This window comes from Dysgonomonas mossii DSM 22836, assembly GCF_000213575.1.
Taxonomy (GTDB): domain Bacteria; phylum Bacteroidota; class Bacteroidia; order Bacteroidales; family Dysgonomonadaceae; genus Dysgonomonas; species Dysgonomonas mossii.
This window is the reverse complement of record NZ_GL892012.1, coordinates 1-57,671: the sequence shown is the minus strand read 5'-3', so window position 1 is coordinate 57,671 and position 57,671 is coordinate 1. Positions and strand designations below refer to the sequence as shown.

The following is a 57,671-nucleotide window of genomic DNA, read 5'->3' as shown; positions in this document are numbered from 1 at the left end:
AGATTTTGTATTGCTGGCAGCTACAATGGTCTGCGAGTTCCAGTTCTCATTGATTTTATATAAAGCCTGAGCTTGCATACCATAGGTCGGATTGTTGACAGCTAGACGATTACTTGTATACGATTTCTTATAGTTCTTATCAAACAAATCCATATTTGAGAAAGTAACGGGAGCAGAACGGTATAAGAAAATCATAGGAGCAGTTGTTCTCTCCAACGATTTATATTCCGTATTAATAAAGAATGTCAAGCGATCCGAAGCCTTAAACTTAAAGCTAGGAGCTATAAAAAATGATTTTGAATAACCATTATCCTGAAATGTATTTTCATAATGGTAAGCTCCATTTATCCTCATACTGGCTTTGTCGCTCAACGGAGTGTTCACATCTGCAGTTACTCTGTTTAGCCCATAACTACCTGTAATGTAACCAAACTCTCCGCCGAAAGTATCGTACGGTTTCTTGGTAACAACATTGATCAGACCTCCATAATAAATCAGGTTTCCGCCATACAGTGTTCCCGAAGGGCCTTTTACCACTTCTATATTTTCTACATTTGCCGGATCCAAAGCTCCGTTGCTGATGTTAGCCACACCATTCACAATGGTTGGTTGCAAAGAAAATCCGCGCATGGTGTAATATTCCGCACCATCGCCTGCACGTCCGGTACTTTCCCACAGACGGGTTATACCTGTCGCATTTTTCAAGGCTGTATTGAGGCTTGTAACGACTTGTTCTTTAATAACCGTCTTGTTGATTGTATTATATACCTGTGGATTTTCTAAGTCGGCAAGCGGGAGTTTAGCAACCGATGCGCTTATTTTTTCGGCAAATGGATTCTTCTTGGTTGCTATAATTTCTATCTCTTGCAGATTTTCAGTCGTTTCGTTCAAGAAAACATCCTGAACCTGTAGGTCTTTACCTGACTCTACAGCGACTTCTACTTTAGACAATTGCAGTCCCACAGATGAGAACAAGAGCGTGTAACGTCCGGCATGAACGCCTGATATCTTATAGAACCCTTGAGAATTCGACATATCGCTCCTATGTAATTCTTCTATCGTTATACTAACGTTAGAAGCTGGTTTTCCATCAGAAGTAAATACACGACCACTTATAACAGCCGATTTTTGCTGTGCAGACAATGATATGACAATGCCCATAAGTAAAAACATTATACCGAACAGGCGTAAAGAAATACGTTGTTGTTGCATTTGTAAGTAATTTAATGATAATAATTTTGTATGTTAATCAACTTAACACACCTATGTTTCAGATGTATGTAAACAGAGTTTATTTCTACTGTCAAAAGATTATAGATAATTTAGTTATCCTTTGGGATGAGTCCGGCATTTTTTGTCTCCTTAATTTGCTTACTCGTTTATATAAAAATAAACAATGCTTTTTCGGCACAAAAATATAAATCAGCACAAAAAGCTACAATCACCATAAATAATGATTTTGGATAGAAAAAACACCTACATTCAGGTATATAAAGATTAAGTATAATTACAGGGGAAAGTTTAAGATTGAAAGAGTTGACTTCTTTTATGCAAATAAGCTGAGGTGATGCATCTAAGTAATGCAAAGTAAAAAACAATAAAAAGAGCCAATAATCTAACTTCTATCGGGAGGAACAAATCACTAAATTCCGTATCTTTACCATGTTGCTATATCTTATAATAGGACAAGCTCGTCCTGTATAAAAACAATAAGATTTTATCTTTATTAGAGTAGCCACAGAGGATAAAAAGGTAACACATAAAAACAGCGATGAAACTGTCACTTTTGTCACCTTTTGCTTATAAGACACTGAAAATGAATATGAATTATTTTTGTAACCTTGTTACTTTTTTTACTATATAATTAGAATATGACTTTATACGATGTTGCTATTATTGGAGGAGGGCCCGCAGGTTATACCGCAGCCGAAAGAGCTTCTGCCAACGGATTAAAAACGGTATTGTTCGAAAGAAATGCATTGGGTGGCGTATGCCTCAATGAAGGTTGTATCCCGACAAAAACACTTCTATACTCGGCAAAAACCCTGGACAATGTAAAAAACTCTGCGAAATATGGAGTCGGCGTAGAAAGAAGCCCAACTTTCGATCTGCCTAAAATAATTGCCCGCAAACAAAAAACAGTGCGTAAGCTGGTAGCCGGTATCAAGCAGAAAATGGCTGCACATGATGTAACAGTGATCATAGGCGAAGCAACCATCGAAGGTGAAGACGGAGAGCGTAATATTCTCATATCATGCAACAGTGAAACGATTACCGCAGCGAAGGTATTATTATCTACAGGCTCTGAAACAATTATTCCTCCCATCAAGGGACTGAGTGAATCGGGATACTGGACATCGAAAGAAGCGTTAGACAATAAAGGCGTACCGGAATCTTTAGCCGTTATCGGAGGGGGAGTTATCGGTATCGAGTTTGCTTCATTCTTCAATAGTCTGGGAGTAAAAGTGACAGTGATAGAAATGTTACCCGAAATACTCGGAGCAATGGACAAAGAACTATCAGCCATGCTTCGTGCAGAATATACTAAGAAAGGCATTGACTTTCATCTAAATACCAAAGTCGTTGAAATTAAAGACGGTCAGATTATTATAGAAAAAGACGGGGAACAATCAACGATCGAAGCCTCTCAGATATTATTGAGTACAGGACGACGCCCTGTTACTGCAAACCTGAATCTGGATAAGCTAAACATCGAATTGTTCAGAAACGGCGTGAAGGTAAATGAAAATATGCAGACATCTCACCCCAATGTATATGCATGCGGAGATATTACAGGATATTCGCTGCTGGCACACACTGCCGTACGCGAAGGAGAGGTAGCCATCAATCATATACTGGGCAAGACCGACAGCATGAGTTACAAAGCAATACCGGGAGTGGTATATACCAACCCTGAGATTGCAGGAGTAGGACAAACAGAAGAAGAGCTTGCGGCTAAAAACATAAAATACACTGCTCACAAACTCCCAATGGCATATTCGGGACGCTTTGTGGCTGAAAATGAACTAGGAAATGGTGTTTGTAAACTGATCATCGACGAAGATTCAAAAATCATAGGTTGCCACATGCTAGGTAATCCCGCCTCGGAACTGGTGGTTATAGCCGGCATTGCTATCGAAAAAGGATTTACTGTAGAAGAGTTTCAGAAGATTGTATTCCCTCACCCTACAGTAGGAGAGATTATACATGAATCCCTGTTCTTATAATCTTACGGGAAGGTTCTAGCTCTGTCGGGGATCAACACCCCACATCAGCTTATTTCTCAATGTTTTGTAGAAGGTATTATCTTTCCGTTTTAATACCTGAAGGGTAAAGTCTGCCTTCTTTACAGTCAGCTTCGTTCCCGCCTGAAATACATTAGACCTTCCGTCCAATGAGATGAGGAAGCTATTGTTACGGCTTTCCACATCAAAGGTTATAATGCTGTCGTCTGTTATAACCAAAGGTCTGTCTCCCAAGCTATGAGGGGCTATCGCTGCAATAACGAAGTTGCAGGCATCGGGCGCTATTATCGGCCCACCCACACTGAGGGAGTATGCTGTAGAGCCTGTAGGTGTAGCCATCACGAGTCCGTCAGCTTCATACGAGGTCAGGTATTCGTCGTTGATATATGCATGCACGGTGATCATCGAAGCCGTATCCTGCTTCATAATAGCCACTTCGTTGAGAGCGTAGTTGAAGCCATGATATATCTTATGTTCGGTAGTCAGATGCAGTTGGCTGCGATGTTCGATACGGTAGTTACCCGAAAATACATCTTCGAAGGTAGCTTCCAGATCTTCTTCGCCTACATCTGCCAGAAAGCCTAATCGTCCGGCATTTATACCGAGTATCGGAATATTCTTTTTGCCTATTACCGATGCCGTACGCAAGAATGTTCCGTCTCCTCCGATTGTTACCACCAGGTCAACATCAAACTCATCGTTCTTTATAATACCGGCGATATCATATTGCAAGTGAAGGCAATCTCTTAAGTAGTAATAGAATTTTTCCTGAAGATAGATCCCTACGTTGTTATCGTTTAAGATTCCAAATAACTTTTCGACCTGTTCTTTCTTCTGATGTTTGCTACCGAATATGGCTATTTTCATCGCTTTTACTTTTAACGGAACCTATTTATATACAAACAAATGATTTTCTAAGCTGTTAATAAAACGGAACTGATACGCGCATTCTCATCAAATCATATTACATTTGTAGTTTGATATCGTTCCACAAAGGTGCTAAAAAAGTTTTATCTATTAACATCTATCTCTAGCAATTTGTGAAGAACGGCGGTTTTTAATGGTTTGACATGACAAAGTTAAGTGTAAATATTAATAAGATTGCAACACTACGCAATGCTCGAGGAGGTAATGTTCCGGATGTTGTACAAGTTGCTCTCGATTGCGAAAAATTTGGTGCAGAAGGTATAACAGTTCATCCTCGTCCCGACGAAAGACATATTCGATTCAAAGACGTGTATGACTTAAAGGCGAAGATCAGAACTGAATTTAATATCGAAGGTTATCCTTCACAAAAGTTTATAGACCTTGTTACAACGATACGTCCCACACAAGTAACCCTTGTTCCGGACAAGCCCGATGCAATTACATCTAATGCAGGTTGGAACACTGTTGAACATCAACAACTCCTATCCGATTTGGTTGATACATTCAGGGCTGTAGGTGTACGCACGTCTATCTTTGTTGGCACAGAGCTCGAAATAATAGAGGCAGCAGCAAAAACGGGAACAGACAGGATTGAGCTATATACGGAGCCTTATGCTTCCAATTTCTTGAAAGACAAAGAGGCTGCTATAGAACCTTTTATAGTTGCGGCCAAATTAGCGAAGAAGCTTGGACTAGGATTAAATGCAGGTCATGATCTTAGTCTCGAAAATTTGAATTATCTATATGAAAATATACCCACAATAGATGAAGTCTCTATTGGGCATGCCCTTATTAGCGACGCATTGTATTTGGGGCTTGAAAATACAATAAAGGCTTACAAGGACTGCCTGAAACCAAAAACTGAAGTAGACTAAAAAATGGAAGCTCAGAAGGATAAAATAATAGGTCTAGGTGCAACAATCGGATTTCACTTGCTAATTATCTTAGCTCTTATTTTTTATACCCTCGATTTGACACCAATGGCAAGGACTGCCGAAGATTTGGGAGGAGTTCCTGTTATGTTTGGCAACGTACCCGATGCATTTGGAGACGATGAGCCCTTTGGTAGAGGCAATGGAGACGTTGGTGCTGAAGAAGCCACTTCACCCAATGTGGTTGAAGATCCAATCCCGATGATAGAGAATACTGCAACCAAAACAAAACCGGCAGTATCGAACACAAAGGAAGCACCCGTTACTCAAAATCTGGAAGAAACAGTAGCCATAAAAGAAGCTAAGAAAAAAGCTGAAGAAAAGAAACAGCAAGAAGCAGACGAAAGGAGAAAGAAGGCTGAAGCTGACCGTGTAGCACAACAAGAAGCGGCTAAGAAAGGACAGATCAACAACCAAATGGCGGGACTATTTGGCAATGGAACAGGCAGCGGCAGCAGAGGCAATACTGAAGGAACAGGCACACAAGGTGTACCAACAGGAAATGCCAGCTATGGCAAAACGTCAGGAGTTGGCGGCTGGGGATCGTTCGATCTTGGTGGACGCAGCCTTGGCAGTGGCGGACTGATCAAACCGAACTATTCGGTAGACGATTACGGTACTGTTGTTGTGGATATATTGGTAAATGCTAAAGGTGATGTAGTGGAAGCCACAATCGGAAAAGGTACAAATACGCCAAACACAAATCTACGGAACGAAGCTCTAAGAGCCGCAAAAAGAACAAAGTTCAATACGGTGTCATCCGTCACCAATCAAAAAGGAACAATCACATATAAGTTTAATTTAAATTAAATGGATATGAAAACTATATTTTTATTTCTGACCACAGGTTTTGAAGAGATTGAAGCTCTTGGAACAGTCGATGTCCTTCGCCGTGGAGGTTTGGATGTGAAAACAGTATCGTTGACTGATAGCAAACAAGTGGTTGCCAGTCATCAAATACCTGTAATAGCCGACCTGATGTTCGACGAGGTTGACTTCTCTAAAGCAGAAATGCTTGTTTTACCAGGAGGTACAACAAAATTCAACGAACACGAAGGCTTGAAAAAAGAACTACTCGCTTTTGCCAACAAAGGCGAAAAGGTTGCTGCAATATGCGCTTCACCGATGGTATTAGGAGGCTTAGGTCTTTTGGATGGGAAGAAGGCAACAGCCTACCCCGGATTTGAACAATACCTGAAAGGAGCTACATTGCAGACAGAAAAAGCTGTTGTAATAGACGGAAATATAACTACCGGAAGAGGTCCCGGACTGACTATCGATTTTGCGCTAAGCCTTGTTGAACAATTGGCAGGGAAAGCAAAGAGAGATGAAGTCGCAGCCGGCTTGTTGGTTCAGTGAAAAATTTAATGGGAAATGATGAGGTGCGAATCTCATCATTTCTCGTATTACCATAAAATTAAGTAACACAACATTAAAATGGAATTCTTACACGAAGTTTGGAACTTCTTTCTTAACCTGTTAAGAGATACAGGCGGAACATTAGACATGCTGGTAACTGAATATGGCTTATGGGTATATGCCATTTTGTTTTTGATCATTTTCTGCGAAACAGGTTTGGTTGTGACACCATTTTTACCGGGCGACTCTTTATTATTTTTAGCGGGAGCTATCGCTGTACGCCCCGACAATCCGCTACATATCTATTACCTTGTCGGTATACTGATTGTAGCAGCTATTATAGGTGATGCAGTAAATTATTCGATAGGCCGCCTCTTTGGAGAAAAGCTCTTCAGCAATCCCAAGTCAAAGATATTTAAGCAAGAATATCTTGAAAAAACAAACAAGTTTTACGAAAAACATGGAGGCAAAACCATCATCCTTGCCCGCTTTGTACCTATTGTTCGCACCTTCGCTCCTTTTGTTGCAGGTATGGGCAAAATGAGCTATAAACATTTCTTCTCCTACAATGTTATAGGAGGTATAGCATGGGTGGTTATCTTTTGTGCTTTAGGTGCTATTATAGGAAGTAACGAATGGGTAGAGAAAAATCTCGACAAGGTAGTCATTATTATTGTTGTTGTATCTATTCTTCCGGGTGTTTACGAAGTAGCTAAGGCTAAGTGGGAATCAAAAAAGGAAGCGAAAGCTAAAGCCAAAATAGGGAATTAAGAAAGATAATTAAATTTATCTTTATATATAAATAAAACCACCTTACTGATCAACTCTTATCAGTAAGATGGTTTTTTAATTTAAATATGTCTATAATATGATTATAAAAGCAAACTTGCCCGACTCCGGGAAGAAGAAACGATTGGTAATTATCGGAGGAGGGTTTGCCGGACTCGAACTTGCAAAAAGAGCGGATAAGAATCAATATCAGGTAGTACTGATAGACAAGAACAATTACTATCAGTTTCAACCCTTATTCTATCAGGTAGCTATCGGGGGATTGGAACCGAGTTCGATATCTTATCCATATAGAAAGAACTTTCAGAAAAATAAAGACTTTCATTTCAGAATGTGTGAGGCTTTAAGCGTAAATACATCTGATAAGAAGATTGAAACAAATATCGGCATCATTACATACGACCTTTTAGTTATCGCCACAGGATGCGATACAAATTATTTCGGGAATACAGATCTAATAGAAAATACATTCTCACTAAAATCTGTATCCGAATCACTCTTGATGAGAAACAGGATACTACTAAGCTTCGAAGAATCTTTGATCACAACAGACGAAGAAAAACGAAAAGAATTACTGACTTTTGTTATCGTCGGAGGAGGCGCAACAGGTGTAGAATTAGCCGGAGCATTAGCGGACATGAGAAGAACGGTTTTGCCGAGAGACTACCCGGAGATAGACTTTACTAAAATGGAAATCCACTTGGTGAATGCAGGTTCCCGTCTACTGGCAGGTATGTCGGAACAAGCATCCGAAACAGCATTAAAAACATTGCTAGACAGAGGTGTTATCGTTTATCAGGAAAAATCGGTAAAATCGGTAGAAAGCCCTTATGTGAATATTGCTGACGGCACGCAAATACGCTCCCGTAATGTATTTTGGGTGGCAGGGGTTAAGCCAAATAGCTTAGCAGGTCTTGACGAAACGGCATACAACCGGGGACGTTTGGTTGTAAACGAATACAATCAGGTAAATGGCTATAAAGATATTTTCTCAATCGGCGATACCTCTTTACAAACATCCGAAAGTTATCCGGTCGGTCATCCTCAGGTAGCCCAAGTAGCCCTACAGATGGCAAAGCAACTAGCCAAAAATATCAATAAGGGAGAATCGGACAATTGGGATAAATTTGTATATGTAGATAAAGGCTCATTGGCTACCATTGGACGTAATGCTGCTGTTGCCGACCTAGGGAAACTCCGCTTTGGAGGCTGGGTTGCCTGGTGGTTGTGGTTGCTGGTACATATCCTTTCTATTGTGGGAATGAGAAATAAGGTTTCTGTATTCATCGACTGGGTATGGAGTTATCTGAATTATGATGTTTCGCTACGTCTACTAATTCGTCCTAAGTTCAACGACATGTATAAGGATAAGAGAACTAAACAAAGCAACGAACAAATCCAAACTTAATGCAGTAAGATATATTCCAAGAAAATGAACTATCTTTGCATCAAATTGCAGTAGGTCGGTTTGCCGCTGGCTGCCGCAAGGCAGAAAGAGGAAAGTCCGGGCAACACAGAGCATCGTATTTCTTAATGGGAAGCTGTTCGCGAGGGCAGAGTTAAGGTAACAGAGAACAACCGCCCCTATCAGGGGTAAGGGTGAAAAGGTGAGGTAAGAGCTCACCGGTCTGTATAGCAATATACAGAGCCGTACCACTTGCGAGTTGTAAGACCATGTATACCGGCGCATGTAGGGCTGCTCGTCCGATGCCGGGGGGTAGGTCGCTAGAGCCTGTTGGTGACATCAGGCGTAGATAAATGGCAAGCACTCTTCTTGAAGAGTACAGAACCCGGCTTATAGACTTACTGTATTTTTATTTTAGAGAAATCTTATAACCTCAGGTCTGAATTTATTTTATCCTAAGCAAAGGACGTTTTTTGTCGGGTTCTTGTTCACTATTGTATTGAAATAGTGTGTCAGATTTAATCATAAACTTTAGCGTGTCTCCTTTCTCAAATACATTATTATAAGATTTAGAGACTGTACAGTCAATGATATTATCTTGGATAGTAAATGTACCCAATAGCTTTTCTTTTAAGATCGACCCGTCTATTTCATAGAGAAAGTTATTCCCGTTATCGAAAGATATAGTGCCCATAGCTGCACCGAGGAAGCCTTTGTATTGTTTTACTGTGTTAAACTCAATTTTCGGTTCAGATTGCTCACTCTCACTTTTTTGTTCTTTATAACTCAGTAAGTCATTTAACAAGTTCAACATATCATTCGAATAAAAGTATATCCCATCTTCTTTTAGGATGGTAAACTTACCGATGCAAGCCTCCGATATTACTTTGCCGTTCGAAAAAAGCCTTAGCTTCATTCGTGTATCAGGGCTAGGATACTTGCCATTCTCGGCTACAGGAAGATTTTTAAGTACACTCGTTATTCTGCGTATTGCATTACTCCCTACAATTGTCTTCTTATCAATAACATTCTGAAATGTAAAATCATAATTCATACAATCTACACTGTATGGCATCTCAGTATCCATCGGCACGGAAAGAACCTCTATCTTTGTTATATCTTGGGAAAGACAGTTTAAGCAGAGTATTAGCAATAAACCTAAAAGTAGTTTCGACTTCATCGTCATTGTATTCGTTTGTTTTATCTAAGTTTGTAAAGGGAATCATTAAGGAATCCTCCTTAATACGCACGCAAATTTAACAATAATAATAAAAACAAACAATCCTGCCAAAATAAATATGACAGGATTGCTTCACTAAACTTATCTTAAATTATTTATATCTCAACCACTTAAACATTTCGGCAAAGGTTACTTTCTTGCCATACATCAGAATACCGACACGATAAACCTTTGCGGCGAGCTTGACCATTAATATGGCTGTCGCATAAAGTACAACAACGGACAAGGCTAACTCCCAAATAGATATTTCGAACGGAGCACGTACCATCATCACGACAGGAGCAGTAAATGGTATGATCGAACACCAAAACGCCATCGCGCCTTCAGGATTCTGAGATGCTGCAATACCTGTATAAAAGGCTAATAATAATATAATAGTCAATGGCATCATCAACTGCTGAGCCTCTTGCGAATCGTTAGCAGCAGACCCAAACATGGCATACAAAGAGGAGAAAAGAAGATACCCTCCCACAAAATATAATATAAGGCAGATTCCTACTTGCAGCCAGTTGACACCCAATATACTATTAACAGCTGAAGTCATCTCCGAGTTATTCTGTGCCATTGCACTTATTGCCTGTTGGGCCTCCATTGTAGCAGTGGTATCTACACTTGTTCCAAGGAATATTTGCATAGCAACAAGTGCACCGCCTCCTATAACAAGCCAGATAACCAATTGTAGCAAGCCAACCAATCCTACTCCAACTATTTTACCCATCATCAGATCTAAAGGTCTAACGGATGAAATGATCACCTCAATGATACGGTTTGTTTTCTCTTCTACAACACTTTGCACCACCATTTGCCCATACATCATGATAAAGAAAAACATACACAGAGTAAGTCCCATTCCTACAAAAGATGCCGCCTGACCAAGCGTCTCTGTCTTCTGTCCCGCTTCGTCGAGACGGATAGTGGAAACATTTATCTGATCTTTCGATTTCAATATTTGTTGCAGATCGGTAACAAGTTGTGGTTCGATATTACTTCTTTGAGTAAAATCGTCTATCTTTTTATTTCTAACAGCATCCGTAAGTATGTTGTTGATATAAACAGTCAATTCACGAGGAGGCTGCTGCTTTTCGGAATAGAAAGTTGCTGCATTCGGATTTACACTCAGGTCCTCTGATATCTCTAATATGGCTGTCCGCTTATCGCTCGGCTTACTATCGTTGTCCGATAATTTTACAAACTCATAGTTCTTAGATGACTGAAACAAACTAAAGTAAGAACCTGTATGATCGATTACATACACTTTGTTTATGTCATCATTACTACTCAACATCATCAGCAATGCCGGGATGGTAGACACTCCCAAGAATAAGAATGGTGTTAGCAACGTTGTCAAGATAAACGCTTTGGTTTTTACCCTCGAGGTAAATTCCCTATGTATAATTAGCTTTAATCCTCTCATTGTTTTGTCTCTGATACGATTTGTATAAAAATATCATTCATCGAAGGCAATACTTCTTCAAAAGTCACCACTTCATAGCGTTTGGCTATCTCTTGTATCAACTCTGAGTTGGAAGCCTCATCATTACGCTGAATGAGTAATTCCGTAATATTACTGTCCGTTGATTGCGATAATATCGAAAAGTGAGAAGATTCCAAATCAAAAGTTTCCCCTACGACCTGAAGTTTGAAAATATGCTTTCTGTATCTTGCTCGTATTTCTTTCACATTCCCATTCAATACAACCCTAGATTTATTTATCAGAGATATTTCGTCACACAATTCCTCTACCGATTCCATATTATGAGTCGATAGAATTATTGTTTTGCCTTTTGCTTTCAGATCCAACAGCTCTTTCTTCAACAATTCTGTATTCACAGGATCGAATCCGCTGAAAGGCTCATCAAGAATATACAAATCGGGTTCATGTATGACAGTAGCAATAAATTGTATCTTTTGCTGCATACCTTTCGACAGTTCCTCCACTTTCTTTCCTTGCCAAGATAGTATATCAAACTTCTTTAGCCAATATTGAGTTTTTTGTACTGCGTCTTCTTTCGAGAGGCCTCTCAATTGTGCCAGAAAAATAATATGCTCTCCAACTTTCATTTTCTTGTACAAGCCTCTTTCTTCGGGAAGATAACCGATATTGAAAACATCATCGGCTACCGACACCCTTCCATTTATAAAGACTTGTCCTTCATCGGGGGCAGTTATCCTGTTTATTATTCGGATTAGCGAAGATTTGCCTGCACCATTAGGCCCCAGCAATCCATAGATGCAACCTTTTGGCACTTGCATGCTTACGCCATCGAGAGCTCTATGACTACCATATTGTTTCACCACATCGTGGGCTTCGAGATAATACATATTCTATAGTATGGTTTATATTCTTTTTATATTAGTCGCACCAAAAACATAAAAGTCACAGAGCTCCGGAAATATTATAGTCTTATTTCTTATCGCCCACTAACACTCCTGAGATACACCAATAACTTAACGCACTACCTTCGGGGTCTCCCACGGGTATCGCTACCTTCAGTTGATGTTCGCCTGCCTTCACATCCCCAATGTGTATAAACACAGGGTAACTCACTGTACCCGGACACCAGCCCGAACGACTTAGATCGGATGAAGACAAACCATTTGCGAAATTACCCGAAGCCGGGTTCAACTCTCTATAGCTGCCGCAATCTTCGCGCCAAGGAGTGTAAGCTATCAGGCGAGAGCCATCCATAAATATCTCGTTAAGCTTCGGATTAAATTCGTCTCCTCCACCCCAGCCGCCATGGCCTGTAGATATATAACGGATATAAGCATCTTTGAGGTCTACATCTGTTTTGAAGTTCACGGTCAGAGAATCATTGCGAAACAATCCGTCAGGATAAGCCTGTCCTGCCATCTCCATAATATTTGTAGTTGTAAACAGAGGATATACTTCTTTCTCTGCACGCTTTTCGTTCGGATAATACTTAATCTTCAAAGAAATATTATGCCCGTTTTTCGCATAATTTCCAATCCATGCACCTACCCACACTTCATTTTTCAGATACTTGGCATAGTCTGTAATTTCTTGTTTAAACACTACAGAATCCGGCCAGTTGTATTCAGCTACTTCGATATGATTATATCCCTTTACCCCGAATGAAGTATAAAAACGCATCAACTCGAGAGGCGGCAAATAATCTTCTGTAGCAACCATTCCCTCATACGATTTTCCATGTTTATCGGTATATTGAGGCAATGCTTCTCTTCCTTTTAACAATCCATCCATAAATGATTGCTTCCTATCGGTAGGCACGATAAAGACGCTACCCGTACGGTCATAAGCATCACCTTCAGAATGTTGGGCCAGCTCTGCAAAAATAGAATAGCTACTATTATCGGCAGGAAGTTTTACTTTTTTCAGAACGATAGAACCATTCGCAAATTGCATTATTTCTGTATCGTTCAACTGCTCCGGCTTAGGAATATCCCTAAAGTAGATACTCTGATTATTAAACACGTCAGCCACAATAACCTGGCTTTGCTGTATACGGTAATTATAAGCAGGGGCTGTCAGCTTATCACCTTTAAGAACAGGTTTTACATTCACTATCTCTTTTAGCAAATCAATCTTTGTTGCTTTTTCTTCGTATTGCCCGTTCCTTACCACTTTGAGCACAACTCCATCCGGCAAACCAACACCGGGCTGCATAGATCCTTTGACTCCTAATTGAGTTGTATACCATATTTCTATCGTATTAGAATTAATAACAGTCTTTGCTTTTTTGCAGAGGTAGCCGGCAATAGTTTCTGTTTCGGGTAAAAATTCCAGTTTATCATTTAATGTAAATGATCGGGTAGTATAAAACTCATTTCCATTTGCCAACTTTGCAGTTTTAGTTTCTTCATTTGTTGCATAATCAAGATAGGTGTATTGTATCGGAGTACCCTCTTGCACTTCGGCATATTTACGACTTATTTGCACATCAGTTCCGCATATCTCTACGATGGTATTTGCTCCTTCGTAAGCTTTACCATTCATACTTGTCTGGTAGGTGATACGCACTGTTTTAAAATCTTTCTTAGGTTGAGCATTCATTACAAATGCGATAAGTAATAATTGGAATAAAAATAGGTTCCTTTTCATAAAATATATTTTAGATAAAAGAGTTTTTAGGTCAACGGACAAAGATAAAGATAATCACGGATTGATTGAAAAACATTCAAATATTTAACGACCATTCTTTAGACATTCCCTTAAAAAGCACAAAACAAATAAACAATTCCATTTTTCTTCGTATTTTTGCCAGCCAAAGATGTTTTGAGATAAATCATCGAAGCTTAATTACATATTAAAATATATTTCTATGAACAACGAGAAAGGACTGGACTTTAAATCCACGATTTCAACCGAAGACAAAAAACTGTTCATCGAAACCTACGGCTGTCAAATGAATGTAGCAGACAGCGAGGTTGTTGCATCCGTAATGCAAATGGATGGTTATACCATGACAGATAAGCTGGAAGAAGCCGATGCTGTTTTTGTAAACACATGCTCGATACGTGACAACGCCGAGCAAAGAGTTATTCAACGTCTCGACTATTTCAACGCCCTTAAGAGAAAGAAGAAGCCAAATATGATTATTGGTGTTTTGGGTTGTATGGCCGAACGAGTGAAAGAAGAGCTACACGACAAGCATCATGTAGATGTTGTAGTAGGCCCCGATGCCTACCTCGACCTGCCTAATCTGGTAGGAGCTGCCGAAAATGGCAACAAAGCAATCAATGTTCAACTATCCAAAACCGAAACGTATAAAGATGTGATCCCTCTGCGTATTGGAGGAAACCACATTTCGGGCTTTATATCCATTATGCGTGGATGCGATAAGGTATGTTCGTATTGTATAGTGCCTTATACAAGAGGTCGTGAACGAAGCCGTTCGCCACAGAGTATCCTTAACGAATTGGAAAATCTGCGAGACAAAGGATTTAAGGAAGCCACATTGTTGGGACAGAATGTCAACTCGTATCGCTTCACAAACGAAGACGGCAGCGTTGTAGATTTCCCTGCTCTATTGGAAATGACAGCGAAGGCCGCACCTAAAATGCGTATCCGATTTACAACCTCTTATCCCACAGACATGACAGATGAAACACTGGAGGTAATCGCAAAATACGATAACCTGTGTAAGTTTATCCATCTACCTGTGCAATCGGGAAGTAGCAAGATGCTAAACGTGATGAAGAGAAAATATGACAGAGAGTGGTATCTGAACCGTATCGAAGCGATTAAACGTATCATACCGGGATGCGGCATATCTACTGATATCATGTGCGGCTTTCATTCTGAAACGGAAGAAGATCAGCAAGAAACACTATCACTGATGCGTGAAGTATGTTTCGACTCGGCATTTATGTTCAAGTATTCGGAACGTCCGGGAACATACGCTTCAAAAAAATTAGAAGATGATATACCTGAAGATGTTAAAATAAAACGTTTACAGGAAATTATAGATTTGCAAAACGAATGCTCTCTTGAAAGCAACAAGCGAGATGTAGGCAAAGTATTTGAAGTACTTGTTGAAGGATTCTCTAAACGCTCGAGGGAACAACTTTTTGGACGAACATCCCAAAACAAAGTTGTTATTTTCGACAAAGGAAACCATCGCATAGGAGACTTTGTTACCGTAAAAGTAACAGGGAATACTTCGGCTACACTATTCGGCGAAGCGATATAACAATCGGGCTAATAGTTATTTTTACTGAAAAATATTTTTGATATTTCAAAAAATAGCTATATTAGCTGTCCTTTTAGGGAAAGCAAGAAGATTATTAGCGGTTTAGCCCGTATTATTTAGTGATCAATCCAATTTATAATAAAGTGTTGAGTTGATGAAATTTATTGATACTCTCACTCGTTATTATATTAATGTAGAATTAATTTATAAAATAAATAATTATGAATAAAACAGGTTCGAACTTATTGTTCTTGGCTATAGGTGCTGCGTTAGGTGCAGCTGTTGGCTATGTTGCTGCTTCTGACAAAAAGGAAGAATGGCTGAAAGATATAAACAGCCTGGTAGACAAAGTAAAAGGAAATGTAAGAAACGCAGCCGGCAGAGGCAAACATAAACTGGAAGAATTAAGAGACGATGTTGAATAACTCCGAAGAAGAAAAAAGCTTAGGAATCTTAATTGAAGAAATTAAATTAGATTTATTAAGCTATATCAACAGACGTATCCGTTTGTTTAAACTGGATACTTTTGAGAAGATAGGTTTATCTGCCTCCGGTTTGGGATATGGCTTAATAATAATAGCTATTGTTGCTGTTATTTTATTCTTCGGGCTTATTGGTATGGCTTTTTTTCTTGGAGAATTATTCAATAGCTTGGCTGTAGGCTTTGGAATCATGACTCTGTTTTCATTATTTGTTTTATTGCTTGTAGTTCTTTTTCGGAAAAAGATACAACAATCGATATTACAGAATACTATAAGATTTATGCGTAAAATAGATACAAATGATGAAGAGTAGATTGACACCATTAGAAGAACTGCGTCAAGAAAAAGAATTAGTAAGACTTGAATGCAAGAAAGGTGAAGAACGTCTATCCGAGCATTGGGCGTATCTATCAGACAATGCAGGTTCACTGATTTTTCAAAGTACTATAAACTCTGTACTGAGCGTATTTGGATTCGGGGGATCATCCAAAAGTAAAAAACGACAAGAAGAAACCTCAACATCAAGCGGTCTGCTTAGCGGATTAACCGCTTATTACCCCGTAATATGGGAAATTGTGCAGCCAATAATATGGCGGTTTGTAATAAAGAAACTAAAATCGATCTTCTCGGGAAAGAAAAAAAAGGAGAAGGATAAAGATAACGACTAAAATAAAACAGAAACAAGAAAGGAAATTCACCTTTCTTGTTTTTGTTTTTAGACTATTATTGGATATCAAATTATTTATTTACTTTTGATAATCAGTTAATTTAACCTTCGCACTATGGAAAGACGTAAATTCTTTAAGTCATTAGTTATCGGTGGACTAGGTGCAACAGTTTCTCCTATCCTTAAAGCTGCTCCAACCCTCACCTATACCGATGTAAAGCCTGAGACAAATATAAAGGATGCCCTATCTATTCCCAGAACCGGATCTTCTATGCCGGGTAAATATCCGGGTAAAGTAGTCAGAGTCAATCATAGCTTGGCTGTTACTGACGGTAAACCTTCGGAGGAGACCGTTTTTGAGATGCTAAAAGAATCAATTCTGAAACTTACGGGAGAAAGCGATATCAACAAGGCTTGGCTACAATTTGTCGGCAAAGACGACGTAATAGGTCTAAAGGTTAACCCTGTAGCGGGAAAACTATTGACAACATCGCATGCCATTACACAAGCGGTAGTAAAACAACTGAAAGAAGCAGGCATACCCCGAAGCAACATGGTAATATGGGACAGGCGGGAAATGCAACTGCATGAAACAGGATATACAGAAGAAAATTATCCCGGCATTACCATCACAGGTACTGAGTGTGAAGATGCTTCGGGCAGCTACTACAATAGCGAAGGGAAACTATACAGCGAAGAGCGCATTGATAAAGATCATTATTTCTATGCTGATATAGAAGGTGAGTATGACGCTTATACCATGCCTTTTATGGTGAACGGAGGAAAATATTCTTATTTCACGAAGATCTGCACCCAAAAAGTAACAAAAATCATCAATCTCCCTGTATTGAAAAACGCAGGATCATCGGTTACTCTTTGTATGAAAAACCTTGCGTTTGGCTCTATCTCAAATACCGCAAGACTCCATAAGGATTTATGGCACGAGACTTCTGCCTATGTATGTGCCTTCCCGCCGCTGCGAGACAAAGTTGTTTTGAATATTGTGGACGGGTTGATAGGTTGTTTCGAAGGAGGACCTGCAGCGAATCCTCAATTTATATGCAATTACAATACTATTCTGGTGGGAACCGATCCTGTCGCCGTTGACCGCATAGGACATGACATTGTGATAGCAAAAAGGATAGAAGAAGGTATTCAGTCCGAAGATAAACCGGCTGCTCTCAAGTTTATGATTCTGGCAGAGGAACTAAAGCTCGGAGTGGCAGACAAGAATAAAATAGACCTAACAGAAGTAAATCTAGCTTAGATGAAATACTTTTTCTTAACGTTTTTATCATTACTCCCGCTTTTTTCAGTAGGACAAACGTTGTCGGATATCACGATCGAAAAGGAACGTACTTTTGTAGGGACAGGTCTATATGGTTTTATGAATGGAGGCTCCGACTTATATCTCGAATATGGATTCGAAAAACTAACAACGAGAGATATAAAATACAAGGAGGAGAAATATACAATAGATATTTATGAAATGTCGTCTCCCGAAAATGCCTTTGGGATATATTCCTTACATACATTCAAATGTATGAGAGCCGACACCCTTCGTTTTTTCAATTGCTCATCTGCGTACCAATATCAGGCAGCAATTGGGAATAAATATGTTTCAATCGTTTTTCAGTCCGGCTCGAACAAAGCTAAAAGGAATGCCGATGAGCTTCTTTATCTGTACGTAGATACGCTCAATATGAAAAGAATATCTTTACCATTAGAAATGAGGAAAGAGATTCCTTATTCATCGTCTATAAAATACTTAAAAGGAAATCTGTCTATATCAAATGCTCAACCATCGCTTTTGAAATGGATAGAAGACATATCTTTCTCCGATATATGGCTTGCTTCGAAAAGCAATACAGTACTCATTTATCCGACTGATGATAAAAATATGGCGAAGCTAATAGAAAGAGTCCCAAAAGAAAATATACTCAAAATAGAAGATAAGTACGTTTACTTAAAATGTCCGAAGAAAGAGGATAGTAATGACACGGGGGTATTCGGTTTTTAAAATCACAAAAACCTCAAAACTTTATCTATATAGAAAGGGTTTATAATCTGGATACAGAGAAAGTGACAGATAAAAACAGCATAAAAAGTGTTACTTTTGTTACTTTTTCATCAAAACCTGTTCTATGACAACGACAGATACAAATGAGATAAGACATAAAATGAATATATATGGCAGGGAAGGAAAGCCGTTCTTCTTTGCTATCAACTTTGAACAAACAGAAGGTTTATTTATCGATAATCCTTTGTTGCAAACTGATGTTTTATTTCAATTCTGCGGAAAGGGGAATGCTCCTGAAAAAGAGACCATAAAAAAAGTATCTTCATTCAATTACATTCCTACCCCCTATTCTGACTATAAGGAAAAATTTGATATTGTACATAAAGGATTAAAAGAAGGATACTCTTATTTGACCAACCTCACAATAAAAACGCCTGTTTCTTTTGATCTTACTCTCGAAGATATTTTCTTTCAAAGTAACGCTTCCTACAAAGTGCTATATCCAAATAAGTTTGTCTGCTTCTCCCCCGAGCGTTTTGTCAAAATAGTGGGAAAGACTATTTCAACCAATCCCATGAAGGGAACTATAGATGCAAACATCCCCGATGCCGAACAGATAATACTAAGTGACTATAAAGAAACAGCTGAGCATAATACAATAGTAGACCTTCTACGCAACGATCTTAGCATTATAGCTGATAATGTAAGGGTAAACAGATTCAGATATATAGATCGTATCAGGACAAACAAAAACGATATTTTACAGGTCAGCTCAGAGATAACAGGGACGCTACGTGAAGAGAATTATCTTAATTATGGGGATATTATCTTTGGAATGCTTCCTGCAGGGTCTATTTCGGGTGCGCCCAAAGATGCTACAAGAAAAATTATACAAAATGCAGAAAAAGAATCCCGAGGATATTATACAGGAGTATGCGGATATTATGATGGGAATGAATTGGATTCGGCTGTTATAATTCGTTATATAGAAAATGACGGCAACCAATATTATTTTCGCAGTGGAGGGGGTATCACAGCCTATAGCAATTGTGAAGAGGAATATAAAGAAGTTTTAGAAAAAATTTATCTACCAATTGTATGAAGCAATCATTCTCTGAAGTAATAAAAATTTGTAATGGTAAGATCTTCAATCTTCCTGCACATATAGAAAGAATGAACTTTACGTTACAGTCTTTTTTCGGTTCTACTATTCCATTCTCATTAAAGAATGAAGATATTCCTTTAGAATTCCGCGAAGGATTGGTAAAATGCCGTATTGTGTACTCTCTTGACAGTCTGTCGATAGAATATTATCATTATAAATTTCGAGAAATAAACAGCTTAAAGGTCATCCATAATAACTCGATCGATTATTCTTTCAAGTATGCCGATAGAACAGCCTTTGAAAAATTGATGGCGCAGAAAGAAAATTGTGATGATATACTGGTTGTCAAAAATGGATTTGTAACCGATACGTCATTCACGAATGTAGTATTCGAAAGTGATAAAGGCTTATTTACTCCTTCTACATATCTGCTACCGGGCACAAAAAGACAAACACTTTTAAAAGAAAGAGTTATTAAAGAAAAGGTAATTCGGATCGAGGATATTGAAGACTATAGAAAACTGTACTTAATAAACGCAATGATGGATATTACGGATAACATCAGCATACCCATATCAAGGCTAAAGATAGATAGCCTGTAAATTACTTTAGAGTCAAATCTGCATCAATAACAGTTTGAACTCTATTTTTTGTAGAGTCGGTATTTATAGCCGTAATATTACCTTTACAGTTTGTAAAATATACATAATTCCCCATGTCATAGAAACGATAAACTTTACATCCATCATGCTCAAAGAGATATGAGACCTCGTATGTCTTATTATTCTGAGAAGGAGCTTCCACTAGCGGACGGCCTGAATAGCAAGAGTGAAAACTAAACACAAGGATCAAACCAAATAGACTTAGTAATGCTTTCATAATATTTCTATATTAAGTTAATCTTCTTTCTTTGGATACTTCTTTCCAGCAAATATATCATATTTACGGAATTCACATTGTAAAGAGCCATTTACCAGTTGGATTTTCTTAGAAGGCTTCAATCCGATTTTGTCAAAGCACTCTTTCTTATAGCTAAGTATCCATGCCGAATAGCCCATAAATACATGCTTCAACCGCTCACCTATATTTTCATATAAGCCAAATAAATCTTCGGGTTTTATTCTTTCACCATAAGGAGGATTCGTAACCAAAATAGCATTTTCGGATGGAGCCTCTGTATAGTTCTCAAAAGGCATCACTTTCAGATCAATACATTTATCTAATCCGGCACTCTTTACATTCTTCGCAGCAATAGCAATAGCCTCGGATGAGATATCCGAACCATATATTTTATGCTTAAACTCACGTTCTCCGGAGTCATCGTTATATATCGTTTCAAACAAGTCTGCATTGAAGTTTTTCCACTTCTCAAAAGCAAAATTCTGACGATAGATTCCCGGTGGTACATTCATGGCTATCATCGCAGCCTCTATCAGCAGAGTACCCGACCCACACATCGGATCTATAAAGTCAGATCCTCCTCGCCAGCCTGTTTTAAGGATCATTCCCGCAGCCAGCACCTCATTCAAAGGAGCTTCAGTCTGAGCAACTCGATATCCTCTTTTGTGCAAAGACTCTCCCGAACTATCGAACGAAAGGGTACATTTATCATGAGCTACATGAAAGTTAATTAGCAAGTCAGGATTTTCTACATTTACCGAAGGACGTTTCTCTGTCCTTTGCATAAAGTAATCGGCAATAGCATCCTTTACGCGATATGCTACAAATTTGGAGTGTGTAAAGTAGTCCGAAAAGGTTATTGCATCTATAGCGAAGGTACTATCCTCTGTAAGGTGTTCAAACCAGTTCATGGCTTTTACCTTCTTGTATATATCATCAGTAGTCTTTGCCTTAAATTCATAGACAGGACGAAGTATACGAAGAGCAGTACGGCACTGTATGTTAGCTTTATACATTAAAGCAAGGTCGCCTTCGAAAGAAACCATACGCTTGCCTATCTCGAGATTGTTTGCACCTAAGCCTATTAATTCTTCGGCCAACACATCTTCTAGTCCCGCCATTGTTTTGGCGATCATTTTAAACTCTCTTTTTATCATCCTTTATAATTTCAACTTCTTAGATTTTCCTTTCGATTCGTTATGGAAAGCATCTACAGCCGTTACAACATATTTATATTCTTTAGCTCCTCCTTCATAGGGGAGTACTATACTTTTCTGTCTTGTGATAGAAACAATATTCTGAGCATTCTCCAAATTTTCCTTTTCTCCTTTTGCAAAACGATAAACAACATAATATTGAGCCGTCTCCGGATCATATTTATCAGACTTTGCATCCCATTGCAATGTATGAGTAGTTGCAGTAAACGACTCTTTCAAGTTGCTCACCTTTTTGGGCTGCTTCTTGTACATGTGGGTATATGCAGGGATAAGAGCAGGATATTTATGATAATTAGATTGCAAACGGCTAGCTATTCCCTTATAGTTGTCCAATAGTTCATAAGCAGGCCAGAAACAATTTCCATGCACTGTGGTAAAACTGCGAGACAGAAGCATCTTCTCTGCCAACTGATTGTCTCCCGAAGGCTGAGTTGTTGCATCCATTGTTCTCTTTATATCCTGACCAATATAGAGAGGTTGTCCGAAATTATTATTCGCCCACCATTCTATCAATGTCTTATAGTCTGCTGCAGTATGTCCTATTTCCCAATATATTTGAGGCATATTATAATCTATCCAGCCATTTTTCACCCAGAGCTTAACGTCAGCATACAAATCGTCATAGTTTTGCAATCCACTGGTATTACTTCCCGAACCATCCGAAGTACTTCTCTTATTCCTATATATTCCAAAAGGGCTGATACCAAATCTCACCCATGGCTTTGTAGTCTGTATGGTATGCTTCACATCTTGTATCAACAGATTCACATTGTTGCGACGCCAGTCTGCTCGCTGATTCTGAGAGAAGCCTTGCGGTCTACCATATGTATTGAAGCTGTTATCATCAGGGAAAGATTGCCCTGCAACAGGATAAGGGTAGAAATAATCGTCCATGTGAATAGCATCCACATCATAGCGCATGACTATATCCTTAACTACATCACAAATAAATTGTCGGTTGGCAGGAATACCCGGATCAAAGTATATTTTATTATCATATTTCACAAAACGTTCAGGATATTTATGATAAATATGATTTTTGGAAAACACATCACTAGTTCCTGACGATACCCGGTAAGGATTCAACCAGGCATGTAATTCCATATTTCGCTTATGACACTCATCTACAAGAAAGGCTAACGGGTCAAAACCTCCATCGGGAGCTTTTCCTTGTATTCCCGTAAGGAAAGCACTCCAAGGTTCGAGATCCGATTTGTAAAAAGCATCGGCATAGGGACGAGCCTGAAATATAACAGCATTGATACCATCTGCTTGCATTTGATCTAATATATTTGTAAAGTATGCTTTCATCTGAGATGAATTCATTGTCTTATATCTCGATTGCCAAGCAGTACTCAACCATGCACCCCTAAACTCCCTTTTGGGATGGGATATATCGGAGAATTTCACACGTTGTTTCTGAGAACCGCAAGATGATAATAAAATTATAGTAATTGTTAGTATAGAAAAAAGAAGGGCTTTGTTCTTGTACATTGTAACATTATTTAATTATGCATCTGCAAAAATAGGAATAATAACTAGAATAAATACTTTACTTTTGTCTATATCAAACGAAATTACAGTGAAATATCTATTATTTTATGTGCTTCTTTTTATTTCATCCTGTTCTATTGCCAAGGAGCCATTAAGAATCGGAGTAATTACAGATACCCACTATCTGTCGGAACAATTGATGGAAGAAGGGCAAGCCTTAAATGATTATATAGCTTCCAGTGGTAAGAATATCAAGGATGTACCACAAGTTCTGGATCAAGTGCTAAATGAGTATCTTAACAGTGATATACAAATACTACTTATTTGCGGCGATATTACCAAAGACGGAGAAAAGTTAAGCCATCTTGACTTCCTAAAAAAGCTAAAACCCCTACAAGATAAGGGAGTCAAAATATATGTTATCCCCGGCAACCATGATGTTAATATGCCAAATGCTTCGGAGTATAAGGGAGACAAGAAATTACCTGTAGCAAACATATCTCCCGATGACTTTGCCTCGATCTACAAAGACTGTGGCTATGGAAGTGCTCTGAAAAGGGATAACAATTCATTAAGCTATGTCGCCTCCCTCGATGATCAAACATGGCTTCTCGCCATAGATGCAGCCAGATATAGAGAGTATACAACCGGCAGCATAACAGCCGGAAAGATCTCTCCCGATTCCGAAAAATGGATACTTGAGATTTTAAGAGAAGCCAAACAAAAGAATAAGCAAGTGATAGGTATGATGCACTGGGGCTTTGCAGAGCATATCATGTATCAGTCTTCATTCTTCAAAGACTACCTCGTAGAGGATTACCTAAGATTAGCAAACCTGTTTGCAGACAATGGCATAAAAGCAATCTTTACAGGGCACTTTCATTCGAATGACATCACAGCCTTTACCTCCGACAAAGGGAATGTGATATATGATATAGAAACCGGGACTTTATCAGCCTATCCATTCTCTTATCGTTTTGTGGAGCTGGATGCTAACGGCATGAAGATAAAGACTGAAAATGTAACATCAATCCCCGGCAATCCCTATCTGGCCGAAGAAGATAAACAGCGAATGCTTAAATTATCTACCACCCTTGCCAAAGGTAAGATCAACAAACTAGGATATAATCTTTCGGAAGAAACATACGATCTCTTTGCTGATATAATAGGACAAATATTTATCAAACATGCTTATGGAGACGAAAAGGTTGACAAATCCTTAAAGGAGTCTCTTGAAAAACTATCTGAAACAATGGATATCCCTATGAATACAAATGAGATAGAGTTGGATTTTCCTCCTGAAGACAATAACCTGTATATTAAGTTTTAGAAATGTTAGAACTATCATTATACCCTGACCTTATAGAAGCCGGATGTGACGAAGCCGGAAGAGGATGTCTGGCGGGAGCTGTATTTGCAGCGGCTGTTATATTACCCAAAGACTTTATCTGTGAAAAGCTAAACGACTCAAAACAACTGACCGAAAAAGAAAGGTATGCATTACGTCCTCTTATCGAAGAGCAAGCTCTGGCTTGGGCCATCGGTATTGTAAATCAGAAAGAGATAGATGAGATCAACATACTGAATGCCTCGTTTCTTGCCATGCAACGAGCTGTAGCAAGCCTAAAGACACGTCCACAACATTTATTAATTGACGGTAATCGCTTCCGCAAATACGAAGATATACCACACACGTGTGTTGTAAAAGGAGATGGCAAGCTATTGCCTATTGCTGCGGCATCGGTATTAGCTAAAACATACAGAGACGACTACATGCTCAATTTACATAGAGAGCATCCGCTATATGATTGGGATCACAACAAAGGCTACCCAACAAAAAAACATCGTGAAGCAATAGAGAAATATGGTGTCACGCCTTATCACAGGTTAACATTCAATTTAACTGACAAGCAGTTGAAGTTAGACTTCTGATTATTGAGGCTTAGATATCTTAATGCCTACTTTCTCTATACCCCTCAAGGTCTGATCTCGCATGCCGTGTTCTATCTTGATACGGTAGTTTCGCTTTTCCTTAAAGGTGATTTCTCCGAATGGAAGAGAAGATTGATACAATGTGCCAAACCCTGATCCCTGCCATTTTCCAAGTTTATCTGCTAGTAAGAATTCTTTAGAAGTATCAACGAACACAGAGTCAGCATCAATATTTGACTGAACAAAAAACCAGATATTCTGATAAGGATAACTCACGCTATTGGTAACCTCTATTGTAAGATTATAAGGCCTATTCAGTTCGAAAAGCGTAGAATCTATATCAAACACAAGCGTATCGTTTTGTGCCCATGCCTCATCCTTTAGTTCATGAAAATGATAGTATATCTCCTGCTTGTCACAGGAGATATTTATAAGGATTAGCAACATAGCACATAACGCAAAAAAAACTTTATGCATCAGGCTTCTTCTGTTCCGAATTTCCATTGCGGTTCGATCTGTTTCTGTTGTGTCTGTTTTTATTTTTATTCCGATTCGGGTTTGGATTCGAATTGGGATTCGGATTGGGGTTACCCTGAGAATTAGCTTCAGCTTGTTGTTGCGGCCTGTTATTATTTCCTGCCTGAACTTTATTTATTTGAGGCTTACTATTCGGCTGATTATTGGCCGGCTGTCCATTTCCCTGTTTCGGGTTTTCTCCCTTATTGTTTTTTACAAACTTCTTTTTCTTATTATTACGGTTATTGCCATTTCCATTATCATCAAAGCGATTGATATTTTCTTGCAATATATCATGTGATGTTGGCTTCTCTGTTTGCTCTTGAGATTCCATAGCCAGATGTAGAGGCCTGTCTCCTCTCTTATTCATCCTCATCACATCAAAAACCCTGTCTTTAGGTAAAGAAATAAGGTTTGCCGCAAAATTCTTATCTGTGGAATACGTCATTGTTCCCGAAAGTATATCTGTCTTGAAATGATAATAAGACGAATCTTTTGTTTCGAGGATTACTTCGCGCGATGGCAATTTTCGCTGAGCCTCCACGTAAGTATCTACTTCAAAATTGAGACAACATTTGAGCTTGCCACATTGCCCCGCCAATTTCTGAGGATTGAGTGGAATATCTTGCAATCGAGCGGCTGATGTAGATACCGAGATAAAGTTAGACATCGAGCTGGAACAACAAAGTTCTCGCCCACAAGGACCAATACCTCCAACTCTACCGGCTTCCTGACGTGCTCCAATCTGCTTCATCTCTATTTTCACACGAAACTCGGAAGCATATACTTTTATCAACTGACGAAAGTCGACACGCTCGTCTGCTATATAATAAAAAATAGCCTTGTTACCATCCCCTTGATATTCCACATCACTGATCTTCATAGCAAGCTTGAGCTCTTCGGCTATCTCTCTGGAACGAAGCATTGTTTTATGTTCTTTCGATTTAGCTTCTTCCCATTTCTCTATATCGTTTTGTTTCGCTATGCGGTAAATGCGCTTAGTTTCTCCACGATAGTTATTCTTTAACATTTGAAGTTTCACCAGTTTACCTGTAAGCGTCACTTCTCCGATATCGTGTCCCGGTGTGGCTTCTACCGCAACAATATCTCCTCTGAATAGTTCTATATTATTACTATTGAGATAATAGCCTTTACGTGTATTCTTGAATTGAACCTCAACCATCTGCGATTCGCCCGGTATCTCCGGAAGATCTTCAAGCCAATTGTAAACTTCCAATTTATTAGTACCGCTGCAACATCCGCCTTTTTTAGACTGACAACCGCCTCCCGATTGGCAACTACAGCCGCCTCCCGACTGACAGCCGCAACCTCCACCGGATTGGCTGCCACATGTTTTCGTTACCGCCTGCTTCTGCGATTCGCTAGTAGCGACTGTAACAAGTGCCTTTCGATTTGCCTTGGCACAAGTACACCCTATCGGAGTTTTGCAAGTGCCCTGACAGTCCATGGCAGGATTAAATGTATTTTGATTTGAATCCATTGTTATTCATTTTAATTAATTAAGACAAAGCCCCTTTTCTAGCTTTGTGGGTTTATATTTATTGTTTAATCAGCATTGTTATTTTCAAACAAAGATCGAAAAACACCATCTTGGCGTTTACATTTTGTTCTATATGTCTTTCTGCCAAAGCCAGTTCATCCATAAAACCTACAATATTACGTTCGTTGATAAACGGCGCAAAGCGTATTCCAAAATTAGCCTCATCCTGAGCCAAATAAGTAATTTCGGGCTGATGCAAGTTACTTACAAAATATTCGCGAACCATCCGCTGACTATATATCAGGAAGCTTTTTTGATTCTCCCGTCCTATTGCTGCGAGTTCATTACCGATAGTCTTTATTTCCTTTATGTTACGAGCATAAGAAGCTCTCATCATCTGCACAAACAGATTGAAAAAGAACTTATGTTCTTCGTTTAGGCTGATCGTTTCCACAGCCTTCAAGTAACTACCTTTCGATAAATGGGCAACATTAGCCGCATCATCGGGTAAAATATTATATTCAGATTCAAGCGCCTGCACAATATCACTTTCGGCTACACCATGCACATTGATACGCTGACAACGAGACTGAATAGTTGTTATAATATTATCCGGCGTATCGGATACAAGCAGAAATATGGTATTATCTGTCGGTTCTTCTATAATCTTCAACAACTTATTTGCACAAGACTCATGCATCTTTTCGGGAAGCCAGATGATCATTATCTTATATTTGGCTTCATATATACGAAGGCTCAACTTACGCAGAATCTCCTCGCTTTCCTTCGCATAAATAAGCCCTTGAGAGTTTTCGGCATCTATATGATCTAACCACTGGGTAAGGTTAAAATAATAGTTGTGTTGCTTTACAAATTCTCTCCAATCGGCTATATAATCATCACAAACCTCTTTTTTCTTCGCCGCTTTCTTTACGATAGGGAAAACAAAGTGAAGGTCGGGATGAGTTAAATGAGCATATTTGACGCAAGATGCACATTTTCCGCACGAATCGTTATCCGTCGGATTTTCACAGTTAAGATATTGGGCGTAAGCCAACGCTAAAGGGAATTTACCGACTCCCTCAGGTCCGCAAAAAAGCTGAGCATGGGGAATAAGCCCCTTCCTTGCCGATGTAACAAGCCTCTCTTTTACTTCACTCTGCCCTACAATATCTTTAAAAAACATTCTTTTTCAGTTATCAGTCACACATCAAAAGTAACAAACCTTTAGAAACATAAAAAATTAATATTCAAATATTTATTTTCAAAAGGTGACAAAAGTGACAGAATAAACGTCTATTTTGTTGTTACTTTATTGTTACCTTTTTTATAAGAACACTCTTATATAGAGATAAATTCTAGTAAATCTCTTTAGCAATACGTCTTACACTCTCCGTTGCAAGCAAAGAATAAAAGTGTATACTAGGAACTCCATATTCAATAAGCTCCTTAGACTGCTTAATACCCCACTCTATCCCAACTTCTTTTGCGTCGTCATCGGTCTTACATTTTCTTAGTTCAACGGCTAACTCCTCGGGTATGCTCGAACGGAATATTCTTGGCAATACTTCCAGCTGGCTCATCAAAACAATAGGCTTCACACCCGGTATGATAGGCTGCGTAATTCCTGCTTCTCTACACTTTTCTACAAATGAGAAATATTTCTGATTATCAAAAAACATTTGAGTGACAAAATATTCTGCACCATTGTCTGCTTTTTGCTTCATATAGAAAATATCGGATTCTGCGCTGACCGCATCTTCATGAACCTCAGGATAACATGCCATCCCGTAAGAAAAAGGAGTCGCATTTTTTTCGAATAAGCTTCCATCTGCCGCAATACCTTCATTGAAGTTATTCACCTGTAGCTGAAGGTCTGTCGCATATTCATTTCGGTTAGGATATATCTGCTCTGGCGCAAGTCGCTTTGTATCGCCTCTAAGCAATAGCAGGTTTTGCACATGCAAGAAGTTGAGATCGATAAGCGCATATTCAGTTTCCTCCTGAGAGAAGCCTTTGCATATCATGTGCGGAACAGCTGTCACATTGTATTTGTGCTGAATAGAAGCCGCAATAGCCACAGAACCGGGACGCTTGCGTATATTCACCCTTTTTACTGTACCATCGGGCATTTGCTGATCGAGGTACTCGCTATGGTGAGTTGTTATATTAATATACTGAGGATCAAACTCAATTAACTTATCTATTATATTGTATACCTTCTCTATATTGTTCCCCTTCAATGGAGGAAGAATTTCGAAAGAGAAAGCAGTTTTATCACTTTTATTGATTAATTCTGTAATAGTCATATTTTTTACTTGAAAAAGATTCTGATTATATCATTTCCATTTGCCACCACAAGCAAGAGCAATAAGAAAATCATACCTGCCATCTGAGCTCTTTCCATAAACTTTTCGTTCGGTTGACGCCTTGTAATGACTTCGTACAACAAGAACATAATATGTCCACCATCCAAAGCCGGAATAGGCAATATGTTCATAAATGCAAGAACGATAGATAGAAATGCAGTCATCGACCAGAAAGCGTGCCAATCCCAAACAGGAGGGAAAAGATTCCCGATTCCGGCAAAGCCACTCAGATTTTGCACTCCCTTCGACGAAAACACAAAACGCATCTGAGCTACGTAGCCTTTCAGCGTTTCCACACCAAGAACTGCACCTGATGGTATCGCTTTCAAGAAACTAAACTTATCTGTTTTAACTTCGTATATCGGACTTACACCACCTATCCCTATTTTATTTTCATCGTTTACCAAGACATTCACTGTTGCGGTAAGTGAGTCACGCATATAAGTGATTGCTATATGTTTTCCTTTATTTTCTTTTTTAGAGATTTCTCCCGAAAGCTGCATCCAAGATGTCACATTATTTCCGTTTACAGAAAGAATACTATCTCCTTTTTGTAAACCGGCCGCTTTAGCAGCATCGGATACTGTATCCAAAAGAGTTGACGTCCAATAATAATATGGCGGTTGCAGGTCTTCAGCACCAATAACATTTTCTGCAAATTTTTCGGGCATGGTCAAAGTCACCTGTTTGCCTTCGCGTTCTACAACAACCTGCTTCGCATCAAGGAATTGCATAAAGGTATTCATGTTCAACACGCCACTGCGGTTGTTCATATCCTTGCCATCTATGCTAAGAATGATGTCACGTTCTTGGTATCCGCCCAGTTCTTTTGCCGTCTGAGAAAATGTCATACCATTTTTCACCGACTTTACAGGGATATACGAGTCTCCCCACGAAAATAGGATTATTCCATATATGATTATTGCTAATATAAAGTTAAACAGCACTCCGCCAACCATCACCAATAGTCTCTGCCATGCCGGTTTGGAACGAAATTCCCAAGGCTGTGCAGGTTGCGCCATCTGTTCCTTGTCCATAGACTCATCTATCATTCCCGATATCTTCACATAGCCACCTAGGGGCAACCAGCCGATACCATACTCTGTATCGCTGTTTTTGGGTTTAAATTTAAACAGCGAGAACCATGGATTGAAGAAAAGATAGAACTTTTCGACTCTTATTTTGAAAAGGCGGGCAAAAAGAAAGTGCCCGAACTCGTGTATAACAACAAGTATAGATAAACTTAATATTAGTTGTAACGCCTTAATTAAAATAGTTTCCATTAAAAATTATTATAGTGTTATTTGATAAACTCTTTTGCTATACAACGAGCCTCTGTGTCTGTCTGCACATAGTCGTCATACGTTGGTGTATGTACAAAGGATACCTTCTGCATTGTTTTTTCTATCACGTCACTCATTTCCAAAAAACCGACTTTGTCGTGTAAAAATGCCTCAACAGCAATCTCATTCGCAGCATTCATTATACATGCCATATTTCCTTTGAGCCTTGCCGCCTCAAAAGCAAAAGCCAGATTACGGAATCTGTCTGTGTCGGGTTTTTCGAAAGTCATTGTTTGCAGCTTAAAGAAATCAAGCCTTTCAAAATTCGATTTTAACCGTTTGGGATAAGCAAGTGCATATTGTATAGGCAGATGCATATCCGGCAAGCCCAGTTGAGCAATGATAGACGCATCTTGGAATTGTACCATAGAATGAATTATCGATTGGGGATGCACCACCACTTCAATCTGATCGGGTTCAACTCCGAAGAGCCATTTGGCTTCTATCATTTCCAGCCCCTTATTCATCAACGAGGCAGAATCGATAGTCACCTTTGCACCCATATCCCAGTTGGGATGCTTTAGGGCTTCTTTTTTAGTAACGCTTTGCAGCTGCTCTTTCGAATGTTTACGAAATGGCCCACCCGAAGCGGTTAATAATATTTTTTCTATTTGAGAATTCTCTCCATTCAGGCACTGGAATATCGCAGAATGCTCCGAATCAACAGGGAGAATAGGCACTTTATTTTCGATAGCCAGATTTGTGATTAATTCTCCTGCTACAACGAGAGTCTCTTTGTTGGCAAGCGCAATCGCCTTTTTTGCTTTGATTGCATTTATCGTGGGTTTCAAGCCCGAATAACCTACCATGGCTGTCAATACCATATTAATAGGCTCACTCGCCACCACTTGTGCGATAGCATCACATCCACACCAAACCTTTAGAGGAAGATCCGACAAAGCATCTTTTACGTACGCATACTTATCCTCGTTGGCAATCACTACTACCTCGGGCATAAATTCCCGAGCCTGTGCGATCAGCAAATCTGCATTATTATTGGCTGTAAGTGCATATATCTCAAACTCGTTTTTGTGTTCCCTGATCACATCGAGAGCCTGTGTTCCTATAGAGCCGGTAGAGCCAAGTATTGCAATATTTCGTTTCATGTATATTCTATTTCTGGGCTTTTATTAAAAAGCTATATAATCTTCAGGGTTTACAGGATTTCCTTTATACCAAAGCTCAAAGCCTAGAACTGAACCTGCATTCTCTTTAGCCTTGCCATCACCGATAACGGCAATCGCTTCTCCGGTACGAACTTTATCCCCTACTTTTTTTAGAAGTAACGTATTGTTCTTATAAATTGAGACAAACCCATTTTTATGTTGAATTTGCATAGTATATCCTGTTGTAAAATCATAACCCGAGAAAACAACTGTACCTTCAAGTACCGCCAAAACGGTTTCCTGAGATGCAACTTTGAGATCAATACCATAACGGTCGTTTGACGGATTAAATTTACTAACTACCAATCCTTTCAATGGCTTAAAGAAAACGACACCTTCCATCGGCCCCGAAGCAGTAGGAGAGATAACGGATAAATTATACCGCTCTTTATCTTCATAGCGATCTACAAAAACTTTCTCTTTCTCTGTCCTTTTCAACAACGGATCATTTTCCGAAACGGATATCGTATCGGTTATTTTCACAGAATCAACATCGAGAACACCGGTAAAAACATTCTTCAGGTTATTGATATATGCCTCCTGATAGTTGAGTTGTTGCTGGAGCGAATCAACCCTGATAGCAGCTCTCAAAGCCTTTTCTCTGACTTCAGCATCGAGATATCCGGGCAGATAATATCGTATAGGTGTAGCGATAATAAGAAACGAGGTAATAGTAACGAGAGATATAGCAAATAACAAAAACAACACACCTCCTGAAAACATGGATGCCTTTATGCTCCATACTTCCTCAAGTGTATTTTCGTTCATTACAGAAAGACGGTACTTGAAATGTAACCGCTTCCATATATCATGTTTGTTCTTTTTCTTCTTAACCATTCATTTTTTTGATCACGCTACTACTGATGGTGTGCCTATACACTTTGTGCACAAGACACACTATAGACCAAGCTACAAATTTAAGAAAAAAAGCGATATACCTTTACCTGAAGCCACACAAGATTCGGTCAAATTGCCCTTTTTTTAAATATTTAATTCAAAATGATTACAATCTTATTTTTTTTAGCTATTTTTGCAGCCTGCATTTTAGTAAAATAACGTTATTTTATTACATGCAGCTATAATAATTACATTTGTTATAAGTTTACTATGAGTCTATTAACTGATAAGTTGTATCGGTATGACGCAGCACGAAATACACGAGCTGCAGGTATTTACCCTTATTTTAGAGAAATCCAAAGCGACCAGGATACAGAAGTTGTTATCAACGGAAAAAAAGTATTGATGTTCGGGTCAAATGCCTATCTGGGGCTTACTAATCATCCAAAAGTAAAAGAAGCAGCAATCAATGCTACTAAGAAATACGGAACGGGCATGGCCGGTTCCCGTTTTTTGAATGGGACATTGGATATCCACGTAGAACTAGAAAAAAAGCTGGCTAAATTTGTTGGAAAAGAAGATGCTATCGTTTACTCTACAGGATTTAACGTAAACCAAGGTGTTATTTCATGTATCACCGGACGTGAAGATTATATCCTATGGGATGAATTGGATCACGCTTCTATCATAGAAGGTGCGCGAGTATCTTACTCTACCAAACTAAAGTTCCGCCACAACGATATGGATTCTTTGGAAAAACAACTTCAAAGATGTGAACCGGATAAGATTAAGCTAATCGTTATTGATGGTGTGTTCAGTATGGAAGGAGATATTTCACGTCTTCCTGAAATAATTGAATTAGCAAAAAAATATAATGCAAGTGTAATGGTTGACGAAGCACACAGTTTAGGTGTGTTAGGGAAAAACTATAGTGGAAAAGGCCTTGTTGAACAATGCGGACTTGTAGACGATGTTGAACTCATAATGGGAACTTTCAGTAAATCACTAGCTTCGCTTGGAGGCTTCATAGCCGGTAACGAAATAATACTAGATTACTTGCGCCACAATTCTCGTCCATATATCTTTACTGCGAGTGCCACTCCTGCTGCAACAGCTGCAGCCAGTGCCGCATTGGATATTATAATATCTGAACCTGAAAGAATAAAAGCATTATGGGATATTACACATTATGCATTGGATGGCTTCCGTGAGCGTGGATTCGAGATAGGACATACATCCACACCTATTATACCTCTATTCATCAGAGATAATGAGAAAACGTTTTTGATTACAAAACTTCTCTTCGAAGAAGGCATATTTGTAAATCCTGTAGTATCTCCGGCTGTTGCGCCTAGCGATACTTTGATTCGTTTCTCACTGATGGCTACACACACGAAAGAGCAAGTAGACATTGCTTTTGAAAAAATAGAATCAGTATTCAAAAAAGTGGGAGTATTATTACATGCAAAAGCCTAAAAAAGGGTAGAGCAAAAGAATATACTTCAAATATAAAATAAGAAAACCCTCTGTCCGTTAAAAGATAGAGGGTTTTTCCTTTCTTCGAATATACTTATGAGAAAGTCTATCTTTTTAATAACCTTATTGGTTTTTACGACCTCAATATTTGCACAAACCTATACAGTTTCGGGAGGGTTGGGAACACCTTACGCTTATAAAAAAGAATCAGATCAAAGTCTTACAGGTACAGGCATAGAGGAAGTCTATTTATTCAACACCTTAGCAAGCGCTACAATAAAGTATAGTTCATCGTCTATTTCGGTCAGATTTTACAAATACAAACAATCTTTTGGAGATAAAATACAGATTCCGGACTCCGATATCTCAATAACATCTATCAACGGAAACTCTACATATACTGTATCGAATCTCGAAGATGGATACGGCTATTTTGCAGAGGACAACAATATTGCCAAAAGTGCTGTTTGGATTATTGATTGTAACCGACATAAGTCAATATTAAGCTCTATCGAAGCCAAAGAGAATGATGATAAATGCGAATTTCTTAAATTATTAGTTGGAAAAACGGAAGACAAACTCTTCTTCTACACAACAAACGGAAGCAGAAGAGAAATCCCCCGAAAATATACTGTGAGCTACGACATTCAAGAATGGAATGAAAACAACAAGGCTTTTATAAAAAGTATAAGAACCTTAAATATAGATACTGAAGAAACGATAGATGCACCTTTAATGAACACCGTTTTCAAACTGAAGGGGGATCAATTTGCAGAATACTTCAAGATGCCACATGAGAAGAGTTCGGAAGAATACAAGGCTATTGCTGTAGAAGGACATATTGTAGCAGAGCAAGAAGGAAAAAACAATGGAGAAATCGGAGTCTCTGCACCCGTCACTGTCAACCTATCTGGACGGGGAAGTGATGCTGCTTATTTTTATACATGGAGCATATACAACAAGGAAGATACAGCAAACTATATTGTACGTTATACTGGTAGTGATGCTAAAAAATACACCTTCGAAAAAGATGGCAACTATATCATAAAACTCGAAGTGGCAAATAATGAGGATCAATCTGCTACTTGTGCTAATATAAGTACTTTAGAACTTAACATAGAAGAATCGGACATCCAAGCCCCTAACTTTTTTTCTCCGGGAGGAACAACGAATGCCGAGTTTAAGGTTTACTACAAATCCATCGTGAAGTTTAAATGTACTATTTTCAACCGTTGGGGTGTAAAAATATATCAATGGAACGACCCATCGAAAGGTTGGGACGGAAGACACAACGGAAAGTATGTATCCACCGGCGTCTATTATTACGTGATAGAGTATACCAACTCGAAAGGAAGACGCAAAAGTATGGGTGGAGACATAAATGTTTTACGCAGAAACTAGAATAAATCGTTCTCCATCCAAAGCCATAGATACCAAGAATCTTTTTAGAATATACATACTACTTACTATCAGCTTTCACAAGAAATATCTCATCCTTTTGTCGAGAGTTCGGCCCTTTCTATCGATTATTATTTTCCGCGAAATAATTTGTATATAATTTTGTTTCGAAAGATAAATCAAAAGAATCTGTATATATAAAAGTCAGAAAACCTGAAAATAAGAATAATACTAACAAAAGATAGGAATAAGTTAATAAGTTAAGTTCAGTAAGATTGAGAAATCAATCTAAAGGTAAAAGTGGTCAGGGATGCCCGCTTTTATTTTTTTATAATCGTATTAACTTTGACTTCGACAATATTTATTTTATCAAAAAATTAAAAATCTATACCTTTATCACAAATTCTTCTACTTAATATAATTCATGTCATGAAAAAAGGTATTTTTTTGATCTTTTGGTTATGTGCAACATCAATCCTTGCACAAAATTCTGTTAGTAACGAGTATAAGACGGATAAAGATATATCCTATATCAGTCCGAACGAAAAAGATAATTATCGGAAGGAGCGTTGTAAGCTTGACGTCTATTATCCCGTAAATAAGAAAGATTTCCCTGTTGTCGTATGGTTTCACGGCGGAGGGCTCGAAGGTGGAGAAAAGGGAATACCTAACGAACTAAAGAATAAAGGTATTGCTGTAGTAGCTGTTAACTATCGCCTGAGCCCGAAAGCAACAAATCCGGCTTACATTGAAGATGCTGCAGCATCCATTGCCTGGGCATTCAACAATATAGCATCTTACGGAGGCAGCACCAAAGATATTTATGTATCGGGACATTCGGCAGGAGGATATCTAACCCTAATGGTCGGTTTAGATAAAAGTTACCTTGAAAAATATGGTATAGATGCCGATAAGATAAAAGGACTTATACCTATTAGCGGACAAACAAATACACATTTCACCATCCGAAAAGAAAGAGGCATCCCTTATAACATACCTATTATTGATGAATATGCTCCTCTGAATAAGGCAAGAACCGGTATCCCTCCCACTTTACTAATTACAGGTGATCGCAATCTCGAGTTAACAGCCAGATACGAAGAAAATGCACATTTAGAAGCTATTCTAAAATCACTGAATAACAAAGATGTTGTATTGTATGAGCTCCAAGGATTTGATCATGGAAACGTATATGCTCCGGGATGTTATTTGATGCTGGACTGGATAAAGAAATACAGTAAATTATAAAACAAAAGCAAGCGATTAAAAGTGTTTTTCGTTATTTTCCTGTCATTTTAATATACTCAAGAAGAGGATATTCTTCATTGCATTCAGAATGACAGAGAGAATAATATTGATAACGAAAAACACTTTTAATCTACTATAGGAAAGCTTACTTACCTCTCTTAAAGGTATACGACTGCCCCTCTTGAGTCATTATATCATATTCGTAAACTTTATACAACAGAGGATATTGAGGATTTATTCCCTTCGATACCAACGGCTCTTTTATATCTGCTGTTTTATATAGCGGATTAGTATTCATGGCTCTAGCCTCGTGCAATCCATTACCGTTTAATGGCACATAAGAGCGAAGGCGCATATTTCCCCCTAGTTTAGAAGTAATAGTTACAGAAGATATCTCTCCATCACTCCAATCCATCGATGAAATTTCGAAACCGCCACGAGCCATTAGTCCTTTAACACTTCCGTTCTTCCACTTATCAGGTAAAGCCGGTAGTAAATGTATTGCTCCATCATGACTTTGCAGAAGCATCTCTGCTACCCCCGCAGTGAATCCAAAATTTCCATCTATCTGAAATGGCGGATGTGCATCAAACAGGTTCGGATAAGTACGTCCATCGTTATTACCCGGTTCTACCAAAGATAGCATATTCGAAATAATTTTATAGGCATGATTACCATCGAGCAGACGTGCCCAAAAATTAATTTTCCAACCTATCGACCAGCCTGTAGCCATATCTCCACGATAGAGAAGTGAGTTTTTTGCCGCCTGAAAAAGCGTTGGATGTGAATATGGCGAAATCTGATTGCTTGGGTACAACCCATACAAGTGAGAGACATGACGATGATCATTCTTCGGATCGTCCCAATCTCCCAACCATTCCTGCAATTGATTGTACTTTCCTATCTGCATAGGTGCAAGGCGAGAAATCATATCCTCGAGTTTTTGATTATATGCTTCATCACCTACGCCTAAGGTTTTAGATGCCTCCAGAGCATTGTTAAGCACATCAAATACAATTTGATTATCCATTGTAGATCCTGCCGTTATACTCGTATTTTTTCCAGGAGGGCCTTGTTCGGGAGAAGTAGACGGTGATGTTACCATCCATTTATATGTAGGATGTTCCACCAAAAAATCGAGAAAGAAATCTGCTGCACCTTTCAGCACAGGGTATGCTTCTTTTAAGAAGCTCTTGTCTCCTGTATATAAGTAATGTTGCCACATGTGCTGACTCAGCCATGCCCCTCCATTAGGCCACATGCCATGAAATGCTCCATCTACAGGACCTGTAGTACGCCAAAGATCCGTATTATGATGCGCAACCCAGCCATTGGCATTATACATTACCTTTGCAGTCTCCTGCCCTGTCACTGCCAACTCTTTTAACATCTGGAAAAGAGGTTGATGTGTTTCGCTTAGATTGGTAACCTCTGCAGGCCAATAGTTCATCTCCGTATTGATGTTAATAGTGTATTTGCTATCCCAAGGCGGCACTAACTGATCGTTCCATATTCCTTGCAGATTAGCAGGTTGCCCTCCCGGTTGGGATGAACTAATAAGTAGATAACGCCCAAACTGGAAAAGTAGGGTAACCAGACTTTGATCTTTTCCTTCTTTGAAGTTTCTAACTCTTACATCTGTTTCTTCAAGAATACTATCCGATTTCCCCAAATCTAAAGATACGCGATCGAATTGCTTTTTATAATATTTTATATGATCTGCTAACGCTTTTTCATAGGGCTTCGATATTGCCGTTTTCAAAAAATGAGTAGCGCTTGTTGATTCATTAGCACTCACATCTTGGTAGTTCACAAAATTAGTGGCTATAGAAATATAGATAACAACCGAATTGGCAGCTTTTACTGAGAGTTTGTTACTCTCAACTTTTACACTCCCTCCTTCAGTTTTTATTTGAGTTTGGTTTTCGAACCGAATCACGCCTTTTATTCCTTCGTGTTCTGCCCCCATACCTTTGAGAATAAGCTTATCACCTTTAGCTTGAACTTTATAATCTTTTACAGGAGAGTCATATCCTGCTGTGAAGCTAATACTATTCGGCTTATCAGCCGTAATTCTCATAATAATGACATTATCTGTAAAAGAAGAAAACACCTCACGGGTATAATTAATGCCATCTACCGTATATTTTGTTGTAGCTACTGCTGTAGTCAAGTCAAGCTGTCTTGAATAATTGGAATATTTATTATGTCCTGCAAAATCTAAATATAAGCTTCCTATTGTTTGATAGGGCATACCATTATGCGGAGTTCTCATATTTTTTTCCAACAAAGCCTCTGCTTCTTTTTCTTTTCCGGCAAAGATAAGAGAGCGCACCTCATCCAACACTTTTAACATATTGGGGCTATCATTTCTGTGAGGCCCTCCTCCCCACATCGTTTCTTCATTGAGCTGGAGCTGTTCTCTTGCAGGATTTCCAAAGACCATTGCACCTAACCGCGAATTTCCTAAAGGCAATGCTTCTACCCACTCCTTGGCCGGACGTTTATACAAAAGCTTAGTATCTTCTGCTTTACAAAAAATAGTACTTAAAGTAAAAATTGAGACAAATAAAAGGTATTTCTTCATGATATTTACAAGTATTCATTCGAGAACAAAGAAAAAGCTTATATATTAAAAATCAAATTAATCCACAGTGAATATATTATTAAAACAAGGAGATTTCCATTTTTTTTGCATCAAAAAACGATCTTTTTTTATATGATCATCCCATTAATATGGCAATTTAATTACATTTTAACATCCCCGACAAATACCTAGTGAGATATTTTTATAAAAATGGGAGACAATATTATTCTAATATATATGTTAATAAACATTCTTTGAATATAAAATACAAATCTTAATTCTTTATACGAATAGGATATGTTTACTTTGTATTCGAAATTAAATAAATGCCAACTTAAATTTAAACTTATCATGAAGCTTAGAAGTGCATTCACAACCGCCTTTATTTCCATTTTATCAATTTGTACAGCAAACGGGGATAATGGGGCAAGCAAACAACCTGTGGACTATGTAAACCCTTATATGGGAAACATTAGTCACCTGCTGGTGCCAACCTACCCAACCATCCATTTGCCAAATAGTATGCTTCGAGTCTACCCCGAACGTGCCGATTTCACGAGCGATATGATCAAAGGTCTGCCTCTGATCATCACAAGTCACAGAGGGAGTTCGGCTTTCAATCTGAGTCCTTATCAGGGAGATAAAACCAAAATAAAACCTGTTATATCCTACAGCTACGATCGTGAAAAGATCACGCCGTACAGTTATGAGGTTGACTTGGACGATCAGCAAACGCATATCCAATATGCACTTTCTCATCAATCCGCTATTTATCAGATAGACTATACTTTGCCGAACACTCCTGCTTACTTGATACTCAACTCTCGTAACGGAGCGATAAGGACAGACGGAAATACAGCAAGCGGATACCAAAAACTAGCGAATAATACGAATGTCTATATATATCTGGAAACAGAACAAACTCCTCTGCTAACAGGTGTCTTGAAAGATAATGTAATTAACGACAAAGAGAAGAGTACCGAAGGCAATAATGCCTGTGTAGTATTGTATTATGGCAACAATGCCCAAACTTTGCGCTTACGCTACGGGGTATCTTTTATCAGCGTAGAACAAGCAAAAGAAAACCTGCGCAGAGAGCAAAAAGATTATGAAGTGAAACTGCTAGCCGATAAAGGCCGCAAAATATGGAATGACGCCTTAGGCAAAATCAAAGTGAGTGGAGATAGCGATACTGACAAAACTGTATTCTACACCTCTCTCTATCGTTGTTATGAACGTCCGGTATGCATCAGCGAAGGAGGTCGCTATTTCAGTGCTTTCGACGGAAAAGTCCATGAAGATGGAGGTAAACCGTTCTTTACTGACGACTGGATCTGGGACACCTATCGTGCGACTCATCCACTACGTGTAATCATCGATGCCGAAGAAGAAGTGAATATCATTAATTCATACTTGTTGATGGCCGAACAAATGGGTAACAACTGGATGCCTACCTTCCCTGAAATAACAGGGGATTCTCGCCGAATGAACTCCAATCATGCCGTAGCAACAGTTATCGACGGTTATGCAAAAGGACTAAAAGGTTTTGATTTGGAAAAGGCATATATAGCATGCAAAAAAGGAATCGAGGAAAAAACGCTTATTCCATGGTCGGGAGCTCCTGCCGGATGGTTAGACGAGTTCTACAACGAAAAAGGATATATTCCCGCTTTATATCCCGGTGAAAAAGAAACAGTAGCGAATGTTAGTCCCTTCGAAAAAAGACAACCAATAGCCGTAACGCTCGGCACAGCATACGATCAATGGTGTTTGTCACAAATAGCCAAAGCCTTGGGCAAGGAAAGTGAAGCAAACCATTATCTAAAATGTTCTTACAACTATAGAAATGTCTACAATGCTGAAACAGGCTTTTTCCATCCGAAAGATAAGGATGGAAAATTTATAGAACCATTCGACTACCGCTTTTCGGGAGGCATGGGAGCTCGCGATTATTACGGAGAGAATAACGGTTGGGTTTACCGTTGGGATGTACCTCATAATGTGAGCGACCTCGTTAATCTGATGGGTGGAAAAGAACAATTCATAAAAAATCTGGATCAAACGTTCAACGAACCCCTTGGACGTGGTAAATATGATTTTTATGCACAATTGCCGGATCACACAGGCAATGTAGGACAATTCTCGATGGCAAACGAGCCAAGTCTTCATATTCCTTATCTGTACAACTATGCCGGACAACCGTGGAAAACGCAGAAACGTATCCACACCCTACTGAAACAGTGGTTTAGAAACGACCTGATGGGTGTTCCCGGCGATGAAGACGGAGGAGGAATGTCTGCCTTTGTTGTATTCTCTATGATGGGATTCTATCCTGTTACTCCGGGTATGCCTGTTTACAATATTGGAAGTCCCATGTTTTCTCAAGCTAGTATAACATTGAGTAATGGTAAAGTATTTGAAATAGTAGCTCAAAACTATTCTGAGGACAACAAGTATATACAATCGGCTACATTAAACGGAAAAGAATGGAACAAACCGTGGTTCAATCATTCGGATATAGAAAATGGCGGCAAACTTGTATTAATAATGGGTAATAAGGCGAATAAAGCATGGGGAGCAAACCAAGCGCCACCTTCAGCCGAAAAGTTATAAAAATAAAATATTCTTCTCTCTGTGGTGTATCATAATACCATCGAGCATCACAGGGAGAAGTAACAAACAAAAAAGCCTCTTGATGACTAAAGAGTCTGAAAACACAAATTTTTCGAATACAAGAGTATACCAATGTGAAGACTTAACTCCTTCTAATATTATTGATAAATTTCTATTGGATATAAAAAATATATTTTCTATCAATACTAGCGATTCGTGATTGAATACCAGACAGCCTGAATACAAGACAATTAAACTTTCACATTAAACAGTTTTTGTCTTTCAATTGTTCTATTATTAGAAACACTAAAATTGTTAACTATGAACTCAAAACAATCATTAATTTTACTGGCTATAATTATTCTGCAATTACAAGCGTCAATAAATGCTTGTACAGGTATTACATTAAAAAGTAGTGATGGAACAGTCGTTCCCGCACGTACTATTGAATGGGCCGAAAGTGTTATGAATACGATGTATATGGTTGTTCCTCGCCATCAGCAGCTTCAGTCGCTTACACCTTCCGGAATGGATGGAATGAAATTTACTAGCAAATACGGATTTATAGGCTTGTCGGTAGAGCAAAAGGAATTTATGGTGGAAGGTGTAAATGAAAGAGGTTTGTCTGCGGGACTCTTTTATTTCCCTAATTATGGAAAATACCCTTCTTACGATCCAACCCAAAAAGAGAGGAGCTTAGCCGATTTCCAATTAGTATCTTATGTATTAGGTGAGTGTGAAACGGTAGATGAAGTTAAAGAAAAACTTAAAAATATACGTGTTACGAATATTGATCCTCGTTCTTCAACTGTACATTGGCGGTTCACCGAACCATCGGGTCGTCAGATCGTACTTGAGATAGTAGATGAAATCATGCACTTCTATGATAATCCTTTGGGTGTATTGACTAATTCCCCCGGCTTAGAATGGCATTGGACAAACTTGAATAATTATATAAATTTACAACCCGGCACACCTGCCGAACATAATTTTGGACCGTTACAAATGAAAGCTTTTGGACACGGAGCTGGCTTGTTAGGACTTCCGGGTGATTTTACTCCTCCATCTCGATTCGTTCGTGCTACTTTTTTCCAACTGACAACAGCGCAGCAATCGTCTGCACCAGAAAGTGTTTTTCAGGCATTTCATATCCTGAATAATTTTGACATTCCAACAGGAACTGAACAGGATTTGGGGAAAGCATCAGCTAATGTACCAAGTGCTACTCAGTTTACAGTAGCCACAGATACACGAAATTGTATCATTTATTATCGAACAATGTACAATAGTAATATTCGTTGCATCGACCTGAAGGCCATAGATTTTGATAAAGTAAAATATTACAGTATGCCTTTGGATAGCGTAAAGAAGCAACCAGTGGAATCGGTCAATATAAAATCATAAAGTATTCATTAAGTATAAGGGTCGTTGTACTTATTCAAATAAGCAAAAATGGTTGTAAAACAGGGACATTAACTTCTATATTCTGATAAAGAGATGGTTTGAAAATCATTTATTTTCCTTTCCTCAAAATTGTTTGTGGTTTTACTGTTGGTTTACAAAAACCATTGAAACACTACTAAAACAAGGGTATTAAAACAAAAAAAGAGTTACAGTTTCTACTGTAACTCTTTAATTTTTAAGTGGTCCCACCTGGGCTTGAACCAGGGACCCCCCTGATTATGAGTAGGATTCAGAATATATAATAATGCACATATTATCAGCATATTAAATGTACTTCTATTACTCATGGTTTACTGTGGGTTTACAATATTGTTGTATTACCAAACTTGGTTAATATTACTTTTATTCTAAAATTTCCCAACATAATGGATAGGAAATTAGTTTTATAAATACTCTTTATACTTTTCTATTATACTATCTAATTTATATTGCTTTAGATTTTGTTTGTTATCATCAGCTAATAGTAAATCATTTATTGAGTGCAATAGTATTTTCTTCTCCCAATAATATGGTTTTTCAAAGTAATTAAAGAAAGCTTCTATTATTGAATAATTACTATCTGATATATCAATAAAATAATCAAATTTTACTCTTTGAATTGGTAGCCAATAGGGTTTAAAAAACTCCTTTTCTATACCTTTAAATTTAAAATTTAGTCTTATCCAATCTTCTTGTTGTTGATATAAATTATCTGGTTCTATTATATCTTCAATTCTCAAATCTGAGAGGATAGTAGGATATGTTTTTAAATATTGAAGGATGTATTGTACATCCTCCAATTGTTTGTTATATTCATCTATAAAAGTTTTCATAAATCATATTTACACTTAAAAAAATGATTGTTGAAGAGAGAAGACTTTAGAAGGGAATTATAGCTTTTATGGTTATACTATTGCCTCTTAAACTCTCCTATATATTTAGTACTAGGTCTAGTTTGTTCTATAGTGATATAATTATTATTCCTATTTAGAAGACCTTTCCATTCAAGGCTATCATTTTCTATTAAAATATCATTACCAACTCTTTTAAATAATAAATTATAATTAGTTTCATTCCTAGTTTTTATATATTCATTTTCAGAGATAACTTTATTACCTACTTTCCATTTATATTCATAATTTTCTAACTTAAGGTATAATCTATTTCTTTCAGGATTATCTAAAGATAGAGATTCATTAATCAAGTAGATTCCATCAGGTAAGATTCTACATATTATTCCATTCTGATTTTTACCTTCTTGATTTGGATATGTCACTCTCTTATAAATTTCTTTAACCTCTAGTTTCTTCCAATATAATATATCCTTATTTGTATAGTAACATTGGTTCTCTATGAATCTAATCTTAATTTGCTTTGTTAAACCTATAAATGTTGAATCTTCTTTACTTTCATTTGATTCTATATTATCAACAGTAATGTTAGTGAGGTCTATAGGTGGATAATTATATGATAAATAAAGAAAGCTTTGCTTTATCTTTGATTCATTATCAAAATCCACTTCCTCTATTGGCTTGTCAATAGGTTCACTAACATTATATACCCATTCTGTATTTGATAGTAATTCATCTTTTGATAGCTCATCATTGCCATTATTAGAGCTACAAGAAACTAAAACCACTAATAAATTGAATAAAATTGTCTTTTTCATTTTTGTAAAAGTATCTTTAAGGCTTACTCTAAATCAGTTTTCAGCATCCCTGTTGTACCAATCTAAAGCAAGAAGGCATGGTACTAGCCTTATCAGTTTCTCAGGTATCTCCAAACACCTACTAACTACAATAAGAGAAAGCCCATGCCTATAACATGAGAATCTACTTATATTACTCTTGTAGTTAGTTTTCTTAAAATTTGGAGATTTAGAGAAACTACAGCAATAAAGCAAACACTTTATATTATATATGTTTTAATTTTTTTATCTATCCATTCAGTATAGTTTACTATTCAAAACAAAAATAAGAATTTCTATCAAGAATATAAACATAACCTTTAGAATAAGATTAAATTAAAACATTGGCATGGACTAAACCTTTATATAGTAGGTTTTCAACTGTAACTTTTAATTTACTTTTATAATGGCTTACTTTTTCTTCTCTTTATTTGCACTACCATAAATAAGTATCAATATTATAATAAGCCATGTTATAATATTCAAAATTTCTATAACTCCTCTACTCATACATTACAATTTTGATTCAACATAGGGGGTATTAAACCAATTTCCAAGATGGAGGGGGAGTTAATTAGTGGTTATCTTAGCCAATGACATATAATCTAGACCTTTGTAAAGTGTATAATTTAGTTATATATATTTTATTGTTAAGGGTAGTAAGATTCTTGTTTTCTTACTAAAAAAGTAAGGGTTTATATACTCTCACTTAAGTATACATAAGCAAAAAGCTAGCAGAATCTTAATTTTTCTGTTAGCTTTTCTAAAATATCTACTTGCACAGCTACTTGTTAATAAACAAAAAAGTATTTGTGCAAAATTTACAATCTGAATAGTTTGGTTGATGGTATACTAGCTAAAATTTTAATTTTAGGCTCACTAATATTTAGCTCTCTTAGCTGTTTAGGTGTATAACCTTTCACTTTATAGACCCCTTCTGTATATGTATAGTCTAATATAGATTTAAAGAAACTAACCAGTTTACTTCTTGATTGGTCTATTCTTATTAATAATTGGTCATGAACTACAATATTCAACTTCTCTTTAATTTCATCACTAGAATATCTTTCATCAATCAAAAAACTACTTATTATTAGCTGTTTAAATGGATGATTATCTTCTAAAGCCCAAAAATAAACTGCATTTTTAAAATTTCTATATGAGACAATATTTTTAGTACATATTTCAAGTAATTTTGTGTTTAAAGCATTAATATCAATATATTTATATAATTCTTTAACTCTTGAGTAATAATGGTCTTTTTCAAAGTTCCTTGCTGTTCTAATCTTGTTCTCTAAATCTCTTTCAAATAAAAAGTCTATATTGGCTACACTTGCTTCTGTAGGAGGAATTATTATAGTTGCTAAATCTTCTATACAAGTTTGAATTTTTAATCTTCTAACCTCATCAGATTCTCTCATTTCTTTTTCTTGAGTAGCTTGATTAAATTGTTTATCTTCAAAAGAAGTTATATTGTGATTCTCTTTTAAGGTGTTATATAGGCTATTTTTATTGGAATATAATTTAGAATAAGAGAGCATCTGTTCATATAATACATCTATATTGAAATAATTTATTGCTAACTCTTTATCAATATTTTTTCTTGTTAAAGAAATTGGCTTTCCCTTAAAAACAGCTTCATTTGCTTCATCAATAATAATAGGCTCAATTCTATCAAATATATCTTTTAAATCATTAAAACCCTGTTGTAAATCTTCTGATGCTTTCAGGTAATTTATTATTCTTTCTGCCTTGATTATCAATATATCTCTGTAATTATTTATGCTATAAAAAGCTTCTTTTAAAGTACTGTAAATAATAGTATCACTTATTATTCCTTGATTAACTCTACATCTACCATGAATCTGAATCATTTTATTTATGGGTAAAATTGTATAGCTATATTGAGTACTAGATACTGTTATTAAGTGATATGTATCTCTTATATCTAGTCCAGCAAAGTAAGCACAAGTCATAAATGTTATATCATGTGACAGGTTATCTTCTGCATTTATTTCAGCTCTATATTGTGGCTCAATTCTATCATCTCTGTAGTTTGTTTCACTACATAGAATACCACATTTATTCCTTATATCTGTTGGTAATTTAGCTATTATAGCTTGGATATCTGTTAAAGAATTATAGGCTATTAATATTTTATTCTCTGAACTCCTTAAATATATCTTTTGTATTTCTTCTATTAGTAATTCATTTGTATTATTGGTGTGTAGTAAGATTATATTTCTTTTTATAGGTTCTTTTTTCTTTATTGTTGTTAATGGTTCTCTCTTTAGTTTGGGGTAAGAAAACTCTTTAACTGTTGCAGAAACTAAAGCTCTTCTTTGAAGTTTAAATCTATAATAATAGTCTATTACATTAGATAGTTGAGGTCTATAATGATTGTCAGCTTGAATAGTGTCTATCTCATCTACCATCAAGAAATATTCTCTATAAACATCTATATTTAAATCTAAGATATTATCTATCAGTTTTTTAAGACTATCAGCAACAACAATAATCTTTTTAAACTCTATAGCAGAGTTATTTAGATAATTCTTAATTTCTATATCAGTAGTAACACTCCTAGAAAGTCTTTGAGTTCCTATATATAAATAGTTAGGATTATTTCCACATTTATTTTCTCCTAAAGCTCTAGTTGGAACTACTATTATTGAGTTTCTTTTAGAGTGCATTTCTGAGTAAGTAGCACCTATTCCTGTTGCTTGCTTATCTATAAGCCCATAAGGTAATTGGGTTATTACATCAAATAGTTTTTCATTTGAATTTAATAATATTGTAGCTTCATTCTTTATGTTGCCATCTTCTTTATTCTTATAAGAATACCTAATATCTTTTTTCTCTTCATCTAAATAAAGTTTTTCTTTTCTAATGTCTGCATTTCTGATTGAATGTAGCCCATCAAAAAGAGGAATAGCTACAGGTATATCCAAATCTAAAAGGTCATCACTATTAGCCTCATGATATAGTTTACTTGACTCTACTAAGCTATCTCTATAAGCTTCCTCTAGGTATGTATTATAATCTTCTTTGTTTGATTGGGGGGTGTCTTTCATAGTTAAATTTTAAATCATGAGAATTGCACATATACTTTTATATTTATTAAACAGTAAATGTGCAATCTGCTAAAATCAATATATTTTCTTATGTAAATATATTATCTATTTTTCTACTATTATTAGGTCTCTCTATAGGCTCAACAAGCTATGCTTTCAATGAAGTTAATTCACTATTTGATATAGTAACCTTATTTAATTTTTTCAAGTTACTGGCACTTGTATCATAGTTAAGATTGACTATAATTATATAATAGGTCTTACCATTAAATATAACCCTATTAGGAAATTTATTATCTGGCTCTATATTTTCTATTTCAATCTCTATTTCATCAAGATTAAAGACTACTAAATAGCCTACATTCTTATGATAATCATTAGCATACTTTACTATTTGAGTAAAGCCACTAATTATTCTTTCTTTACCATACTTCCTCTCTGAATCATAGATTTTAATCTCCATTACTAGAGGGTCTTCTGTATTGACTAAGCTAACAATATCAGCTCTTCCTGATGCTGACTTAGGAGTAGAAAAAGGATAATCTATACCTTGGTCAAATAGATATAATCTAATGTCATCCTCTAATACTTGCTCATATTGCTTATTTTGAATTTCTTTATATTTCTTTCTCAGGGAGTCTTTTATAAACCATTCTGTTCTTAGTTTATATTTTTCTAAAATATATAATAGAGTATTTACTTCATCTAAAGAATCATGGAGATAGTTAGTTATTGGAGTTATAAATCTATCAAGAAATGCTTGGTTGTTATCTCTAGGGCTTGAATGAAAAACATTGTAGTATGTGGGGACATCTTTTAAATCAAAAAAATAATTGCAAAGATGAATCAAATATGATATTTTATGTTTTTTGTTTTTATACTCAGTTTTATCATAATAGAATTGCTCTATCCATATATCAAGTTCATCTTTATTTATTGGATATTCTGTAATAATATTTTCCAAAATACACTTAATGACAGATTCTTTATTAAGTCTATCATAAAAAAATAAATATTCATGCTTGAAATCTTCAAAATCACATTTATATAATTGATTTCTCCATTCTTGTAAATTAGCTCTTAGTTGATGATTGTAATACATAAGATAGTGTTATTTAAATAGGTTTTTCAATGTTTTATCTAAGTCATTTAAAGCTTGATTTATATCTCTTGTTGAGGTATGTACAGAAGCCTCACTGTCTTTTAGTTGAATAATACATTTACAATTATGACAGTAGACTTTAGATTCTAGCCTAGCATCTATCATTTGTATTTCAAACTGATACTTACATCTTGAGCAATAAATATCAATCCAAACTTCATCAAGGTTAAACATAAGCTATAATTTATTTCTATAAAATTAAGAAAAAGAAATATACACACTTCATTTAGTGAATAAAAAGACAATATGAGTACTGTTTTTTATATGTATTCATAAAATATTTAATTAATTCCATAGTCTATAAATAGCATAATCAATAACTAGCTATCAGTCTTGCTACTACAAAAACAGCACAAATACTTTGATGTCTACTATACAAGTATCTGTGCTATTTGCTAAAACTAAAGATGTTTCTCCAAGTAAGCTAATATTTCTCCTCTTAATCTAATCTCTTCAATAGTCATTAATAAACATCCCATAGTTATATATAGTTTATTGTCTATTTAGGTATAAAGATAATATGAGTACATATTTGTTTCTTTAGTTTAATGTATTAGGAGGAGAAGGTGCTGACTTAAGTAGGGATATAACTAAGAGATTCAGGCTTAAGTATCTCTCTCATAGTTATATTCTTTTGAGTAAATATTTTAGAAGAATAGAGAATGTTAACTTCTAATGAACTAGTAAGAAAGTCAAGCCAAAACTCTTTTCTTATTAAAAGAATTACACTTGCAGCTAATAGAGTTTCTCCTTGAAATATTGTTCCTCCAATATGGTTATTCATTGAGATAGAGATACCTTTTTTTTGAGTGTCCCATATGGCTACATACTCTGCTTTAAAATGAACCTTGTGAATATCATGAATCAAGTCATCAAAAGAATGATGCTCATTCCTAATTATCATTTCTGTCTTATAATCTTTTTCTAAAACCTCCCCTTTATTGGTGATAAAGACAGATAGCTGCACTTTTGTAAACCCATCAACATCCTGATTATCAACAACAATTAAGGAGCATTTAGATACTTCTATAATAGCTTTATTTTTTCTATAGTAGAGTTGCCTAACTTCATACTCCTCCATTTTTACAGATTGAAAGTTGAATCTTTTATAATATAGCTTTTCTTTATTCATATGAGGAGCTTCCATACTATAAGGAATTTTGACTAGATAGATTGTTTGTTCTATATCTCCATCTTTATGAATAGGGTAAATCTTCAAATTTGGAATCCTTCTGTTAATACCACTATTAATAACTAGTTCTAGCCATTCTTTAGTAAACTCATTTCCATCAATAAAGGTTATATGAGATGCTTTATGCTCTTTTTCTTGAATTCCATATATAATTATACCTCCATCTGAATTTGCAAAAGCTGAGACATCTTTTGTTATCTCAGCTTTATATTTGTCATCTTTACTTAATGCTCTAGCCTCTTTAAATTCTAAATTTAATGATTCTTCTGCATTATTGTTTATTAAAGATTCAATATCTTCAAGGGTATAATCTTCTTTGTCAAAGAATGTCATAATGTATAATTTGATTTTTATTATACAAATATAACATTAAGATTTATAAGAGATTCTTCATTGCTTCATCAATTTGACTATTCTCAAAGCTATCCAAGTATATTTGAGTTACTTTTTCATTACTATGCCCTAATGATTCAGATATAATAGAAGTAGATACACCAGACCTTTTTAATACTGTTGCAAATGAATGTCTTGCACAGTATGTAGTTAGATTTATTGGTATATTCAGTTCCTCTCCAATAGCTTTTAAAGCTTTATTTACTTTTCTTAGAACTTTGTTTATTCTGTTTAATTTCTGAATATCTGTTTTGTGAAAAGTTGATAGGATAGGGAATAAATAATTATTGTCTGAATGGCTATATTTTTCAATAATATTTAGTGCTTTATCTTGAATAGGAATCTTTATTAATTTCTTTGTTTTTCTTCTATTATATATAAGTCTATTGTCAATCAAATTATCTCTTGTAAGATAGGCTATATCAGTAAAGTTTATACCTGCACATAAATATGAAAAGTAAAATATATCAATAGATAATTGAGTATATTCTTTATTTGATTTATAACTGACTACTTTTTCTATCTCAGGTTTACTTATTGCTCTCTTAGCAGTATCTTCATGTAGTTTTGATACTTTATAAGCTCTGAATGGGTAATATTCTTGTTTAACTATATTGTCTTCAATAGCTCTATTATAAATGGCTCTAAGGGTTCTAAATCTAACCCCAATAGAGTTGTAGGCAAGACCCTTATTTCTTAGCCAAGTTTCATAGTTTTTTAACCAAACTAAATCTATTTCAGAGAATAGAATATCCAAATGAAAATTAAACTCAATTAGAGAGTTTTTCAACTCTTTGAAAGTAGAAGCATATTTTAATCTTCCTTGCTGTTTCAGTTGCTCTATATGGATATCAAATAATTCCCTAACAGTACATCTATTTGATACTCCATTTACTTTTTCTAGAAGATTTGTTATTGTATATTCTTTATTTAGTGTGTTTAGCTCTAATATATACTCTGTATATAGGTTAATTTTCTCATTAATAAGTCTTTGGATTAAGTCTTTATTAGGGCAATTCCTTTTAGGTTTGTTCTTTTCAAAATCCCAATGTTGAGGAAGAATAGATACTCCAAGAGTTAGATATTTTCTTTTACTTTCTTTAGAGATACAAATCATTAAAGGATGCTCTCCATTTGATAGTGTTTTAGATTTGTAACACAATACATTAACTGTACAACTCATCTTGTTTTGTGGTTTACAGTTGGTTTACAAACTCTATCAAAACACCACTAAAACCAGATATTTGAAACAAAAAAAGAGCCACACTAAATAGTGTAACTCTTTGATTTTCAATGTTTTAAAAGTGGTCCCAACTGGGCTTGAACCAGTGACCCCCTGATTATGAGTCAGATGCTCTAACCAACTGAGCTATAGGACCTGATTTTCGGAGGTTATCCCGAAATCGGATGCAATATTACTGCTTTTTAGCGAGACTAGCAAGTTTTTGAGTAAAAAAACTACCAGAAGATTTATCACTCAAACCACGATAGAAACTAAGAAACTTTGTATCAACGCGATAAAATTGAACTACAAAAATATTTGTTGTTATTTTTTTTACTATCGGAGAAAAGATAAGCCGCTAAACAACAAACAAGCCACTATAAATATATAAAATAGTACTACTGTCCCCTTTGTTTCTCCTAATGCAAAGAAATGAGATAATAGGAATGATCCCACTCCCATAAAAATATACAGACTCACTTGCGGTGTTATATTTATAAAGATAGAGAACAATAAAGATAAGACTGTGAAAAATATCAATAACGATAAATATGCTCTTATTTTTATTTTATCCTTATGCCTGTTAAGGAAATTATCTCCAATAATAATACTCAAAAAAAGAATTATAAAAATAAGAGAAACCCATATAGCAATATCAAAACGGAGAAAAGGAAACATAACTAACTGTTGAAAACTGCCATAATGTAGAAAAGGAGAAAGAAATTCGTTTAGATTGTCCGTAAGAAGATAAAAAGAGAATGTAGGGAAATATACTATAAAGACTCCCAAAAAGGATGCCAACAAGGATCTAAAACCAAAACACCTCATTATTACAAGAGCAATCCATGTTAATGGTACAAAAAGTAATAAAACGGATGTAAACAAACTTCCTAAAGAAAGTATAAACGTTATTTTAAATGCAGCTACAGACTTTTCTGAATGATTGTAGGATGCGAACAATATAGACACTGAAAAAAGCATACATAACGCTCCAATATACGCCGGAGATATCCATACCAACGAAGGGTGACAGCTAAACAATAAAATTATAATGGCGGGAGGCAACAGAGTCCTCCGCCTTATCAGTACAAAATCAGTATTGATATGAGCAGCTAATACCGCCATTGCAGATACAATAATACTACTACCTGCCAATGAATATAATGGATTACCCGAAAAGAAATCCAGCAGTTGCCAAAGATACCCTCCTTCCATATTTGAAGGCATAGCATTTGATGATACAACAAATGCTATCCTCATACATACTGCGAAAATAATAGAGATTATAAGAAACCCCTTCCCTTCCGCAATATGACTTTTATAAAATCTAGGAATAGTTGCCATTTTATTTGAGATCGAAACCTATATCTTTCCTATAGTATTTTTTATCATAAGATATTACATCTGCATTCTTGAAGGATAGAGATAGGGCTTCATTCTTGGTTTCTCCATATGAGCTTATTGCAATAACACGTCCTCCGTTTGTCAGCACCTTATTATTATCAAGCTTTGTTCCGGCATGAAATAAGATACTATCTTTTACCTTATCCAAACCCGACATTTCTTTATTTTTCTCATAGTCTCCCGGATAACCGCCCGATACAAGCATCACGGTAACAGCATAGCGACTATCTATTTCGAGCAATTTACTCTCCAATGTACCTATTGCAACTCCTTCTAACAAAGAAACAAAATCAGACTTTATCCGCAACATGACAACTTCAGTTTCAGGATCACCCATACGTACGTTATATTCAATTACCATAGGTTCTCCTTTGACCTCTATTAAGCCTAAGAAAATAAATCCTTTATATATAATTTTATCCTTTTTCAGCCCCTCTATTGTTGGAATAACAATGCGGTCTTCTACTTTTTTCATGAATACATCGTCAGCAAACGATACCGGCGAGACTGCCCCCATTCCTCCGGTATTCAGCCCCGTATCTCCTTCGCCAATTCGTTTATAATCTTTAGCTACAGGTAGTATTTTATATGAATCTCCATCCGTTAACACAAATACAGAACATTCTATTCCCGACAAAAACTCTTCTATAACAACAGTTTTACTAGCATCACCAAACATCCCCGAAAGCATTTCTTTTAGCTCTTGTTTGGCTTCCTCTATATCACTTATTATAAGTACGCCTTTTCCGGCAGCTAATCCATCTGCCTTCAACACATACGGAGCCTCTAGCTCTTCTAAAAATAAATAGGCTTCGTCCAATTCATCTAATGAAAAGCTTTTATATTTGGCTGTGGGAATATTATGACGCATCATAAATTGCTTAGCAAAATCCTTGCTACCTTCAAGCTGTGCTCCTATCTTAGAGGGGCCTATAACCGGAATATCTTTAATATCATCATCATTGACGAAGAAATCGTATATTCCTCTTACAAGTGGCTCTTCGGGACCTACAACAACCATATCTATCTTATTCTCTAATACGAATTGTTTTATCTCAGGAAAATCAGTGGGCAATAAGTCTATATTTACAGCTATTTCATGAGTTCCTGCATTGCCGGGAGCCACATAAAGTTCCTGAACCTTATCGCTTTGCTTAATCTTCCATGCCAATGCATTTTCACGACCTCCGTTTCCTAATAATAATATATTCATAATTAAAAAGATAATATTTTGTTGTATTCTTAGCTAGATTCACTTAATAATAGGTGTCTCAACACAAGAAGAGTTTCATGACACGTTAATTATTTGAGCAGCAAAGATACATGATTATTTTCTTAACATGAAATCAGAAATATTTATTGTAAGTTTGTACCCCTAAAAAAATGAAAATAGAAAGAATGCAAGAAGAAAAAGGAATCTTTAAGAGAGCAGAGCTATTACTGGGTGACAAATTGATGAACAAGATCTCTTCGGTAAGAGTTATTTTATTCGGCGTAGGAGGAGTTGGTAGTTGGTGTGCCGAAAGCCTGATTCGATCGGGAATAAGACATCTTACCATTGTAGATTCCGATAAAGTTTGTGAGACAAATATAAACAGACAACTTATGGCTACAACAAAAACGATTGGGCAACGTAAGGTGGAAGTATTAAAGTCTCGTTTGCTCGACATCAACCCCGATGCTGAAATAGAAATTATTGCTCAGGTATATAGCGAAGAAACTTCTGATTCTTTCAACCTTCAATCTTACGACTATATAATTGATGCAATAGATAGTCTGAAACATAAGGTACATTTAATTCGCACAGCAACACGGACTAAAGCTAAATTATTCTCTTCGATGGGTGCTGCCTTAAAAATGGATCCAACGCGAATTAAAGTTGCCGAGTTTTGGAATGTAAAAGGCTGTCCGCTCGCTGCAGCCCTTCGTCGAAAAATGAAACAAGGAGAAAAACCGTGGAAAAAATTCAAATGCGTATATAGTGACGAAGTTTTAGAAAACAAAGGTCTGAAGTATGAACATGATGAGTCAAAGAGCTCAGAATTACTAAAACAAGATAATCCGAGTGTGAAAGCTCAAACTAATGGTACGCTGGTTCATATCACAGCTACATTTGGCTTCACCTTAGCAGGGCTCGTTATTCAAGATATTTGCAAAGAATAATTTCTGAGAATACTATAAAATCAGTATTATTTCTCATATTTGTAGTAATAAATTAAATAAAACTACAATGAATGAATTAATTATTGATTACAATACACTTTCTTCCACTAAGAAAACTATAAATATCATAACAGGTATTTATTTAACCGGATTTGCTCTTTATTTTTGTATTACAGAAGGGATTGCCGGTCGTTATGGAATATTATTTTTCAGTGCACTTATAGCATTTATCCTTGCTGCGATACTATTACTAAACAATACCTTATGGATCTCGGGAGCGATACTTTCAATCGATAACAATACGGTTAAACCGAACATGTCGGGACAAAGTAAATCTGCAATAGATTGGACAAATGTAAGTAGTTTAAATATTGGTATCAGCTACATTACTTTCTCTCTGAATGGAGGACAAAAACAAAGAAAAATAGATCTCGCTACTTTAAAATACGATGATGTCAAAACAGTAAAGAGCAAAATAGTAGAAATTTGCGAATACAAAAACATCCCTTATCAGAATGATTAATATCTCCTTCTTATAAGAATATAAGACATACTATATAAATAAAAATACCCTTTAGATATTCAAAACCTAAAGGGTATTTTTATGTATATTCTAATCTTAGGAACGGTGATTAATATATCTCTACTCGCTTAGATCCATTTAACCTTGTGTACCCTTTGTATGCTTGGATTGTATCAAAAACAAAAGTCCGCATACATTTTCATGTATACGGACTTTGCATTTAAAACGGCGGTAACCTACTCTCCCACTTTTACGCAGTACCATCGGCACGACCGGGCTTAACTTCTCTGTTCGGAATGGGAAGAGGTGGAGCCCCGGTGTTATAACCACCTGAATATCTTTACTGCTGAATCTCTTGTCAGCATTATAGGATTGACCTGATGTAAAAGAGCAAATAGATACATATCATAGATACCAATCTAGCAAACCTCCGTGTTAGTTGTTCGGTGCGGACTTATCCGCACCCCGTAGAAAGCTTTCGGGCAATTAGTACTGCTCGGCTATGACATTACTGCCTTTACACCTGCAGCCTATCAACGTTGTAGTCTACAACGACCCTTATGAGGATATCTTATCTTGAAGCCGGCTTCGTACTTAGATGCTTTCAGCACTTATCCGATCCAGACTTAGCTACCCGGCGATGCTCCTGGCGGAACAACCGGTGAACCAGGGGTCTGTCCGACACGGTCCTCTCGTACTAGTGTCAGATCTCCGCAAATATCCAGCGCCCACGATAGATAGAGACCGAACTGTCTCACGACGTTCTGAACCCAGCTCGCGTGCCACTTTAATGGGCGAACAGCCCAACCCTTGGGACCTACTCCAGCCCCAGGATGTGACGAGCCGACATCGAGGTGCCAAACCATTCCGTCGATATGAGCTCTTGGGAATGATCAGCCTGTTATCCCCGGAGTACCTTTTATCCTTTGAGTCGATGGCCTATTCCATACTCGAAACCACCGGAT

47 protein-coding genes, 1 tRNA gene, 2 rRNA genes, 1 other RNA gene and 1 pseudogene (1 of these 52 running past the window's edge) are annotated in these 57,671 nt (G+C 36.8%); 24 read left to right on the top strand and 28 right to left on the bottom strand.

Annotated elements, in window-relative coordinates:
• Positions 1-1,212 carry the 5' portion of a TonB-dependent receptor gene (locus HMPREF9456_RS15640; protein ID WP_006844537.1) on the bottom strand. Its footprint begins 1,188 nt before the window's first position, so only the first 1,212 of its 2,400 coding nucleotides appear in the window; the start codon lies at positions 1,210-1,212; the stop codon falls past the left edge of the window.
• A gap of 659 nt (positions 1,213-1,871) precedes the next feature.
• On the opposite strand from HMPREF9456_RS15640, the gene lpdA reads away from it, so the two are divergent.
• On the top strand, positions 1,872-3,227 hold the full coding sequence (lpdA, locus tag HMPREF9456_RS15635) for a dihydrolipoyl dehydrogenase (RefSeq protein WP_006844536.1): 1,356 nt from the start codon (positions 1,872-1,874) through the stop codon (positions 3,225-3,227).
• A 15-nt stretch (positions 3,228-3,242) separates the two neighbouring features.
• On the opposite strand, the gene HMPREF9456_RS15630 is transcribed toward lpdA, so the two are convergent.
• Positions 3,243-4,112 carry an NAD kinase gene (locus tag HMPREF9456_RS15630; RefSeq protein ID WP_006844535.1) on the bottom strand — a complete coding sequence of 290 codons (870 nt, stop codon included), beginning with the start codon at positions 4,110-4,112 and terminating at the stop codon, positions 3,243-3,245.
• 203 nt (positions 4,113-4,315) lie between these two features.
• On the opposite strand from HMPREF9456_RS15630, the gene HMPREF9456_RS15625 reads away from it, so the two are divergent.
• From HMPREF9456_RS15625 to rnpB, 6 genes are all read left to right on the top strand, one after another.
• A complete protein-coding gene (locus tag HMPREF9456_RS15625; RefSeq protein WP_006844534.1) occupies positions 4,316-5,047 on the top strand; it encodes a pyridoxine 5'-phosphate synthase in 732 nt (243 codons plus the stop codon).
• Positions 5,048-5,050: 3 nt separating this feature from the next.
• Complete coding sequence (locus HMPREF9456_RS15620; protein ID WP_006844533.1) at positions 5,051-5,914, top strand: energy transducer TonB family protein; 864 nt, start codon at positions 5,051-5,053, stop codon at positions 5,912-5,914.
• A 6-nt stretch (positions 5,915-5,920) separates the two neighbouring features.
• Positions 5,921-6,463, top strand: coding sequence for a DJ-1 family glyoxalase III (locus HMPREF9456_RS15615; protein WP_006844532.1), 543 nt, complete (start codon positions 5,921-5,923; stop codon positions 6,461-6,463).
• Positions 6,464-6,541: 78 nt separating this feature from the next.
• On the top strand, positions 6,542-7,234 hold the full coding sequence (locus HMPREF9456_RS15610; RefSeq protein ID WP_006844531.1) for a DedA family protein: 693 nt from the start codon (positions 6,542-6,544) through the stop codon (positions 7,232-7,234).
• Positions 7,235-7,331: 97 nt separating this feature from the next.
• Positions 7,332-8,660, top strand: coding sequence for an NAD(P)/FAD-dependent oxidoreductase (locus tag HMPREF9456_RS15605; RefSeq protein ID WP_006844530.1), 1,329 nt, complete (start codon positions 7,332-7,334; stop codon positions 8,658-8,660).
• Positions 8,661-8,707: 47 nt separating this feature from the next.
• Positions 8,708-9,066, top strand: an RNA gene (rnpB, locus tag HMPREF9456_RS16955) — RNase P RNA component class A.
• A 36-nt stretch (positions 9,067-9,102) separates the two neighbouring features.
• Here rnpB and HMPREF9456_RS15600 read toward each other — a convergent pair.
• From HMPREF9456_RS15600 to HMPREF9456_RS15585, 4 genes are all read right to left on the bottom strand, one after another.
• On the bottom strand, positions 9,103-9,837 hold the full coding sequence (locus HMPREF9456_RS15600) for a hypothetical protein (RefSeq protein WP_147591775.1): 735 nt from the start codon (positions 9,835-9,837) through the stop codon (positions 9,103-9,105).
• A gap of 151 nt (positions 9,838-9,988) precedes the next feature.
• Positions 9,989-11,311 carry an ABC transporter permease gene (locus HMPREF9456_RS15595; RefSeq protein ID WP_006844528.1) on the bottom strand — a complete coding sequence of 441 codons (1,323 nt, stop codon included), beginning with the start codon at positions 11,309-11,311 and terminating at the stop codon, positions 9,989-9,991.
• The gene (locus tag HMPREF9456_RS15590; RefSeq protein ID WP_006844527.1) at positions 11,308-12,219 is read right to left on the bottom strand and encodes an ABC transporter ATP-binding protein; all 912 of its coding nucleotides are present in this window, start codon (positions 12,217-12,219) and stop codon (positions 11,308-11,310) included. Before HMPREF9456_RS15590 ends, HMPREF9456_RS15595 begins: the two co-directional genes overlap by 4 nt.
• An 82-nt stretch (positions 12,220-12,301) precedes the next feature.
• Complete coding sequence (locus tag HMPREF9456_RS15585) at positions 12,302-13,981, bottom strand: PNGase F N-terminal domain-containing protein (RefSeq protein ID WP_006844526.1); 1,680 nt, start codon at positions 13,979-13,981, stop codon at positions 12,302-12,304.
• 220 nt (positions 13,982-14,201) lie between these two features.
• On the opposite strand from HMPREF9456_RS15585, the gene miaB reads away from it, so the two are divergent.
• The 8 genes from miaB to HMPREF9456_RS15545 all read left to right on the top strand — a co-directional run bounded on the left by miaB (position 14,202) and on the right by HMPREF9456_RS15545 (position 20,448).
• On the top strand, positions 14,202-15,572 hold the full coding sequence (miaB, locus tag HMPREF9456_RS15580) for a tRNA (N6-isopentenyl adenosine(37)-C2)-methylthiotransferase MiaB (protein WP_006844525.1): 1,371 nt from the start codon (positions 14,202-14,204) through the stop codon (positions 15,570-15,572).
• A gap of 221 nt (positions 15,573-15,793) precedes the next feature.
• A complete protein-coding gene (locus tag HMPREF9456_RS15575; protein ID WP_006844524.1) occupies positions 15,794-15,997 on the top strand; it encodes a hypothetical protein in 204 nt (67 codons plus the stop codon).
• On the top strand, positions 15,987-16,367 hold the full coding sequence (locus HMPREF9456_RS15570; RefSeq protein ID WP_006844523.1) for a phage holin family protein: 381 nt from the start codon (positions 15,987-15,989) through the stop codon (positions 16,365-16,367). Before HMPREF9456_RS15575 ends, HMPREF9456_RS15570 begins: the two co-directional genes overlap by 11 nt.
• Positions 16,354-16,722 (top strand): hypothetical protein, encoded by a 369-nt coding sequence (locus tag HMPREF9456_RS15565; protein ID WP_006844522.1) that lies wholly within the window; start codon positions 16,354-16,356, stop codon positions 16,720-16,722. Before HMPREF9456_RS15570 ends, HMPREF9456_RS15565 begins: the two co-directional genes overlap by 14 nt.
• 114 nt (positions 16,723-16,836) lie before the next feature.
• Positions 16,837-17,988 carry a DUF362 domain-containing protein gene (locus HMPREF9456_RS15560; protein ID WP_006844521.1) on the top strand — a complete coding sequence of 384 codons (1,152 nt, stop codon included), beginning with the start codon at positions 16,837-16,839 and terminating at the stop codon, positions 17,986-17,988.
• Entirely contained in the window at positions 17,989-18,741 is a 753-nt protein-coding gene (locus tag HMPREF9456_RS15555; RefSeq protein ID WP_006844520.1) for a DUF6599 family protein, read from the top strand.
• A 124-nt stretch (positions 18,742-18,865) separates the two neighbouring features.
• Positions 18,866-19,843 (top strand): aminodeoxychorismate synthase component I, encoded by a 978-nt coding sequence (locus tag HMPREF9456_RS15550; RefSeq protein ID WP_006844519.1) that lies wholly within the window; start codon positions 18,866-18,868, stop codon positions 19,841-19,843.
• Positions 19,840-20,448 (top strand): aminotransferase class IV, encoded by a 609-nt coding sequence (locus HMPREF9456_RS15545; protein WP_006844518.1) that lies wholly within the window; start codon positions 19,840-19,842, stop codon positions 20,446-20,448. The genes HMPREF9456_RS15550 and HMPREF9456_RS15545 overlap by 4 nt, the downstream gene beginning before the upstream one ends.
• Position 20,449: 1 nt before the next feature.
• Here HMPREF9456_RS15545 and HMPREF9456_RS15540 read toward each other — a convergent pair whose 3' ends face one another.
• The 3 genes and pseudogenes from HMPREF9456_RS15540 to HMPREF9456_RS15530 form a co-directional block, all read right to left on the bottom strand.
• Positions 20,450-20,725, bottom strand: coding sequence for a DUF4884 domain-containing protein (locus HMPREF9456_RS15540; RefSeq protein WP_006844517.1), 276 nt, complete (start codon positions 20,723-20,725; stop codon positions 20,450-20,452).
• Between the two features lie 44 nt (positions 20,726-20,769).
• Positions 20,770-21,882: pseudogene (locus HMPREF9456_RS15535) on the bottom strand (THUMP domain-containing class I SAM-dependent RNA methyltransferase); the annotation flags it as partial.
• 24 nt (positions 21,883-21,906) lie between these two features.
• On the bottom strand, positions 21,907-23,457 hold the full coding sequence (locus HMPREF9456_RS15530; protein WP_006844515.1) for a glycoside hydrolase family 10-like protein: 1,551 nt from the start codon (positions 23,455-23,457) through the stop codon (positions 21,907-21,909).
• An 88-nt stretch (positions 23,458-23,545) separates the two neighbouring features.
• On the opposite strand from HMPREF9456_RS15530, the gene HMPREF9456_RS15525 reads away from it, so the two are divergent.
• Both HMPREF9456_RS15525 and HMPREF9456_RS15520 read left to right on the top strand, forming a co-directional pair.
• Positions 23,546-24,787, top strand: a complete 1,242-nt coding sequence (locus tag HMPREF9456_RS15525) for a metallophosphoesterase family protein (protein WP_147591773.1) — start codon at positions 23,546-23,548, stop codon at positions 24,785-24,787.
• 2 nt (positions 24,788-24,789) lie between these two features.
• Positions 24,790-25,389, top strand: a complete 600-nt coding sequence (locus tag HMPREF9456_RS15520; protein WP_006844513.1) for a ribonuclease HII — start codon at positions 24,790-24,792, stop codon at positions 25,387-25,389.
• Here HMPREF9456_RS15520 and HMPREF9456_RS15515 read toward each other — a convergent pair whose 3' ends face one another.
• The 7 genes from HMPREF9456_RS15515 to HMPREF9456_RS15485 all read right to left on the bottom strand — a co-directional run bounded on the left by HMPREF9456_RS15515 (position 25,390) and on the right by HMPREF9456_RS15485 (position 33,121).
• Positions 25,390-25,866 carry a gliding motility lipoprotein GldH gene (locus tag HMPREF9456_RS15515; protein WP_245531038.1) on the bottom strand — a complete coding sequence of 159 codons (477 nt, stop codon included), beginning with the start codon at positions 25,864-25,866 and terminating at the stop codon, positions 25,390-25,392.
• On the bottom strand, positions 25,859-27,406 hold the full coding sequence (locus HMPREF9456_RS15510; RefSeq protein ID WP_006844511.1) for a PSP1 domain-containing protein: 1,548 nt from the start codon (positions 27,404-27,406) through the stop codon (positions 25,859-25,861). Before HMPREF9456_RS15510 ends, HMPREF9456_RS15515 begins: the two co-directional genes overlap by 8 nt.
• 58 nt (positions 27,407-27,464) lie before the next feature.
• Positions 27,465-28,592 (bottom strand): DNA polymerase III subunit delta', encoded by a 1,128-nt coding sequence (gene holB / locus HMPREF9456_RS15505; protein WP_006844510.1) that lies wholly within the window; start codon positions 28,590-28,592, stop codon positions 27,465-27,467.
• Between the two features lie 172 nt (positions 28,593-28,764).
• Positions 28,765-29,715: a methylenetetrahydrofolate reductase gene (locus HMPREF9456_RS15500; protein WP_006844509.1), complete on the bottom strand. Its 951-nt coding sequence runs from the start codon at positions 29,713-29,715 to the stop codon at positions 28,765-28,767.
• A 5-nt stretch (positions 29,716-29,720) separates the two neighbouring features.
• On the bottom strand, positions 29,721-31,058 hold the full coding sequence (gene rseP, locus HMPREF9456_RS15495; RefSeq protein WP_006844508.1) for an RIP metalloprotease RseP: 1,338 nt from the start codon (positions 31,056-31,058) through the stop codon (positions 29,721-29,723).
• Positions 31,059-31,075: 17 nt separating this feature from the next.
• Positions 31,076-32,224 carry a 1-deoxy-D-xylulose-5-phosphate reductoisomerase gene (locus HMPREF9456_RS15490; RefSeq protein ID WP_006844507.1) on the bottom strand — a complete coding sequence of 383 codons (1,149 nt, stop codon included), beginning with the start codon at positions 32,222-32,224 and terminating at the stop codon, positions 31,076-31,078.
• Between the two features lie 24 nt (positions 32,225-32,248).
• A complete protein-coding gene (locus HMPREF9456_RS15485; protein ID WP_006844506.1) occupies positions 32,249-33,121 on the bottom strand; it encodes a murein hydrolase activator EnvC family protein in 873 nt (290 codons plus the stop codon).
• A gap of 270 nt (positions 33,122-33,391) precedes the next feature.
• On the opposite strand from HMPREF9456_RS15485, the gene spt reads away from it, so the two are divergent.
• From spt to HMPREF9456_RS15470, 3 genes are all read left to right on the top strand, one after another.
• Positions 33,392-34,597: a serine palmitoyltransferase gene (gene spt / locus HMPREF9456_RS15480; RefSeq protein ID WP_006844505.1), complete on the top strand. Its 1,206-nt coding sequence runs from the start codon at positions 33,392-33,394 to the stop codon at positions 34,595-34,597.
• A 96-nt stretch (positions 34,598-34,693) separates the two neighbouring features.
• Positions 34,694-35,998, top strand: a complete 1,305-nt coding sequence (locus HMPREF9456_RS15475) for a T9SS C-terminal target domain-containing protein (protein ID WP_006844504.1) — start codon at positions 34,694-34,696, stop codon at positions 35,996-35,998.
• A gap of 426 nt (positions 35,999-36,424) precedes the next feature.
• The gene (locus tag HMPREF9456_RS15470) at positions 36,425-37,243 is read left to right on the top strand and encodes an alpha/beta hydrolase (RefSeq protein WP_006844503.1); all 819 of its coding nucleotides are present in this window, start codon (positions 36,425-36,427) and stop codon (positions 37,241-37,243) included.
• A 145-nt stretch (positions 37,244-37,388) separates the two neighbouring features.
• Here HMPREF9456_RS15470 and HMPREF9456_RS15465 read toward each other — a convergent pair whose 3' ends face one another.
• Positions 37,389-39,830, bottom strand: a complete 2,442-nt coding sequence (locus HMPREF9456_RS15465) for a glycoside hydrolase family 95 protein (protein ID WP_006844502.1) — start codon at positions 39,828-39,830, stop codon at positions 37,389-37,391.
• Positions 39,831-40,181: 351 nt separating this feature from the next.
• On the opposite strand from HMPREF9456_RS15465, the gene HMPREF9456_RS15460 reads away from it, so the two are divergent.
• Together HMPREF9456_RS15460 and HMPREF9456_RS15455 are read left to right on the top strand one after the other, a co-directional pair.
• Positions 40,182-42,443 (top strand): GH92 family glycosyl hydrolase, encoded by a 2,262-nt coding sequence (locus HMPREF9456_RS15460; protein WP_006844501.1) that lies wholly within the window; start codon positions 40,182-40,184, stop codon positions 42,441-42,443.
• 321 nt (positions 42,444-42,764) lie between these two features.
• A complete protein-coding gene (locus HMPREF9456_RS15455) occupies positions 42,765-43,847 on the top strand; it encodes a linear amide C-N hydrolase (protein ID WP_006844499.1) in 1,083 nt (360 codons plus the stop codon).
• A 443-nt stretch (positions 43,848-44,290) separates the two neighbouring features.
• On the opposite strand, the gene HMPREF9456_RS15450 is transcribed toward HMPREF9456_RS15455, so the two are convergent.
• The 9 genes from HMPREF9456_RS15450 to purD form a co-directional block, all read right to left on the bottom strand.
• Positions 44,291-44,719 carry a hypothetical protein gene (locus HMPREF9456_RS15450; RefSeq protein ID WP_006844498.1) on the bottom strand — a complete coding sequence of 143 codons (429 nt, stop codon included), beginning with the start codon at positions 44,717-44,719 and terminating at the stop codon, positions 44,291-44,293.
• Between the two features lie 77 nt (positions 44,720-44,796).
• Positions 44,797-45,555: a hypothetical protein gene (locus tag HMPREF9456_RS15445; protein WP_006844497.1), complete on the bottom strand. Its 759-nt coding sequence runs from the start codon at positions 45,553-45,555 to the stop codon at positions 44,797-44,799.
• Between the two features lie 839 nt (positions 45,556-46,394).
• Positions 46,395-48,647, bottom strand: a complete 2,253-nt coding sequence (locus tag HMPREF9456_RS15440; protein WP_006844496.1) for a hypothetical protein — start codon at positions 48,645-48,647, stop codon at positions 46,395-46,397.
• Positions 48,648-48,795: 148 nt separating this feature from the next.
• Complete coding sequence (locus HMPREF9456_RS15435; protein ID WP_006844495.1) at positions 48,796-49,749, bottom strand: hypothetical protein; 954 nt, start codon at positions 49,747-49,749, stop codon at positions 48,796-48,798.
• A 634-nt stretch (positions 49,750-50,383) separates the two neighbouring features.
• Positions 50,384-51,334: an AlbA family DNA-binding domain-containing protein gene (locus HMPREF9456_RS15425; RefSeq protein WP_006844493.1), complete on the bottom strand. Its 951-nt coding sequence runs from the start codon at positions 51,332-51,334 to the stop codon at positions 50,384-50,386.
• A gap of 43 nt (positions 51,335-51,377) precedes the next feature.
• Positions 51,378-52,577 carry a site-specific integrase gene (locus HMPREF9456_RS15420; RefSeq protein ID WP_006844492.1) on the bottom strand — a complete coding sequence of 400 codons (1,200 nt, stop codon included), beginning with the start codon at positions 52,575-52,577 and terminating at the stop codon, positions 51,378-51,380.
• A 122-nt stretch (positions 52,578-52,699) separates the two neighbouring features.
• Positions 52,700-52,773, bottom strand: a tRNA-Ile gene (locus tag HMPREF9456_RS15415).
• Between the two features lie 179 nt (positions 52,774-52,952).
• Positions 52,953-53,876 carry a hypothetical protein gene (locus tag HMPREF9456_RS15410; protein WP_018075123.1) on the bottom strand — a complete coding sequence of 308 codons (924 nt, stop codon included), beginning with the start codon at positions 53,874-53,876 and terminating at the stop codon, positions 52,953-52,955.
• A gap of 85 nt (positions 53,877-53,961) precedes the next feature.
• A complete protein-coding gene (gene purD / locus HMPREF9456_RS15405; protein ID WP_006844490.1) occupies positions 53,962-55,233 on the bottom strand; it encodes a phosphoribosylamine--glycine ligase in 1,272 nt (423 codons plus the stop codon).
• A 170-nt stretch (positions 55,234-55,403) separates the two neighbouring features.
• Between purD and HMPREF9456_RS15400 the strand changes: the two genes are divergently transcribed.
• Both HMPREF9456_RS15400 and HMPREF9456_RS15395 read left to right on the top strand, forming a co-directional pair.
• Positions 55,404-56,183: a tRNA threonylcarbamoyladenosine dehydratase gene (locus HMPREF9456_RS15400; RefSeq protein WP_006844488.1), complete on the top strand. Its 780-nt coding sequence runs from the start codon at positions 55,404-55,406 to the stop codon at positions 56,181-56,183.
• A gap of 67 nt (positions 56,184-56,250) precedes the next feature.
• Positions 56,251-56,706, top strand: a complete 456-nt coding sequence (locus tag HMPREF9456_RS15395) for a hypothetical protein (protein ID WP_006844487.1) — start codon at positions 56,251-56,253, stop codon at positions 56,704-56,706.
• 223 nt (positions 56,707-56,929) lie between these two features.
• Here the strand turns inward: HMPREF9456_RS15395 and rrf are convergent.
• Both rrf and HMPREF9456_RS15385 read right to left on the bottom strand, forming a co-directional pair.
• Positions 56,930-57,040, bottom strand: a 5S ribosomal RNA gene (gene rrf, locus HMPREF9456_RS15390).
• Between the two features lie 131 nt (positions 57,041-57,171).
• A 23S ribosomal RNA gene (locus HMPREF9456_RS15385) occupies positions 57,172-57,671 on the bottom strand; the annotation flags it as partial.

What these genes read in the sequence shown, in the direction of transcription:
- spt (WP_006844505.1), top strand. Translation starts at nt 33,392, where the DNA reads ATGAGTCTATTAACTGATAAGTTGTATCGGTATGACGCAGCACGAAAT.
- HMPREF9456_RS15445 (WP_006844497.1), bottom strand. Translation starts at nt 45,555, where the DNA reads ATGAAAAAGACAATTTTATTCAATTTATTAGTGGTTTTAGTTTCTTGT.
- HMPREF9456_RS15425 (WP_006844493.1), bottom strand. Translation starts at nt 51,334, where the DNA reads ATGACATTCTTTGACAAAGAAGATTATACCCTTGAAGATATTGAATCT.
- HMPREF9456_RS15440 (WP_006844496.1), bottom strand. Translation starts at nt 48,647, where the DNA reads ATGAAAGACACCCCCCAATCAAACAAAGAAGATTATAATACATACCTA.
- HMPREF9456_RS15410 (WP_018075123.1), bottom strand. Translation starts at nt 53,876, where the DNA reads ATGAGGATAGCATTTGTTGTATCATCAAATGCTATGCCTTCAAATATG.
- HMPREF9456_RS15520 (WP_006844513.1), top strand. Translation starts at nt 24,790, where the DNA reads ATGTTAGAACTATCATTATACCCTGACCTTATAGAAGCCGGATGTGAC.
- HMPREF9456_RS15455 (WP_006844499.1), top strand. Translation starts at nt 42,765, where the DNA reads ATGAACTCAAAACAATCATTAATTTTACTGGCTATAATTATTCTGCAA.
- HMPREF9456_RS15555 (WP_006844520.1), top strand. Translation starts at nt 17,989, where the DNA reads ATGAAATACTTTTTCTTAACGTTTTTATCATTACTCCCGCTTTTTTCA.
- HMPREF9456_RS15585 (WP_006844526.1), bottom strand. Translation starts at nt 13,981, where the DNA reads ATGAAAAGGAACCTATTTTTATTCCAATTATTACTTATCGCATTTGTA.
- HMPREF9456_RS15450 (WP_006844498.1), bottom strand. Translation starts at nt 44,719, where the DNA reads ATGAAAACTTTTATAGATGAATATAACAAACAATTGGAGGATGTACAA.
- HMPREF9456_RS15610 (WP_006844531.1), top strand. Translation starts at nt 6,542, where the DNA reads ATGGAATTCTTACACGAAGTTTGGAACTTCTTTCTTAACCTGTTAAGA.
- HMPREF9456_RS15400 (WP_006844488.1), top strand. Translation starts at nt 55,404, where the DNA reads ATGAAAATAGAAAGAATGCAAGAAGAAAAAGGAATCTTTAAGAGAGCA.
- HMPREF9456_RS15575 (WP_006844524.1), top strand. Translation starts at nt 15,794, where the DNA reads ATGAATAAAACAGGTTCGAACTTATTGTTCTTGGCTATAGGTGCTGCG.
- HMPREF9456_RS15570 (WP_006844523.1), top strand. Translation starts at nt 15,987, where the DNA reads ATGTTGAATAACTCCGAAGAAGAAAAAAGCTTAGGAATCTTAATTGAA.
- holB (WP_006844510.1), bottom strand. Translation starts at nt 28,592, where the DNA reads ATGTTTTTTAAAGATATTGTAGGGCAGAGTGAAGTAAAAGAGAGGCTT.
- HMPREF9456_RS15605 (WP_006844530.1), top strand. Translation starts at nt 7,332, where the DNA reads ATGATTATAAAAGCAAACTTGCCCGACTCCGGGAAGAAGAAACGATTG.
- HMPREF9456_RS15435 (WP_006844495.1), bottom strand. Translation starts at nt 49,749, where the DNA reads ATGTATTACAATCATCAACTAAGAGCTAATTTACAAGAATGGAGAAAT.
- HMPREF9456_RS15550 (WP_006844519.1), top strand. Translation starts at nt 18,866, where the DNA reads ATGACAACGACAGATACAAATGAGATAAGACATAAAATGAATATATAT.
- HMPREF9456_RS15630 (WP_006844535.1), bottom strand. Translation starts at nt 4,112, where the DNA reads ATGAAAATAGCCATATTCGGTAGCAAACATCAGAAGAAAGAACAGGTC.
- lpdA (WP_006844536.1), top strand. Translation starts at nt 1,872, where the DNA reads ATGACTTTATACGATGTTGCTATTATTGGAGGAGGGCCCGCAGGTTAT.
- HMPREF9456_RS15595 (WP_006844528.1), bottom strand. Translation starts at nt 11,311, where the DNA reads ATGAGAGGATTAAAGCTAATTATACATAGGGAATTTACCTCGAGGGTA.
- HMPREF9456_RS15540 (WP_006844517.1), bottom strand. Translation starts at nt 20,725, where the DNA reads ATGAAAGCATTACTAAGTCTATTTGGTTTGATCCTTGTGTTTAGTTTT.
- HMPREF9456_RS15590 (WP_006844527.1), bottom strand. Translation starts at nt 12,219, where the DNA reads ATGTATTATCTCGAAGCCCACGATGTGGTGAAACAATATGGTAGTCAT.
- HMPREF9456_RS15465 (WP_006844502.1), bottom strand. Translation starts at nt 39,830, where the DNA reads ATGAAGAAATACCTTTTATTTGTCTCAATTTTTACTTTAAGTACTATT.
- purD (WP_006844490.1), bottom strand. Translation starts at nt 55,233, where the DNA reads ATGAATATATTATTATTAGGAAACGGAGGTCGTGAAAATGCATTGGCA.
- HMPREF9456_RS15395 (WP_006844487.1), top strand. Translation starts at nt 56,251, where the DNA reads ATGAATGAATTAATTATTGATTACAATACACTTTCTTCCACTAAGAAA.
- HMPREF9456_RS15420 (WP_006844492.1), bottom strand. Translation starts at nt 52,577, where the DNA reads ATGAGTTGTACAGTTAATGTATTGTGTTACAAATCTAAAACACTATCA.
- HMPREF9456_RS15625 (WP_006844534.1), top strand. Translation starts at nt 4,316, where the DNA reads ATGACAAAGTTAAGTGTAAATATTAATAAGATTGCAACACTACGCAAT.
- HMPREF9456_RS15500 (WP_006844509.1), bottom strand. Translation starts at nt 29,715, where the DNA reads ATGACTATTACAGAATTAATCAATAAAAGTGATAAAACTGCTTTCTCT.
- HMPREF9456_RS15600 (WP_147591775.1), bottom strand. Translation starts at nt 9,837, where the DNA reads ATGAAGTCGAAACTACTTTTAGGTTTATTGCTAATACTCTGCTTAAAC.
- HMPREF9456_RS15490 (WP_006844507.1), bottom strand. Translation starts at nt 32,224, where the DNA reads ATGAAACGAAATATTGCAATACTTGGCTCTACCGGCTCTATAGGAACA.
- HMPREF9456_RS15510 (WP_006844511.1), bottom strand. Translation starts at nt 27,406, where the DNA reads ATGGATTCAAATCAAAATACATTTAATCCTGCCATGGACTGTCAGGGC.
- HMPREF9456_RS15470 (WP_006844503.1), top strand. Translation starts at nt 36,425, where the DNA reads ATGAAAAAAGGTATTTTTTTGATCTTTTGGTTATGTGCAACATCAATC.
- HMPREF9456_RS15475 (WP_006844504.1), top strand. Translation starts at nt 34,694, where the DNA reads ATGAGAAAGTCTATCTTTTTAATAACCTTATTGGTTTTTACGACCTCA.
- miaB (WP_006844525.1), top strand. Translation starts at nt 14,202, where the DNA reads ATGAACAACGAGAAAGGACTGGACTTTAAATCCACGATTTCAACCGAA.
- rseP (WP_006844508.1), bottom strand. Translation starts at nt 31,058, where the DNA reads ATGGAAACTATTTTAATTAAGGCGTTACAACTAATATTAAGTTTATCT.
- HMPREF9456_RS15530 (WP_006844515.1), bottom strand. Translation starts at nt 23,457, where the DNA reads ATGTACAAGAACAAAGCCCTTCTTTTTTCTATACTAACAATTACTATA.
- HMPREF9456_RS15460 (WP_006844501.1), top strand. Translation starts at nt 40,182, where the DNA reads ATGAAGCTTAGAAGTGCATTCACAACCGCCTTTATTTCCATTTTATCA.
- HMPREF9456_RS15615 (WP_006844532.1), top strand. Translation starts at nt 5,921, where the DNA reads ATGAAAACTATATTTTTATTTCTGACCACAGGTTTTGAAGAGATTGAA.
- HMPREF9456_RS15545 (WP_006844518.1), top strand. Translation starts at nt 19,840, where the DNA reads ATGAAGCAATCATTCTCTGAAGTAATAAAAATTTGTAATGGTAAGATC.
- HMPREF9456_RS15565 (WP_006844522.1), top strand. Translation starts at nt 16,354, where the DNA reads ATGATGAAGAGTAGATTGACACCATTAGAAGAACTGCGTCAAGAAAAA.
- HMPREF9456_RS15560 (WP_006844521.1), top strand. Translation starts at nt 16,837, where the DNA reads ATGGAAAGACGTAAATTCTTTAAGTCATTAGTTATCGGTGGACTAGGT.
- HMPREF9456_RS15515 (WP_245531038.1), bottom strand. Translation starts at nt 25,866, where the DNA reads ATGCATAAAGTTTTTTTTGCGTTATGTGCTATGTTGCTAATCCTTATA.
- HMPREF9456_RS15620 (WP_006844533.1), top strand. Translation starts at nt 5,051, where the DNA reads ATGGAAGCTCAGAAGGATAAAATAATAGGTCTAGGTGCAACAATCGGA.
- HMPREF9456_RS15485 (WP_006844506.1), bottom strand. Translation starts at nt 33,121, where the DNA reads ATGGTTAAGAAGAAAAAGAACAAACATGATATATGGAAGCGGTTACAT.